This window comes from Streptomyces sp. NPDC042371 (genome assembly GCF_056437465.1).
The window spans coordinates 160193-216884 of the sequence record NZ_JBWKAP010000010.1 but is presented as its reverse complement, the minus strand read 5'-3'; the positions used below and the strand labels follow the sequence as shown (position 1 = coordinate 216884).

At 70.3% G+C, this 56692-nt stretch carries 53 protein-coding genes, 5 tRNA genes and 1 pseudogene (1 of these 59 only partly in view); 21 read left to right on the top strand and 38 right to left on the bottom strand.

The window, feature by feature from the left end; genetic code table 11:
* Positions 1-1453: the 3' portion of a purine-cytosine permease family protein gene (locus AC068B_RS29495; protein ID WP_478674641.1), read on the top strand. The gene continues 2 nt to the left of window position 1, outside the view; only the last 1453 of its 1455 coding nucleotides appear in the window; only part of the start codon is in view: it crosses the left edge, with 1 base visible at position 1; the stop codon is at positions 1451-1453.
* A gap of 114 nt (positions 1454-1567) precedes the next feature.
* Positions 1568-2551: an LLM class flavin-dependent oxidoreductase gene (locus AC068B_RS29490; protein ID WP_478674640.1), complete on the top strand. Its 984-nt coding sequence runs from the start codon at positions 1568-1570 to the stop codon at positions 2549-2551.
* A 52-nt stretch (positions 2552-2603) separates the two neighbouring features.
* Here AC068B_RS29490 and AC068B_RS29485 read toward each other — a convergent pair whose 3' ends face one another.
* The 4 genes from AC068B_RS29485 to AC068B_RS29470 all read right to left on the bottom strand — a co-directional run bounded on the left by AC068B_RS29485 (position 2604) and on the right by AC068B_RS29470 (position 9020).
* Entirely contained in the window at positions 2604-4028 is a 1425-nt protein-coding gene (locus AC068B_RS29485) for a sugar porter family MFS transporter (protein WP_478674639.1), read from the bottom strand.
* A gap of 242 nt (positions 4029-4270) precedes the next feature.
* Positions 4271-7855 (bottom strand): chromosome segregation protein SMC, encoded by a 3585-nt coding sequence (gene smc, locus AC068B_RS29480; protein WP_478674638.1) that lies wholly within the window; start codon positions 7853-7855, stop codon positions 4271-4273.
* A 277-nt stretch (positions 7856-8132) separates the two neighbouring features.
* Positions 8133-8336: a hypothetical protein gene (locus AC068B_RS29475; RefSeq protein WP_055551056.1), complete on the bottom strand. Its 204-nt coding sequence runs from the start codon at positions 8334-8336 to the stop codon at positions 8133-8135.
* 402 nt (positions 8337-8738) lie between these two features.
* A complete protein-coding gene (locus AC068B_RS29470) occupies positions 8739-9020 on the bottom strand; it encodes an acylphosphatase (RefSeq protein WP_478674637.1) in 282 nt (93 codons plus the stop codon).
* Between the two features lie 128 nt (positions 9021-9148).
* Here AC068B_RS29470 and AC068B_RS29465 point away from each other — a divergent pair, with 128 nt between their 5' ends.
* Both AC068B_RS29465 and AC068B_RS29460 read left to right on the top strand, forming a co-directional pair.
* Positions 9149-10063, top strand: a complete 915-nt coding sequence (locus AC068B_RS29465) for a CAP domain-containing protein (RefSeq protein ID WP_478674636.1) — start codon at positions 9149-9151, stop codon at positions 10061-10063.
* Between the two features lie 61 nt (positions 10064-10124).
* Positions 10125-10505, top strand: coding sequence for a winged helix-turn-helix transcriptional regulator (locus AC068B_RS29460; RefSeq protein WP_478674635.1), 381 nt, complete (start codon positions 10125-10127; stop codon positions 10503-10505).
* On the opposite strand, the gene mutM is transcribed toward AC068B_RS29460, so the two are convergent.
* From mutM to AC068B_RS29415, 9 genes are all read right to left on the bottom strand, one after another.
* Complete coding sequence (gene mutM / locus AC068B_RS29455) at positions 10478-11338, bottom strand: bifunctional DNA-formamidopyrimidine glycosylase/DNA-(apurinic or apyrimidinic site) lyase (protein WP_478674634.1); 861 nt, start codon at positions 11336-11338, stop codon at positions 10478-10480. The two genes, AC068B_RS29460 and mutM, sit on opposite strands and share 28 nt — an antisense overlap.
* Before the next feature lie 67 nt (positions 11339-11405).
* Complete coding sequence (rnc, locus tag AC068B_RS29450) at positions 11406-12227, bottom strand: ribonuclease III (RefSeq protein WP_478674633.1); 822 nt, start codon at positions 12225-12227, stop codon at positions 11406-11408.
* A 7-nt stretch (positions 12228-12234) separates the two neighbouring features.
* Positions 12235-12408 (bottom strand): 50S ribosomal protein L32, encoded by a 174-nt coding sequence (gene rpmF, locus AC068B_RS29445; protein ID WP_026165248.1) that lies wholly within the window; start codon positions 12406-12408, stop codon positions 12235-12237.
* Positions 12409-12410: 2 nt separating this feature from the next.
* On the bottom strand, positions 12411-13103 hold the full coding sequence (locus tag AC068B_RS29440; protein WP_478674632.1) for a YceD family protein: 693 nt from the start codon (positions 13101-13103) through the stop codon (positions 12411-12413).
* 126 nt (positions 13104-13229) lie between these two features.
* Complete coding sequence (locus AC068B_RS29435) at positions 13230-14327, bottom strand: ATP synthase subunit B family protein (RefSeq protein WP_478674631.1); 1098 nt, start codon at positions 14325-14327, stop codon at positions 13230-13232.
* A gap of 111 nt (positions 14328-14438) precedes the next feature.
* A complete protein-coding gene (coaD, locus tag AC068B_RS29430; RefSeq protein WP_356257659.1) occupies positions 14439-14918 on the bottom strand; it encodes a pantetheine-phosphate adenylyltransferase in 480 nt (159 codons plus the stop codon).
* Positions 14919-14944: 26 nt separating this feature from the next.
* The gene (gene rsmD / locus AC068B_RS29425; protein ID WP_468557488.1) at positions 14945-15538 is read right to left on the bottom strand and encodes a 16S rRNA (guanine(966)-N(2))-methyltransferase RsmD; all 594 of its coding nucleotides are present in this window, start codon (positions 15536-15538) and stop codon (positions 14945-14947) included.
* Between the two features lie 82 nt (positions 15539-15620).
* Entirely contained in the window at positions 15621-17843 is a 2223-nt protein-coding gene (gene recG, locus AC068B_RS29420) for an ATP-dependent DNA helicase RecG (RefSeq protein WP_478674630.1), read from the bottom strand.
* A gap of 50 nt (positions 17844-17893) precedes the next feature.
* The gene (locus AC068B_RS29415; RefSeq protein ID WP_478674629.1) at positions 17894-19567 is read right to left on the bottom strand and encodes a DAK2 domain-containing protein; all 1674 of its coding nucleotides are present in this window, start codon (positions 19565-19567) and stop codon (positions 17894-17896) included.
* Positions 19568-19805: 238 nt separating this feature from the next.
* Between AC068B_RS29415 and rpmB the strand changes: the two genes are divergently transcribed.
* Positions 19806-19991: a 50S ribosomal protein L28 gene (gene rpmB, locus AC068B_RS29410; RefSeq protein WP_016642993.1), complete on the top strand. Its 186-nt coding sequence runs from the start codon at positions 19806-19808 to the stop codon at positions 19989-19991.
* Between the two features lie 94 nt (positions 19992-20085).
* Here rpmB and thiD read toward each other — a convergent pair whose 3' ends face one another.
* Positions 20086-20880, bottom strand: a complete 795-nt coding sequence (thiD, locus tag AC068B_RS29405) for a bifunctional hydroxymethylpyrimidine kinase/phosphomethylpyrimidine kinase (RefSeq protein ID WP_478674628.1) — start codon at positions 20878-20880, stop codon at positions 20086-20088.
* Complete coding sequence (locus AC068B_RS29400; RefSeq protein ID WP_468557480.1) at positions 20877-21845, bottom strand: thiamine-phosphate kinase; 969 nt, start codon at positions 21843-21845, stop codon at positions 20877-20879. Before AC068B_RS29400 ends, thiD begins: the two co-directional genes overlap by 4 nt.
* A gap of 211 nt (positions 21846-22056) precedes the next feature.
* On the opposite strand from AC068B_RS29400, the gene AC068B_RS29395 reads away from it, so the two are divergent.
* Both AC068B_RS29395 and AC068B_RS29390 read left to right on the top strand, forming a co-directional pair.
* Complete coding sequence (locus AC068B_RS29395) at positions 22057-22290, top strand: Lrp/AsnC family transcriptional regulator (protein ID WP_016642988.1); 234 nt, start codon at positions 22057-22059, stop codon at positions 22288-22290.
* A 20-nt stretch (positions 22291-22310) separates the two neighbouring features.
* The gene (locus tag AC068B_RS29390; RefSeq protein ID WP_478674627.1) at positions 22311-22817 is read left to right on the top strand and encodes a DUF3515 domain-containing protein; all 507 of its coding nucleotides are present in this window, start codon (positions 22311-22313) and stop codon (positions 22815-22817) included.
* Between the two features lie 31 nt (positions 22818-22848).
* Here the strand turns inward: AC068B_RS29390 and AC068B_RS29385 are convergent, their stop codons facing one another.
* The 3 genes from AC068B_RS29385 to AC068B_RS29375 are packed head-to-tail and all read right to left on the bottom strand — an operon-like array spanning position 22849 to position 25854.
* On the bottom strand, positions 22849-24006 hold the full coding sequence (locus AC068B_RS29385) for a D-alanine--D-alanine ligase family protein (RefSeq protein WP_478674626.1): 1158 nt from the start codon (positions 24004-24006) through the stop codon (positions 22849-22851).
* Positions 24007-24052: 46 nt separating this feature from the next.
* The gene (locus tag AC068B_RS29380) at positions 24053-25051 is read right to left on the bottom strand and encodes an NAD(P)H-dependent glycerol-3-phosphate dehydrogenase (protein ID WP_478674751.1); all 999 of its coding nucleotides are present in this window, start codon (positions 25049-25051) and stop codon (positions 24053-24055) included.
* A gap of 26 nt (positions 25052-25077) precedes the next feature.
* Positions 25078-25854: a lysophospholipid acyltransferase family protein gene (locus tag AC068B_RS29375; protein WP_478674625.1), complete on the bottom strand. Its 777-nt coding sequence runs from the start codon at positions 25852-25854 to the stop codon at positions 25078-25080.
* Between the two features lie 155 nt (positions 25855-26009).
* Between AC068B_RS29375 and cofC the strand changes: the two genes are divergently transcribed.
* Positions 26010-26645 carry a 2-phospho-L-lactate guanylyltransferase gene (gene cofC, locus AC068B_RS29370; RefSeq protein WP_478674624.1) on the top strand — a complete coding sequence of 212 codons (636 nt, stop codon included), beginning with the start codon at positions 26010-26012 and terminating at the stop codon, positions 26643-26645.
* A 14-nt stretch (positions 26646-26659) separates the two neighbouring features.
* Positions 26660-26863 (top strand): hypothetical protein, encoded by a 204-nt coding sequence (locus AC068B_RS29365; protein ID WP_478674623.1) that lies wholly within the window; start codon positions 26660-26662, stop codon positions 26861-26863.
* Positions 26864-26960: 97 nt separating this feature from the next.
* Here AC068B_RS29365 and AC068B_RS29360 read toward each other — a convergent pair whose 3' ends face one another.
* The 4 genes from AC068B_RS29360 to leuC form a co-directional block, all read right to left on the bottom strand.
* Positions 26961-27662, bottom strand: coding sequence for an HU family DNA-binding protein (locus AC068B_RS29360; protein ID WP_478674622.1), 702 nt, complete (start codon positions 27660-27662; stop codon positions 26961-26963).
* A 161-nt stretch (positions 27663-27823) separates the two neighbouring features.
* Entirely contained in the window at positions 27824-28060 is a 237-nt protein-coding gene (locus AC068B_RS29355) for an SCO5555 family protein (RefSeq protein ID WP_055564463.1), read from the bottom strand.
* Positions 28061-28308: 248 nt separating this feature from the next.
* Positions 28309-28902, bottom strand: coding sequence for a 3-isopropylmalate dehydratase small subunit (leuD, locus tag AC068B_RS29350; protein WP_478674621.1), 594 nt, complete (start codon positions 28900-28902; stop codon positions 28309-28311).
* A gap of 5 nt (positions 28903-28907) precedes the next feature.
* Positions 28908-30332: a 3-isopropylmalate dehydratase large subunit gene (gene leuC / locus AC068B_RS29345; RefSeq protein ID WP_478674620.1), complete on the bottom strand. Its 1425-nt coding sequence runs from the start codon at positions 30330-30332 to the stop codon at positions 28908-28910.
* 180 nt (positions 30333-30512) lie between these two features.
* Between leuC and ndgR the strand changes: the two genes are divergently transcribed.
* Positions 30513-31232: an IclR family transcriptional regulator NdgR gene (gene ndgR, locus AC068B_RS29340; RefSeq protein WP_268773680.1), complete on the top strand. Its 720-nt coding sequence runs from the start codon at positions 30513-30515 to the stop codon at positions 31230-31232.
* A 131-nt stretch (positions 31233-31363) separates the two neighbouring features.
* Here ndgR and AC068B_RS29335 read toward each other — a convergent pair whose 3' ends face one another.
* Positions 31364-31849 (bottom strand): DUF4188 domain-containing protein, encoded by a 486-nt coding sequence (locus AC068B_RS29335; protein WP_478674619.1) that lies wholly within the window; start codon positions 31847-31849, stop codon positions 31364-31366.
* Positions 31850-31955: 106 nt separating this feature from the next.
* Between AC068B_RS29335 and AC068B_RS29330 the strand changes: the two genes are divergently transcribed.
* Entirely contained in the window at positions 31956-32618 is a 663-nt protein-coding gene (locus tag AC068B_RS29330; protein WP_478674618.1) for a MerR family transcriptional regulator, read from the top strand.
* 42 nt (positions 32619-32660) lie between these two features.
* Here the strand turns inward: AC068B_RS29330 and AC068B_RS29325 are convergent.
* The 9 genes from AC068B_RS29325 to AC068B_RS29285 all read right to left on the bottom strand — a co-directional run bounded on the left by AC068B_RS29325 (position 32661) and on the right by AC068B_RS29285 (position 36824).
* A tRNA-Glu gene (locus AC068B_RS29325) sits at positions 32661-32733 on the bottom strand.
* Between the two features lie 28 nt (positions 32734-32761).
* Positions 32762-32833 (bottom strand) — tRNA-Gln (locus AC068B_RS29320).
* Positions 32834-32864: 31 nt separating this feature from the next.
* A tRNA-Glu gene (locus tag AC068B_RS29315) sits at positions 32865-32937 on the bottom strand.
* Positions 32938-32999: 62 nt separating this feature from the next.
* Positions 33000-33072: transfer RNA gene (locus tag AC068B_RS29310), tRNA-Glu, on the bottom strand.
* Positions 33073-33113: 41 nt separating this feature from the next.
* Positions 33114-33185, bottom strand: a tRNA-Gln gene (locus AC068B_RS29305).
* Positions 33186-33272: 87 nt separating this feature from the next.
* Positions 33273-34001 (bottom strand): HAD family hydrolase, encoded by a 729-nt coding sequence (locus AC068B_RS29300; protein WP_478674617.1) that lies wholly within the window; start codon positions 33999-34001, stop codon positions 33273-33275.
* A gap of 195 nt (positions 34002-34196) precedes the next feature.
* Positions 34197-35675 carry a glutamate--tRNA ligase gene (gene gltX, locus AC068B_RS29295; protein ID WP_356257123.1) on the bottom strand — a complete coding sequence of 493 codons (1479 nt, stop codon included), beginning with the start codon at positions 35673-35675 and terminating at the stop codon, positions 34197-34199.
* A complete protein-coding gene (locus tag AC068B_RS29290; RefSeq protein WP_478674616.1) occupies positions 35668-36444 on the bottom strand; it encodes a fumarylacetoacetate hydrolase family protein in 777 nt (258 codons plus the stop codon). The genes gltX and AC068B_RS29290 overlap by 8 nt, the downstream gene beginning before the upstream one ends.
* Before the next feature lie 179 nt (positions 36445-36623).
* The gene (locus AC068B_RS29285) at positions 36624-36824 is read right to left on the bottom strand and encodes a hypothetical protein (protein WP_478674615.1); all 201 of its coding nucleotides are present in this window, start codon (positions 36822-36824) and stop codon (positions 36624-36626) included.
* Between the two features lie 575 nt (positions 36825-37399).
* Between AC068B_RS29285 and AC068B_RS29280 the strand changes: the two genes are divergently transcribed.
* The 8 genes from AC068B_RS29280 (at position 37400) to AC068B_RS29245 (ending at position 48047) form a co-directional block, all read left to right on the top strand.
* Positions 37400-41323, top strand: coding sequence for a sensor histidine kinase (locus AC068B_RS29280; protein WP_478674614.1), 3924 nt, complete (start codon positions 37400-37402; stop codon positions 41321-41323).
* Positions 41324-41743, top strand: coding sequence for a roadblock/LC7 domain-containing protein (locus tag AC068B_RS29275; protein WP_098244998.1), 420 nt, complete (start codon positions 41324-41326; stop codon positions 41741-41743).
* A gap of 144 nt (positions 41744-41887) precedes the next feature.
* A complete protein-coding gene (locus tag AC068B_RS29270) occupies positions 41888-42289 on the top strand; it encodes a DUF742 domain-containing protein (RefSeq protein ID WP_055564453.1) in 402 nt (133 codons plus the stop codon).
* Entirely contained in the window at positions 42270-42860 is a 591-nt protein-coding gene (locus AC068B_RS29265; RefSeq protein ID WP_468557454.1) for a GTP-binding protein, read from the top strand. The genes AC068B_RS29270 and AC068B_RS29265 overlap by 20 nt, the downstream gene beginning before the upstream one ends.
* 339 nt (positions 42861-43199) lie before the next feature.
* Positions 43200-46373, top strand: coding sequence for a sensor histidine kinase (locus AC068B_RS29260; RefSeq protein ID WP_478674613.1), 3174 nt, complete (start codon positions 43200-43202; stop codon positions 46371-46373).
* Between the two features lie 10 nt (positions 46374-46383).
* Positions 46384-46797 carry a roadblock/LC7 domain-containing protein gene (locus AC068B_RS29255; protein WP_055564496.1) on the top strand — a complete coding sequence of 138 codons (414 nt, stop codon included), beginning with the start codon at positions 46384-46386 and terminating at the stop codon, positions 46795-46797.
* A 94-nt stretch (positions 46798-46891) separates the two neighbouring features.
* Positions 46892-47482, top strand: a complete 591-nt coding sequence (locus AC068B_RS29250) for a DUF742 domain-containing protein (protein WP_356257108.1) — start codon at positions 46892-46894, stop codon at positions 47480-47482.
* Positions 47463-48047 (top strand): GTP-binding protein, encoded by a 585-nt coding sequence (locus tag AC068B_RS29245; protein WP_030361923.1) that lies wholly within the window; start codon positions 47463-47465, stop codon positions 48045-48047. The genes AC068B_RS29250 and AC068B_RS29245 overlap by 20 nt, the downstream gene beginning before the upstream one ends.
* Before the next feature lie 64 nt (positions 48048-48111).
* Here AC068B_RS29245 and AC068B_RS29240 read toward each other — a convergent pair whose 3' ends face one another.
* Positions 48112-48507 (bottom strand): tautomerase family protein, encoded by a 396-nt coding sequence (locus tag AC068B_RS29240; protein WP_478674612.1) that lies wholly within the window; start codon positions 48505-48507, stop codon positions 48112-48114.
* Positions 48508-48621: 114 nt separating this feature from the next.
* Between AC068B_RS29240 and AC068B_RS29235 the strand changes: the two genes are divergently transcribed.
* Positions 48622-49485, top strand: coding sequence for a LysR family transcriptional regulator (locus tag AC068B_RS29235; protein WP_478674611.1), 864 nt, complete (start codon positions 48622-48624; stop codon positions 49483-49485).
* 62 nt (positions 49486-49547) lie between these two features.
* Here AC068B_RS29235 and AC068B_RS29230 read toward each other — a convergent pair whose 3' ends face one another.
* The 5 genes from AC068B_RS29230 to AC068B_RS29210 form a co-directional block, all read right to left on the bottom strand.
* Positions 49548-49739: an acyl-CoA carboxylase subunit epsilon gene (locus AC068B_RS29230; RefSeq protein WP_356257100.1), complete on the bottom strand. Its 192-nt coding sequence runs from the start codon at positions 49737-49739 to the stop codon at positions 49548-49550.
* A 21-nt stretch (positions 49740-49760) separates the two neighbouring features.
* Positions 49761-51353 (bottom strand): acyl-CoA carboxylase subunit beta, encoded by a 1593-nt coding sequence (locus AC068B_RS29225; RefSeq protein WP_478674610.1) that lies wholly within the window; start codon positions 51351-51353, stop codon positions 49761-49763.
* A gap of 184 nt (positions 51354-51537) precedes the next feature.
* Positions 51538-53886, bottom strand: coding sequence for a polysaccharide lyase 8 family protein (locus AC068B_RS29220; RefSeq protein ID WP_478674609.1), 2349 nt, complete (start codon positions 53884-53886; stop codon positions 51538-51540).
* A gap of 227 nt (positions 53887-54113) precedes the next feature.
* Entirely contained in the window at positions 54114-54944 is an 831-nt protein-coding gene (locus tag AC068B_RS29215; RefSeq protein ID WP_478674608.1) for an ABC transporter permease, read from the bottom strand.
* Positions 54941-55906, bottom strand: coding sequence for an ATP-binding cassette domain-containing protein (locus tag AC068B_RS29210; RefSeq protein WP_478674607.1), 966 nt, complete (start codon positions 55904-55906; stop codon positions 54941-54943). The genes AC068B_RS29215 and AC068B_RS29210 overlap by 4 nt, the downstream gene beginning before the upstream one ends.
* A gap of 545 nt (positions 55907-56451) precedes the next feature.
* Between AC068B_RS29210 and AC068B_RS29205 the strand changes: the two are divergent.
* Positions 56452-56692: pseudogene (locus tag AC068B_RS29205) on the top strand (hypothetical protein); the annotation flags it as partial.

Genomic DNA, 56692 nt, shown 5'->3' with positions numbered 1-56692 from the left:
GAGCAGCACCACCACTGCCGAATCCGAAGGCGCCCTCGAGACGCGCGGCCTTGAGCCCGTCCCGGACGCCGAGCGCACGGGCAAGACCCGCGAGCTGTTCCCCACCTGGGTAGCGGCGAACATCAGCGTCCTGCTGCTCACCATGGGTGCGGGCCTGATCGTCTCCAACCGCCTGAACATCTGGCAGGTCCTGGTCGTCGCGCTCGTCTCGCCCCTGCTGAGCTACGGCATGGTCGGCCTCATCTCCATCGCGGGCAAGCGCGGCGGCTCGCCGGGCATGACGCTCTCGCGTGCGGTGTTCGGGCAGCGCGGCAACCTCTTCCCGGGCGCGCTGATCTGGGTCGCCCGCTGGGGCTGGGAGACGATCAACGCGGTCACGGGCGCGTACGCGATCATCACGGTCCTGAACATCTGCTTCGGCGTGGAGTCCAGCACCTGGCTGACCGTCGTCACGCTGGTCGCCTTCGTCTCCTGCACGTTCCTGATCAGTGGCCTCGGCCGGAAGATCCTGCACATCTGCAGCACCTGGTCGACGTACGCCTTCGGCGCGTTCAGCGTGCTCGTGCTGGTCTATCTCATCGCGGAGACCGACTGGTCGGCCGTCTTCGACAAGCCCGCGGGCTCCACCGCGATGATGGTCGCGGGCGTCGGCACGATCGCCGCGGGCGGCATCAGCTGGGTCCCCACCGGCCCGGACTTCACCCGCTACCTCCCGCGCGCCGCCTCGAACAAGCCGCTGATCGGCCACGCCATCGGGGGCGCGGGCATCGTCGTCGTCCCGATGGTCCTGATGGGCGCCGTCATGGCGGTCTCCGACCCGAAGCTCTCCTCGGCGCAGGACCCGGTCTCCTTCCTCGGCGAGCTGCTCCCCATGTGGATCGCGGTGCCGTACCTGCTGATGGCGCTGATCGGCATGCTGCTGATCAACTCGATGTCGATGTACTCCGCGGGCTTCACCGCCATGACGCTCGGCATCAAGGTCCCGCGCGCGTGGGCGGTCAGTGTGAACGCGGTCATCAGCCTGATCTTCGGCTACATCCTGATGAACGTGGCGACGAGCTTCATGGGCTCGTTCATCTCCTTCCTCACCCTGCTCGCGGTCGCGTTCTCCGCCTGGATCGGCGTCTTCGGCATCGACATGCTGCGCCGCAAGACGTACGACGGCACGGCCCTGATGGACACCACGCGCACGAGCGCCTACTGGTACAAGGCGGGCTTCGCCTGGCAGGCCATGACGGCGTGGGCGATCGCCCTCGTCGGGGGCCTGCTCTTCACCAAGGTCGACTGGTTCAGCGGCCCGCTCGCCACGTCCTGGATCGGGCGCCACGGCCTCGGCTGGCTGACCACGATCGTCATCGCGGCCGTGCTGTACGCGGTCCTGCCGAAGACCCCCCTGGTCGAGACCGCGGCCGCGGGCAAGGACGACGGAGAGGCCGAGCTCGTCTCCGCCTGATCCTCGCCGACTTCCCCGCGGAGCCAGCCGACCTCCGCACGGGGCTACCCATCTGACACTGCGTCAACTACCGTCCCCCTTCGCCGCCCACGCACGGTGAAGGGGGACGTTTCCATGCCCGCCACAGTCGTACGGTTCAACCTCGTCGATCCCGCCGCGACACCCGCCTCGTTGAGCGAGCGGTATCGGGCCGCCCTGGAGATGGCCGCGTACGCGGACGACCGCGGCATCTCCACGATCCAGACGGAGGAGCACCACGGCGCCGAGAACAACTGGATCTCCTCGCCCTTCACGTTCGCGGGCGCGGTCTTCGGCGCGACCCGGCGCATCGCGGTGACGGTGTCCGCGATCATCGGCCCCCTGCACGACCCGCTGCGGCTCGCCGAGGACATCGCCGTGCTCGACCTGCTGAGCGCGGGACGCCTGGTCACGGTGGCGGGGATCGGCTACCGGCCCGAGGAGTACGAGCAGTCGGGCGTCGACTGGAGCAGTCGCGGCAAGCTCCAGGACGAGCTTCTGGAGACGCTGCTTGCGGCCTGGACGGGTGAGCCCTTCGCCTTCCGCGGCCGCACGGTGCGGATCACGCCGCGCCCCTTCACCCGGCCCCATCCGCTGCTGCTCGTCGGCGGCTCGTCGAAGGCGGCGGCCCGGCGCGCGGCCCGGCTCGGACTGCCGTTCTTCCCGAGCGCCCATCTGCCCGACATCGAGGCGTACTACCAGGAACAGCTCGTGGCGCACGGCACCGAGGGCTGGACGATGATGCCCGCCGCCGAGACCCCGCTGCTGCACGTCGCCGACGACCCGGACCGCACCTGGGCCAAGCACGGCGAGCACTTCCTGCACGAGGCCCGCACCTACGCCTCCTGGCAGTCCAAGGACATCCGCTCGGCGGTGAAGTCGGCTGCCACGACGGTGGAGGAGCTGCGCGCCGAGGGCGTCTACCGCATCCTGACGCCCGATCAGTGCGTCGAATACGCGAAGAGCGGCACCGGCAGCCTCATCCTGCACCCGCTCGCGGGCGGTATGCCGATCGACGAGGGCTGGCGCAGCCTGCATCACTTCTGCGAAAACGTACTGCCCCGGCTGAAGGACAAGTGAGCACGAGTCCTTCGGCCGGGGCAGCTTCCTGAAGAGGAGGGGGCAGCGGGGTTTAGCCCATCTCCTCCAGGGCCTTGCCCTTCGTCTCCTTGACGAACTTCATGACGAAGGGGATCGAGATCGCGGCGAAGGCGCCGTAGATGATGTACGAGCCGGTCAGCGACCACTCGGACATGCTCGGGAAGGTCTTGGTGATCGCGAAGTTGGCGAGCCACTGGGCGGAGGCGGCCACACCGAGCGCGGCGGCACGGATCCGGTTCGGGAAGATCTCGCCGAGCAGCACCCAGACGACGACGCCCCAGGACAGGGCGAAGAAGAGCACGAAGGCGTTGGCGGCGATGATCGCGGTCAGGCCCTGCGCGTTGGGCAGCGAGACGCTGTCACCGGATCCCGTGCGGTACGAGAACGCCCAGGCCATGGTGAACAGCGCCGCCGCCATGCCCGCGGAACCGATGATGGCGAGGGGCTTGCGGCCGATCCGGTCGACGAAGATCATCGCGATGACCGTACCGACGATGTTCACGATCGACGTCTCGAACGAGTACAGGAACGAGCTGGACGGGTCCTTGCCGATCGACTGCCACAGCTGGTTCGAGTAGTAGAAGATCACGTTGATGCCGACGAGCTGCTGGAATACCGAGAGCCCGATGCCGATCCACACGATCGGCAGGAAGCCGACCTTGCCGAGCAGGTCCTTGAAGGAGGGCTTGTGCTCGCGGTGCAGGCCCGCCTCGATCTCGGCGACGCGCGCGTCCAGGTCGATGGTGGTTCCCTCGACCTCGCCGAGCACCTTCTTGGCCTCGGTGTCGCGGCCGACCGAGATCAAGAAGCGCGGCGACTCCGGGATGATGAAGGACAGCAGCCCGTAGAGGAGCGCGGGGACGACCATGACGCCGAGCATCCACTGCCAGGCCTCCAGGCCCATCAGCTTGCCGCGCTGGTCGCCGTCGGCCATGTTCAGGATTCCCCAGTTGACCAGCTGGGAGACGGCGATGCCGATGACGATGGCGGCCTGCTGGAACGAGGCGAGGCGGCCGCGGTAGGCGGGCGGCGCGACCTCGGCGATGTAGGCCGGGCCGATCACCGAGGCCATGCCGATGCCGATGCCGCCGATGAGGCGCCACATCGTGAGGTCCCAGGCGGCGAACGGCAGGGCCGAGCCGACGGCGCTGGCCGCGAAGAGGACGGCGGCGATCTGCATGCAGCGGATGCGGCCGATGCGGTCGGCGATGCGTCCGGCCACGGCGGCGCCGACGGCACAGCCGAGGAGCGCGGTGGCGATGATCCAGCCGAGCATGTTGGCGTCGACATCGAAACGGTGCTGGATGGCGACGGTGGCGCCATTGATCACCGAACTGTCGTAGCCGAAGAGGAAGCCACCCATCGCGGCGGCTGCCGTAATGAAGATGACATGGCCGAGATGGTCCGGGTGAGCCTCTCTGGCTCCGGACTCAGGCGCCTGCGATGTGCTGGTCACGTGTACTCCTCGGGCCACCGGCAGCGTTGCCGGGGGTGGGGGCGAGCTCTTCAAGTGGCGCACAACTTCACGCCGCCCACCACCTGAAGGTAAAAGCAACGTTGCAGAGACTATGCCTTCAAGTTTCGAAGTCAATAGGTGGGCTGCTGTGAATTTAGAGGCACTCTGAGGCTATGTACGTTCAAGTCTTGAAGCTTTGAAAGAAGACACCGGGCCCCACTGAGGGGAGGTCCCGGGGAGGTCTAGCGGAGGCGCTGGCTGATGACCTTCGAGACGCCGTCGCCCTGCATCGAGACGCCGTACAGCGCGTCCGCGACCTCCATCGTGCGCTTCTGGTGCGTGATCACGATGAGCTGCGAGGCCTCCTGCAGCTCCTGCATGATGCGGATGAGCCGCTGCAGGTTGGTGTCGTCGAGCGCCGCCTCGACCTCGTCCATCACATAGAACGGGCTGGGCCGCGCCTTGAAGATCGAAACGAGCAGCGCGACGGCCGTCAGCGACCGCTCGCCGCCGGAGAGCAGCGAGAGCCTCTTGACCTTCTTGCCGGGCGGCCGGGCCTCGACGTCCACACCGGTGGCGAGCATGTTGTCGGGATCCGTCAGGATCAGCCGTCCCTCACCACCCGGGAACAGCCGCGAGAAGACACCCTCGAACTCCCGGGCCGTGTCGTAGTAGGCCTCGGTGAAGACCTGCTCGACGCGCTCGTCCACCTCCTTCACCACCTGGAGGAGGTCGGTCCGCGTCTTCTTCAGGTCTTCGAGCTGCTCGCTCAGGAACTTGTGGCGTTCCTCCAGCGCCGCGAACTCCTCAAGGGCCAGCGGGTTCACCTTCCCGAGCTGCTGATACGCCCGTTCGGCTGACCTGAGCCGCTTCTCCTGCTCGCCCCGGACGAACGGCACCGGCAGGTTGCGCGGATGCCGCGGGTCCTCGGGCAGCTCCTCGCCGTCGGCGGCGGGCGAGGGCGGCACGGGCTGATCGGGGCCGTAGTCGGCCACGAGTCCCGCCGGCTCCACACCGAGCTCCTCCAGTGCCTTGGTCTCCAGCTGCTCGATCCGCAGCCGCTTCTCAGCCCCTAGTACCTCGCCCCGGTGAACTGAATCAGTCAATTTGTCGAGCTCGGCCTTGAGATCGCGGCCCTGGCCCCGCGCGGCGAGCAGATCCCGCTCCCGCACCTCCTTGGCGCGCTCGGCGGCGGTGCGCTCCTCGTCCGCGCGGACGAGGGAGACCTCGACGTGGGCGAGCAGCTGACGCCCGCCGGACGCGACGGCCTCGGCGACCGCGGCCTCGTGGCGCAGCCGCGCCCTGCGCTGCTCGGCACGCGCGCGTGCCTCACGTTCGGCGCGGGCGGCCCGGTCCAGGGAGTCGGCGCGGCCCGCGAGCGCCTTCACCCGCTCCTCGTGCGTACGCGCCTGGAGCCTGGCCTCCATCTCGGTCTGCCTGGCGTTGGCCCCGTCGGCGGCGAGCCGGTCGCGCACGGAAGTGTCGGGCTCCTCCTCGCCGTCGGGAGACGCCTCCTCGGCGACGACGAGCCGCTCTGCGAGCTCCTCGGCGTCCTGAACGGCCTGGTCGAGGGCGTCCTGGGCCTTGGCCGCGGCGGCGGTGCTGCGCTCGGCCTCGCCCGCGGCGCCCCGCGCCTGTCCGGCAAGCGCCCCCAACTGCTGCGCCACGGAGGACTTCTCCCGGTCGGCGGCCCTGCGCCGCTCCCCCAGCTCCTCGACGAGCGCCGCGCACTCCTTGCGCCGTTCCCCCGCGCGCTCCTGCGCCTGCGCCAGCTCCTCGCACTGGGCGGCGAGCCGCTCCAGCTCCTCGGCGGCCTCGTCGACGGACGCCTGCACTTCGAGCAGGCTCGGCGCCCCCGCGGACCCGCCCTGCGCGAAGTGGGCCCCGAGCAGATCCCCTTCGGCGGTGACGGCGGTCAGCTCCGGGCGCGCGTGGACCAGCTCCTCGGCGTCCTCCAGCGTGCTCACGGCGACGATCCCGCGCAGCAGCCGCCGCACACCGGGCATCAGCTCGTCGGGTCCCCGCACCAGATCGGCGACGTACGGCGGCCCGCCGGGGCGCTCCTGCTGTACGTCTCGTACGTCGCGTGCCCCGTGCACATCGTCACAGGCGCCGCCGAGCAGCAGCGCCGCACGCCCCGCGTCCTGCTTGCGCAGCAGCCGGATGGCCTCGGCGGCCGTGCCGGGACCGTTCACGGCGACGGCGTCGGCCGCGGCACCGAGCGCGGCGGCGACCGCCACTTCGTGGCCCGGGGCGACGGTGAGCAGGGTGGCGGCCGGGCCGAGCAGCCCGGTGAGCTGGTCCTTGGCGGCGAGCAGCGCGCCCGTGCCGTCCTTGCGCCGCAGGCCGAGCGCGAGCGCCTCGTGCCGGGCGGCGACCGCGGCCCGCTTGCGCTCGGCGGCGGTCGCTTCCTCCCGCGCCGCGGTGAGCGCGGCCTCGGCCTCGGTGAGCTGCCGCTTCGCCGTGTCGTGCCGCTCGCCGAGCTCGGCGTCGTCCGCGTCCAGTCCGTCGACCTCGGCCTTGAGCTGCTCGTACTCCTCCTGGGCCGCGACCGCGCGCTCGGCGGCCTCGTCCCGTGCGACGGCGAGCCGGTCGATCTCGGCCTGGGCGGACGCCGCCCGCGACCTGGCCGCGTTGACCTGCCCGGTCAGCCGGGCGAGCCCTTCGCGCCGGTCGGCGATGGCCCGTGCCACGTCCTTGAGGCGGCGCTCCTCGACGGCCAGTTGGCGTTCGAGGTCGGAGCGGTGGGCGACCGTGTCGTCCAGGGCGTGCTCGGCGGCCTCCAGCGCGGCTTCGAGCTCGGCCTCCTGCTCGCGGATCCGGGCGGCCTCGCGCTCCAGGTCCTCGGGGTCGCGGCCGCGCCGCTCGTCGGGCGGCGCGGCGGTGGCGCTCTTGATCCGGGCGTCGGCCAGCGAGACGGTGCCGCGCACCCGCTCGGCCAGCTGCGACAGCTCGTACCAGGTCTGCTGGGCGCGCTGCAGCCGTGGCGTGAGGCGGCGCACCTCTTCTTCGAGCTGGGCCTCACGGTGCAGGGCGGCCTTCAGCTCGGCCTCGGCGCTCTCCTTGCGCTCCTTCAGCGCGGCTTCGTCGGCGACCTCGGCGTTCAGCGCCGTGCGCAGGCGTACGAGGTCGTCGGCGAGCAGCCGCAGGCGGGTGTCGCGCAGGTCGGCCTGGATGACGGCGGCCCTGCGTGCGACGGCGGCCTGGCGGCCGAGGGGCTTGAGCTGGCGTCGCAGCTCGTCCGTCAGGTCCTGGACGCGTGCCAGGTTGGCCTGCATCGCGTCGAGCTTGCGCAGCGCCTTCTCTTTGCGCTTGCGGTGCTTGAGGACGCCCGCGGCCTCCTCGATGAACGCGCGCCGCCCCATCGGATCGGCGTGCAGCACCCCGTCGAGCTGCCCCTGCCCGACGATGACGTGCATCTCGCGGCCGATGCCGGAGTCGGAGAGCAGTTCCTGGATGTCGAGGAGGCGGCAGGTGTCGCCGTTGATCTGGTACTCACTGCCGCCGTTGCGGAACATGATCCGCGTGATGGTGACTTCGGCGTACTCGATGGGCAGCGCGCCGTCGGAGTTGTCGATGGTGAGCGAGACCTCGGCGCGGCCGAGCGGGGGCCGCCCGGTGGTGCCGGCGAAGATGACGTCCTCCATCTTGCCGCCGCGCAGGGATTTGGCACCCTGCTCGCCCATGACCCAGCTCAGCGCGTCCACGACGTTGGACTTGCCGGAGCCGTTGGGTCCGACGACGCAGGTGATGCCCGGCTCGAACTTCAGCGTCGTCGCCGACGCGAAGGACTTGAAGCCACGCAGGGTCAGGGCCTTGAGATGCACGCCGTCGGACTCTACCTCCCGCCCGCCTCCCACCGCCGCCCTTGTAGGTGGCGCTGCGCGCCGCACCTTTTGATTCGACCGTTTCACCCCTGAAGGTGCAGGGCACATCAGACGGTAAAGGCGACAGCGTACGCGGGGGCAAGAAAGAAGGGACGCCGAAGCGTCCCTTGCATATCTGATGCCTATCTGAAGACAAGCGGCTGACACTGACAGCCTGACCACTTGTGCTTACCGTGGGCCCATGAGCGAGGCCCTTGTGTTCGTGATCGGGTAGGGGTCAGGTGAGCGCAGGCTCCGCCTGGGGTACGTCGATGCTCTCCAGGAGCGATTCGTGAGAAGCGGCAGCCGCGAGCGCGTCGTTCTCGGCCTGGATCCGGCCGAGCTCGGATTCCAGGTCCTGGACGCGCTGCTGGAGCCGTCGCATCTCGGCGAGAAGTCGCGGGTCGCTGCCGCCGACGTAACCGAGAAGCGCCTTTGCCATGATGGATGGTCCTCCACACTGAGTGACCGACCGAAGCGGTGTGGGTCGTGAGGGAATCGCACCCGCGGTGCTTGGCACTCTTTGTTTCGCTTGGTCTTGCTGGCCGTTCTCACATGCCAAACAGCTAAGGTGCGCGGGGCTTCCAGAGTCTCACCAAAAAGTTTGACGGTCAACACGATCACACCCCGTATCGGCGGGCGACCCGGGGGCACGCGGCCCGGAAACGGGCGGCGCTGCTACTCCTTCGGGGCCCTGGGGGCGTGGAGATCATCCTTACCTGCGGAGCCTGCCACGGCAAGTGATTCTTGGCAACCACCAGGCCTTTTCTGCCTCAGGCAGTTGCCTGGGACACTCGTCCGGCGGCCCGGCGCCCCCGTCCCACCGCGTTCGCCCGGGTCAGGGTCAGCGAATGGCGAACGTCTCGTATATGCCACGTGCTGTGTCCCAGATCTCGGTGACTCCGTCGACGCGGCCGGGTGTGTCGCCGTCACGGAGCCAGTCGAGCAGCTCCTGACAGCCCTTCCTGGGCCCCTCGGCGACGACCTGCACGCGGCCGTCCTCCAGATTGAGAGCAAAACCACTCAGGCCGCCGATCTCCAGCGCCCTGGCCCGCGTGAACCAGCGGAATCCCACGGCCTGCACCCGTCCGCGCACCCAGGCGGTGAGTCGTACGTCTTCGTTCATGGGTGCACGCTAACCGGCCAATTGCTCAGTGAGCACTTCGTCCCCATGCGCCATCGCGTACAGTCGCGAATCGATGAGCCTCACTCATATGGGTGAGTCACGTTGATCTTAGGACGAAAGGCCAGGAGATGGGACGCCACCGACGCTCCGGCGCTGGACAGGCCGCCGCCACCCCTGAGCAGCACCCGGGGACCGTGTCGCACCGCCGCAAGGGCCGCGCCGCCACCCCTGTGCGTACGGGCCTGCTCGGCGTTTCCGCCGCCGTCGCGATGGGGGCCGTCGCGGTCGCCGCGGGCGTGCTCCCGGGCAGTGACACCTACCAGCTGGGCGGCGGGGGCGACCCCGGCAAGGTGCGGTCCGCGGCCGCGCCGACCGAGGTGGACGCCCAGGGCGGCAAGGACGGCAGCGCCGACCGCGGCGAGCCGTCGCCGAGCCGCGGCACCGGCCGCTCCGAAGCACCGAAGCCCACCCCCTCCAAGGCCGACCCGAAGCCTTCGAAGGCGCCGTCCGAGAAGTCGTCGGCGCCCACCGCGCCGAAGAAGGACGCCGACAAGCCCGACAACAGCGGCAAGGGCGACAAGGACGGCAAGTCGACGCCGAGCCCGTCCCGTACGCCCGAGGAGAAGCCCAAGGCTCCCCCGGCGAGCTCCACGTCGTCGTCCGACGAGAGTGCGGCCGAGGCCGCGGTGCTCACGCTCGTCAACCAGGAGCGGGCCAAGGCGGGCTGCCGTCCGGTGCGGGCCGACGACCGGCTCGCCGCGCTGGCCGGTGACTTCAGCGCCGACATGGCGGCGCGCGACTTCTTCGACCACACCGACCCGGACGGCGCGACGCCGTGGGACCGCGCCGAGAAGGCCGGGATCACGAACCTGGGCGGCGAGAACATCGCCCGCGGCCAGACCAACGCGCAGTCGGTGATGGATGCCTGGATGAACAGCGCGGGCCACCGCGCCAACATCCTCAACTGCGACTACAAGACCCTCGGCGTCGGGGCGCACTTCGCGCCGGGCGGCCCGTGGTGGACGCAGGACTTCGGCTTCTAGACCTCCGCCCCGAGCTCGGCGCTATCTATTCGAAAGCGCTGTGCGGGAGTATGGTGTCGGGATGGAATCCAAGGACCTGGCGTACGACGTGTTCTCCCGCCAGTGCCCGTCGCGGGGCACGCTGGAGCACGTCACCGGGCGCTGGGGCGCCCTCACGCTGGGCGCGCTGCACGACGGCACGCTGCGCTTCAACGAACTGCGCCGCCGCGTCGACGGCGTGAGCGAGAAGATGCTGTCCCAGACCCTGCACGCGCTGGAGCGCGACGGCCTGGTGCACCGTGACGCACAGCCGACCAACCCGCCGCGCGTGGACTATGCGCTCACCCCGCTGGGGCGGGAGGTCGCCGAGCGCCTGCTGGCCCTGATCCACTTCGTGGAGGGCCGACAGGACGATGTGGTGAAGGCCCAGGAGCGTTACGACGCGACGCGCGGCGGCCGCTGACAGCGCGGGCAGAAGTAGCTGGACCTGTTCATCCAGGGGCGCCTGCGGATCGCGGCGCCGCAGCGGCGGCACGGCTCGTTCTCCCGGCCGTAGGCGTCCAACGACCGGTCGAAGTAGCCCGATTCGCCGTTCACGTTGACGTAGAGACTGTCGAAGCTGGTGCCTCCGACGGCGAGGGCCGCGTTCATCACGTCCCGTACATGGCCGAGGAGTTCGGCCGTGCGCGGGCGCGTGAACGCCCCGGTGGGCCGCTCGTAGTGCAGCTTCGCGCGCCACAGCGCCTCGTCCGCGTAGATGTTGCCGACGCCGCTGATCAGCGACTGGTCGAGCAGCGCCCGCTTGATCGTCGTACGCCGACGGCGCAGCGCGAGGTGGAAGGCGTCGTCGTCGAACGTGGTGTCGAGCGGGTCGCGCGCGATGTGCGCGATGACGTCCGGCAGCCCGTCCGGGGTGTTGTCGTGGAGCGAGAGACCGCCGAAGGTGCGCTGGTCGACAAAGCGGAGCTCGGTGCCCTGCACGTCCGCGAAGCGCATCCGGATCCTCAGGTGCTTCTCGTCCGGCACCGCCTGGGGCTGCACCAGGAGCTGGCCGCTCATGCCCAGGTGGGCCAGGACGGACTGCCCCGAATCGGCGAGCGGCAGCCACAGGTACTTGCCGCGCCGCCGCACGAGACCGATCCGGTGCCCCGTCAGCCGGCTCCCGAAGTCCTCGCCGCCCGCCACGTGCCGTCTCACCGCACGCGGATGCAGCACCTCCACATCGGCGACGACGCGCCCACTGACCCAGCGCTCCAGACCGCGCCGGACGACTTCGACTTCGGGCAACTCGGGCATGGGTCTCCTTCAGCACGATGCCGGTCGCCCCCAGTGGGGACGACCGGCATCAAAGGATGGGCGGCGGTCAGACCGAGGGGGTGTCGGCGGTCCCCTCGGACTGTGCGGCAGCGGCGGCGGCCTCGGCCGCCTTGATCCGCTCGTCCGCGGCGGCGCGAATCGCACGCCACGCGGACTCTGCGGCCTGCTGCTCCGCTTCCTTCTTGCTGCGGCCGGTGCCGGTGCCGTACGAGACGCCTCCGACGCGGGCGGCAGCAGTGAATGTCTTCTCGTGGTCGGGGCCGCTCTCCGTGACGAGATACTCGGGCACGCCGAGGCTCTCCGTCGCGGTGAGCTCCTGGAGACTGGTCTTCCAGTCCAGGCCCGCACCCAGATTCGAGGACTTTTCGATCAACGGGTCGAAGAGCCGGTGCACCAGCTCACCCGCGGCGTCCAGGCCCTGGTCCAGATAGACCGCGCCGATCACCGCTTCGAGGGTGTCGGCGAGGATGGATGCCTTGTCCCGGCCTCCCGTGCCCTCTTCACCACGGCCGAGCCGGATGAAGGAGCCCAGTTCGAGGCCACGGCTGACCTCCGCCAGCGCACGCGAATTGACCACCGCGGCCCGCAACTTGGCCAGTTGGCCTTCGGGCAGGTCGGGGTGGGTGCGGTACAGCGTGTCCGTGACGACGAGACCGAGCACCGAGTCCCCGAGGAACTCCAGACGCTCATTCGTCGGCAGACCGCCGTTCTCGTACGCGTACGAACGGTGGGTCAGCGCACGCACCAGAAGGGCGGACTCGAGCTTGTACCCGAGCCGCCCTTCCAGAAGCGTGTGGGACGAGGCCGTTGTCTCCGCCAGTTTCTTGGCGTCTTCCGCCTTCTTGGGGCTAGACACGGTGCCTCTCACCAGCCGCTCAGACCTCGAGGACCTGGCGCTTGTTGTAGGTGCCGCAGCTCGGGCACGCGATGTGCTGCTGCTTGGGCTCCTGGCAACGCTCACACGAAACCAGGGTGGGGACCGCAGCCTTCCACTGCGACCGGCGGTGGCGCGTGTTGCTGCGCGACATCTTCCGCTTCGGAACAGCCACGGCTACTTCTCCTGCTTCTCGTCGACGCCCGCTTCCGCTTCGGCGCCGCTCATCTCGTCCTTCTCGCCGTCCTGGATGGTGCCAGCGAGTCCCTGCAATGCCGCCCAACGGATGTCGACGGCGTCATGGTGGTGGTCCGGGTCGTCCGCGAGCCGCACTCCGCACTGGGAGCACAGGCCCGGACAGTCGTCCTGGCACACCGGCTGCATCGGCAGTGCGAGCACCACCGCATCACGCAGCACAGACTCGAGGTCGAACATGCCGTCCTCGAGGTAGAGCCTGTCCTCGTCCTCTGGGGATTCCCCGGCGTCGTCGGCCGGTTCCGCGGTGCGGCCCCGGTCGTCGGCGTCAGGGTACGAGAACATCTCCTGGAAGTCCGCGTCGAGCTCCAGCTCGAGCGGCTCCAGACACCTTACGCACTCCCCCTCGGCCGATGCACGGGCGGTGCCTGTGACAAGCACCCCTTCCATGACCGACTCAAGGCGGATCTCCAGCTCGACCGGGGCGCCCTGCGGCACTCCGATGACCCCTTCGATGCCGAAGGTGCCCGGCGAACCGGGCGCTTCGATCTCGCGGGTCAGCCGCTGCATGGCACCAGGACGCCGCCCCAGCTCGTGTGTGTCGAACACGAGGGGGTTTCGGTGGTCGAGGCGCGTGCTCAGGGCTTTTCCTGCTTTCGAATCCTGGAAGTTCAAGGGGGCCACCGCACTGACGCCACAAACCTGAGGCTCGGGTGGGCAGCCTGGATCGCGGACGTATGCGCGACCGAAGAGCCAGGATACTTGACCTTTCGCTTTCGGCCCAATCCGGCCCCGGGGCCGTCAGCGCCCCTGTTCGTACTGGCGCAGCTGCTCGGCGCTGATCATGGTCGTGTCGAAGAGACTGGTCTCCTCGAGCGTCGCGGCAGGCGCCTCGTACCGGGGCTGCTGGGGCTGCTGGGGCTGCTGGGGCTGTTCGTAGCCCTGCTGCGGATAGCCGTACTGGTCGTGCTGCTGGTGCTGCTGGTACGCGTACGGATCCTGCTGGGCGTACTGCTGCTGGTACGCGTACTGGTCCTGCTGCTGGTACCCGTCGTGCTGGGGGTACCCGTACGGGTCCGGCTGCTGCTGCGGCGGCGCGTAGGGCTGCTGGGCCGGGATCGGCGGCGGGGCCTGGGCGGGCTGCGGCGGGGCGGGCTCCGCGGCTGCGGCGGCCGACGGTCCCGCGAGGTCCGCGAGGCCCGCCAAGTAGTCGGCGTCGGTGGTGTGCCCCTGGGCGGCGGCGCCCTCGCCCAGGGTGCCGAGCTCGTCGGCGGGGGCCCGGCCGTGCAGGGTCTGGCGGCCCCGTCCGACGGCCTCCAGGGTCTTGGCGAGGACCGCCTCGAAGGCGCCGAGCTTGGCGTCGACGTACGCGTCGGCGTCGCGGCGCAGCGTCTCGGGGTCGTGGCTGCGCTCGGGGGCGTCCTCGTCCTCGTAGCCCTGCTCGTCGAGGCCGGGTCCGGTGCCGAGGAGCTTCTCGCGGCCGCGGCCGACCGAGCCGAGGGTCTTGGTGAGGACGACCTCGAAGTTGGCGAGCTTGCTGTCCACGTACTCGTCGGCCTCGACGCGGACCTCTTCGGCGGTCTGCCGGGCCTCCGTGAGGATGCGGTCGGCCTCGCCCTGGGAGTTGCGGGCGACCTCGGTGTCGGAGATCAGGGAGCCGCGCTCGGCGTGCGCGGTCTCGATGATCCGCTCCGCCTCCTGGCGGGCCTGCTCGACGAGCTGCTCGCGGCCGCCGATGAGCTCCTGGGCCTGGGCGAGGGAGCCCGGCAGGGCCTGGCGCACCTCTTCGAGCATCGAGAGCAGATCGGCGCGGTTGACCACGCACGAGGCCGACATGGGCATGGACCGGGCGCTGCCGATCGCCTGGACGATCTCGTCGATCTTCTTCTGCACGTCCACCGTGTGCTCGCCACTCTCTACAGCTGGTTGGGAGACGGACGGGACGACTGTAAGGCCAGTGACCGCCCGCCCGACACCGGGTGACGGTCTGTCAGTGCTCCTGCCGCGGGGTCACTTCTTGCCCAGCCGTTCGGTCAGGGCCTCGTGGACGAGCGGCGGCAGCAAATGCGCGACGTCGCCGCCCCAGGCAGCGACCTCCTTGACCAGCGAGGAGGAGAGGAAGCTGTAGGTGGGGTTGGTCGGCACGAAGAGGGTCTCGACGCCGGAGAGGCCGTTGTTCATCTGGGCCATCTGGAGTTCGTAGTCGAAGTCGCTGACCGCTCGCAGACCCTTGACGATGGCCGGGATGTCGCGCTGCTTGCAGAAGTCGACGAGGAGGCCGTGGAAGGACTCCACCTCGACGTTGCCGAAGTCGGCGGTGACCTGGCGGATCATCTCGATCCGCTCCTCGATCTCGAAAAGGCCCTTCTTCGACTGGTTGATCATCACCGCGACGTGCACCACGTCGTACAGCTTGGAGGCGCGGGCGATGATGTCGAGGTGTCCATTGGTGATGGGGTCGAATGACCCCGGACAGACGGCGCGGCGCAACGTGAGTCCCTCGCTCTCCGGTCCGGTCATGGCGCGATCACTGAGTCGTCGCACGTAGAGGCGGCGCGACCGTACCAAAACGTCCCTTCGCCGTAGCGACGGGACCTGAGGGCCTCGAAACCCTCCGGCCAGCCGAAGACACCGCCTCTTGTACTGCGTTCAACGGTGACGAGCGCATCGTCCGTGAGCCAGCCCTCCGAGCGGAGTGTGAGGAGGATCTCCCGAAGATCGTCATCGGTGACGGCGTACGGCGGATCGAGGAAGACCAGGTCGTACGGGCTGGTGGGAGCGCCTCCCTGGACGATCTGGGCGGCTTTGCCCGCCCGTACGTCGGCGCCCGGCAGGGCCACCGCCTTCACGTTCTCCCGGATGGTGCGCGCCGCCCTGGCGTCGGCCTCGACGAGCAGGGCGTGGGCGGCGCCGCGGGACAGCGCCTCCAGACCGACGGCTCCTGAGCCCGCGTACAGGTCCAGGACGCGTGCCCCGTCGAGCGTGCCCTGGAGGGCCTGCCAGGTGGAGAAGAGGCCCTCGCGCGCGCGGTCGGACGTGGGGCGGGTGCCGTTGCCCGGCGGGACGGCCAGGCGGCGTCCGCCGGCCGTGCCGGCGATCACGCGGGTCATCTGATTCCTTCTGGCTGGCTGGGGTGCGCCACGTCGGTGGGTTCACCGGTGGGCTGACTCCACGATATGGCGTACACCCCGGTCAGCCCTTGTCGAGGTACTGCTCCCGCTCCGCGTCGAGCAGCGCGTCCAGTGCGGTGCGCAGCGCGGGCAGCCGCTCCAGGTCGGGGTCGTCGGCGACCACGGTGACCGCCTCCTCGCGGGCGGCGGCGATGATCTCCTCGTCCTCGATGACCGCGAGCATCCGCAGGCTGGAGCGGACGCCGGACTGGGCCTGGCCGAGGACGTCGCCCTCGCGGCGCTGCTCCAGGTCGATGCGGGAGAGCTCGAAGCCGTCGAGCGTCGAGGCGACGGCGCCCAGGCGGCCGCGGGCGGGGCTCGCCTCGGGCATGTCGGTGACCAGGAGGCAGAGGCCGGGGGCCGAGCCACGGCCGACGCGGCCGCGGAGCTGGTGCAGCTGGGAGACGCCGAAGCGGTCCGCGTCCATGATCACCATGGCCGTGGCGTTCGGCACGTTCACCCCGACCTCGATGACCGTCGTCGCGACCAGGACCTGGGTCTCCCCGGCGGCGAAGCGGCGCATCACGGCGTCCTTGTCGTCCGGCTGCATGCGCCCGTGCAGCACCTCGACCTTGAGGCCGCTCAGTGGGCCGCGGGCGAGCTGCTCGGCGACGTCGAGGACGGCGAGCGGGGGCCGCTTCTCGGCGGTGGCCTCCTCCTCGGCCTTCTTCTCGGCCTTTTTCCTGGCCTTCTTCGGGTCGGCGGCCTCGTCCACGTCGTCGCCGATGCGGGGGCAGACCACGTACGCCTGGTGGCCGTTCTCCACCTCCTCGCGGACGCGCTCCCACGCGCGGGCCAGGAAGTGCGGCTTGTCCTCGGCAGGGACGACATGGCTGGCGATCGGCGAGCGCCCGGCGGGGAGCTGGTCGAGGACGGATGTCTCCAGGTCTCCGAAGACGGTCATCGCCACGGTGCGCGGGATCGGCGTGGCCGTCATGACCAGGAGGTGCGGGGGCTGCTTGCCCTTGCCGCGCAGGGCGTCGCGCTGCTCGACGCCGAAGCGGTGCTGCTCGTCGACGACGACGAGCCCCAGGTCGTGGAACTGGACCTTGTCCTCGATCAGCGCGTGGGTGCCGATCACGATCCCGGCCTCTCCGGTGACCAGGTCGAGCAGGGCCTGCCTGCGGGTGGCCACCCCCATGGAGCCGGTGAGCAGCGTGACCTTGGTGGCGTGCTCGGTGCCGCCCAGCCTGCCGCCCTCGGCCAGCTCGCCCATCATCTCCACGATGGAGCGGTGGTGCTGCTGTGCGAGGACTTCGGTGGGCGCGAGCATCGCGGCCTGCCCGCCCGCGTCCACCACGGCGAGCATGGCGCGCAGCGCGACCATCGTCTTGCCCGAACCGACCTCTCCCTGGAGGAGGCGGTGCATCGGGTGTTCGGTCGCGAGGTCGTCGAAGATCTCCTTGGAGACCTTCTCCTGGCCCTCGGTGAGCGTGAAGGGCAGCTTGGCGTCGAACGCGTCGAGGAGACCGCCCGCCTTGGGCCTGCGGGCCACGGCGGGGAGCTGCGCGTCCGCGTACCGCCGCCGGGCCAGGGCTACTTGGAGGACGAAGGCCTCGTCCCACTTGAGGCGGTCGCGAGCGGCCTCGATGTCCGCCTTGGAGTGCGGCCGGTGGATCTTCAGGAGGGCTTCGGTGAGCGGGAGGAGGCCGCGCCCGTCGCGGAGGGCGGGCGGCAGCGGGTCCTGGGCCTCCTGGGCGCTGGGCAGGACCATGTCGACCGACTTGGCGATCTTCCAGGACTCCAGCTTGGCGGTGGCCGGATAGATCGGCAGCTGGGCGCCCGCCCAGGAACCGACGGCCTCGCCCACCTCGTCGCCCTCGGCCTTCAGCGGTTCGTACGCCGGGTGGGCGAGCTGCATCTTGCGGTTGAAGACCGACACCTTGCCCGCGAACATCGCGCGGGTGCCGGGCAGCAGGTCCTTGTGCGGCTTGTGGATGCCGCGGCCGAAGAAGACGAGCTGGACCTGGCCGCTGCCGTCGGTGATCGTGACTTCGAGGCGCTGGCCGCGGCCGCCGTTGAACGTCAGGATGCGTGCGCTCGCGACCTGGGCGACCACCGTGACGTGCTCGTCCAGGGGGAGGTCGGCGAGGCGGGTCAGCTCACCACGCTCGGCATAACGCCGGGGGTAGTGGTGCAGGAGGTCGCCGACCGTGTGCAGGTCGAGGTGCTCGGCCATCACCTTCGCGGTGGCGGGGCCGACCACTTTCTTCAGGGGTTCTTCGAGCGCAGGCACGAGATCCATTGCACACCACGCCACTGACAATGCGGTGCAGGTCCCCAGGATCCGCCCGGCTACTCCACGCCGATCAGCAGCAGCGCCGACTGCCGACCGCCGCGGTAGACCACGGTGTCGACGGCCAGATACGCCTCGCGGACGTGCTTCTCCAGGTGCTCCGCGACGGTGTCGGGCACGGATTCGCCGAGCACGAGCGTGACCATCTCGCCGCCCGCCGACAGCATGCGGTCGAGGACCGAGACTGCGGTGCGGGCCACCTCGGAGCCGATCACCGCGACATCGCCGTCGATCAGGCCGAGCACGTCGCCCGCCTGGCAGATGCCCGCCATGGTCCAGGACTGCCGCTCGGCGACGGCCAGTTCGCCGTACCGGGTCGCGCCCGCCGCCGAGGTCATGGCGACGACGTCCTCGTCGAAGCGGCGGTCCGGCTCGTGCACGGCGAGCGCCGCGATGCCCTGGACCGCGGAGCGGGTGGGGATCAGCGCGACCCGTACGCCTTCCGTGCGGGCCTGTTCCGCCGCGGCGGCCGCGGTGTGCCGCAGCTCGGCGTCGTTGGGCAGGAGCACCACCTCGCGGGCGTGCGCCCGCCGGATCGCGTCGACGAGCTCGCCGCTCGCGGGCGGCTCCCCCACGCGCGCGGGCACGGTGGTCGCCCCGGCCTCGGAGTAGAGCCCGGCGAGGCCCTCGCCGGGCACGACGGCGACGATGGCCCGTTGGGTGCGTTCCCGGGGCGGCTGGGCGGTGGTGTGCGCGTCGTCCGCGCCGAAGTGGGTGATCCGGATGCGGTGGGGGCGGCCCGCCTCCACCCCGGCCTCGACGGCCGCTCCCGCGTCGTCGACGTGGACGTGGACGTTCCAGAGCCCGTCGCCGCCGACCACGACGAGCGAGTCGCCGAGCCGGTCGAGCCGGGCCCGCAGCCGGGTGACGGCCGCATCGTCCGCCTCCAGGAGGTAGATCACCTCGAAGGCGGGGCTGCCCTCGTCGCCGGGCACGTCCGCGCACTCGACGGCCTCCACGCGCGCGTGGGCATGGACCGACCCCTTGGGATGCGCCGAGTGCGCCGCCGCGCTCTTGGAGACCACGGTCCCGCCCGACAGGGCACCCGTCAGCGCCCCCAGAACGGCCACGAGCCCCCGCCCTCCGGCATCCACCACTCCCGCGCGGCCGAGCACCGCGAGCTGTCCCGGCGTCGCGTCCAGCGCCGCGCAGGCGCCTTCGTACGCCGCCCTGGCCACTGCCCCGCAGTCGCCGTCGGTACCGGTGGCCGCATCGGCCGCCGCGGTCGCCACCGTCAGGACGGTGCCTTCTACGGGGTGGGCGACCGCCTGGTACGCGGACTCGGCGGCCTGCTGCAGCGCACGCTCCAGGACCCGCCCTTCGACGTGATCTGCCTCACCACCCGGCTGCCCCTCGCCGCCGATGACCTGCGCCATCCCCCGCAGCAGCTGCGACAGGATCGTGCCGGAGTTCCCACGGGCCCCTATGAGCGCTCCGTGCGCCATCGCGCGCACCGTCTCGGCCAGTGAGGGGAGGGCGGGCTCATGGCCCGTGAACGCGGCGTCGACCGCCTGGGAGGCGGATTCCACGGTCAGATAGAGGTTCGTCCCGGTGTCCCCGTCGGCGACCGGATAGACGTTGATGGAGTCGATCTCCTCGCGGGCCCTGCCGAGGGCGTCCAGAGCCAGTCGGCACCAGGCGCGCACCGCGACCGCGTCGAGGTTCTGCGGCACCTGTTCGCCTCCTTGACCATCCGGAATGGACGCAGCGTAGACCCAGGGTGAACGGGGGGACCGGGGCGGGGGCCGGGCCGTCCGTGGTAGTTTCGTTGTACCGAAGCAGTCGTTGTATGCTGCTCCGGTTGCCCGATACGCATCGGGCCATTCCTCCTGGCAACGCCACTTCGATCATTGCACTGATCCCGGCATGCCGGGTTTAACCGTAAGTGCATCTGAAGTCTTGGAGTGACCCGTGGCTGCCAACTGCGACGTCTGTGGCAAGGGGCCGGGCTTCGGCAACAACATCTCGCACTCGCACCGCCGTACGCCCCGTCGCTGGAACCCGAACATCCAGCGTGTGCGTGCCGTGGTGAGCGGGACGCCGAAGCGCCTCAACGCTTGCACCTCGTGCATCAAGGCCGGCAAGGTCTCGCGCTGACGCCAGCGCGGCCACCTAGCTGGTTGCTGAAAGAGCCGGTTCCCCTTCGGGGGGACCGGCTCTTTCGTATGCCCTTCCGCGGACCGGAACCGGCCTACGCCTCCCTGAACCGCCAGCCGTGATCCACCGGCCCGATCCCGCCGCCGAGCGCGAACCCCTCGGCGATCGCCCCGGTGACGTACTCCTTGGCCGCCATGACGGCCTCCGGCACGCCCTGCCCCTTCGCCAGCTGCGACGCGATCGCGCTGGCAAGGGTGCAGCCTGTGCCGTGCGTGTGGCGGTTGTCGTGCCGGGGGGCGCGCAGGACGTGCTCCTCGGAGCCGTCGGTGAGCAGGTCCACGGCGTCGCCGCGGAGGTGGCCGCCCTTGATGAGCACCCACTTCGGCCCGTAGGCGAGGACGGCGGCCGCCGCGCGCCGCAGGCCGTCCTCGGAGTCGACCTCGATGCCGGTGAGTTGCGCGACCTCGTCGAGGTTGGGGGTCGCGACCGTGGCGGCCGGAAGCAGCTTCGTGCGGACCGAGTCCAGCGCGGACGCCGCGAGCAGCGAATCGCCGTGCTTGGAGACGCCGACCGGGTCGACGACTGCGGGCGCGTCCGTCCCCGCGAGCAAGTCGGCGACCGTCTCGACCAGTTCGGCCGAGGCGAGCATGCCCGTCTTCACGGCCTGTACGCCGATGTCGTCGACGACGCTGCGGTACTGGGCCCGCACCGCCTCCACGGGAAGCTCCCAGAAGCCCTGCACGCCCAGGGAGTTCTGCGCGGTGACGGCCGTGACGACGCTCATGCCGTGCGTGCCGAGGGCGAGCATCGTCTTCAGGTCGGCCTGGATGCCCGCGCCGCCGCCGGAGTCGGATCCGGCGACGGTCAGGACCCGCGGCGGGGCCGTCACTCGGCGTCCCCGTTGTCCCCGAAGTGGTCCCAGCCCTTGCTGGTCCACGGGGCGCCGTCCACGGTCACCTGGGGCAGCGCGGAGGGGTTGAGGACCTCGCCGATGACCTTCCAGCGGGCGGGCAGCTTCACGTCCGCGGGGAAGGTCGCCACGATGGCGTGGTCCTCGCCGCCGTTGAGCACCCACTGGAGCGGGTCGACGCCGACGGCCTGCCCGATGTCGTTCATCTGCGAGGGCACGTCGACGTCTCCGGAGCGGATGTCGATGCGCACCTTGCTGGACTCGGCGATGTGCCCGAGGTCGGCGATGAGGCCGTCGCTGACGTCCGTCATGGAGGTCGCGCCGAGCCCGGCGGCCGCGGGGCCCGCGTGGTACGGCGGTTCGGGCCTGCGGTGGGCCTCCACGAAGGCGCGCGGCGAGCGGAAGCCGCGGGAGAGCACGGCGTGCCCGGCCGCGGACCAGCCGAGCCAGCCCGTCACGGCGACGACGTCGCCGGGCTGGGCGCCCGCGCGCGTGACCGGCTCGTGGTTGCGCAGGTCGCCGAGGGCGGTGATCGCGACGGTGATCGTGTCGCCGCGCACCACGTCGCCGCCCACGACGGCCGCGCCCGCGACCTGACACTCGTCCCTGAGGCCGTCCATCAGCTCGGTGGGCCAGCTCGCGGGGAGCTCGGCGGGCACGACCAGGCCGAGCAGCAGCGCGGTCGGCACGGCGCCCATGGCCGCGATGTCGGCGAGGTTCTGCGCCGCGGCCTTGCGGCCCACGTCGTACGCGGTGGACCAGTCGCGGCGGAAGTGCCGCCCCTCAAGGAGGATGTCGGTGCTCGCCACGACCCTGCGGTCCGGAGCGGACACGACCGCGGCGTCGTCGCCGGGGCCGAGCCGTACGGCCGGTGTGGAGGTGAGCCGCGAAGTGAGCTCTCTGATGAGCCCGAACTCCCCCAACTCGCCCACGGATCCCTTCACCGAGTCTCACCATGCCCTTTCAAGCTGCCCGGCCCCCGGTCGCGAGCCGTCTCTGTCGTCGGTACGGTCGACGTGACCGTCAACTTCTGTTGTCCGTCCACCACGATGTGCGCGCCACAGGTCACCCGGGTCTCCCCGCGGCAAGCGGCGACGCGGTACCGTGGCGTCCCTTTCTCCCCCACATGATCCTCGTGGCCGCCCTGGAGGTTCCGTGGTACAGGCGTACATCCTGATCCAAACAGAGGTCGGCAAGGCGTCGACCGTCGCCGAGCTGATCGGCAAGATCCCGGGAGTCATCCAGGCCGAGGACGTGACCGGACCCTACGATGTCATCGTCCGCGCGCAGGCGGACACGGTGGACGAACTCGGCCGCATGGTGGTCGCCAAGGTCCAGCAGGTGGACGGCATCACCAGAACTCTGACCTGCCCGGTCGTGCACTTGTAGCCCCCGTCTACCCTGGCCCGGTGAACATCCCCCACCTCCGGCGCCGCTGCCTCACAGGAACGTCCGCCCTCGCCCTGTTGATCGCGACAGTGGCCTGTTCAGCTACGGACGACGAGGCGTCAGTGGTGGTTCCTTCCCCGGCCGCGAAGGCCGCGGGCCTCTGCCGGGACCTGCACGAACAGCTGCCGGAAAAGGTCGACGGGCTGGGGCGCACCGACCCCGGTCCGAAGTCCGAGCTGACCGCGGGGTGGGGAGACCCGGCGATCATACTGCGCTGCGGTGTGCCGCGGCCCCCCAAGATGGTCGACCCCTCCTATGCACCGAAGAACGGCGTGAAGGTGAACGGCGTGGCCTGGCTCCTGGAGAAGCAGGACGACGGTTCGTACACCTTCACCACCGGTGCGCGCCTCGCCTATGTGGAGGTGACGCTGCCCGAGGAGCGGACGGGGGACGGTCTGGGTCCGCTCACGGACTTCGCCGCCCCCGTCAAGAAGACGATCCCCGTGGGGATCGGCAAGACCTCCTGAGGTCTGACGGGGGCAGCTCTTCGGGCAGGCGTCAGCGCAGGCCCGTGGAGCGGGTGAGGGCCGCCTGGATGAGGCGGTCCACCAGCTCGGGGTAGCTGACGCCGCTCTTCTCCCACATCTGCGGGTACATCGAGATGGGCGTGAAGCCCGGCATCGTGTTGATCTCGTTGATCACGAACCGGCCGTCCTCGGTGAGGAAGAAGTCGGCGCGCACCAGGCCCTCGCAGGACGCCGCCTCGAACGCCTCGACGGCGAGCCGCTGGATCTCCGCGGTCTGCTCGGGCGTCAGCGGCGCGGGCACGATGCCGGGCGCCGAGTCGATGTACTTCGCGTCGAAGTCGTAGTAGTCGTGCGACTGCACGGGCGGGATCTCGGCCGGGACGCTCGCGCGCGGGCCGTCCTCGAACTCCAGGACGCCGCACTCGATCTCGCGGCCGCGCAGCAGCGCCTCGATGAGGATCTTGGGGTCGTGGTGCTGCGCCTCGGCGATGGCCTCGTCGAGGCCTTCGAAGGAGTCGACCTTCGTGATGCCGATCGAGGAGCCCGCGCGCGCGGGCTTGATGAACAGCGGCCAGCCGTGTTCGCCCGCGAACTCCGCGATGCGCTGACGGGCGCCCGCCTCGTCCTGCTGCCACTCGCGCGGGCGGATCACCAGGTACGGGCCGACGTTCAGCCCGAAGGAGGAGAACACCCGCTTCATGTAGTCCTTGTCCTGGCCGACAGCCGAGGCGAGGACGCCGGAGCCCACGTAGGGCACTCCGGAGAGCTCCAGCAGGCCCTGGAGGGTGCCGTCCTCTCCGTAGGGACCGTGCAGCATCGGGAAGACGACGTCGACCTCGCCGAGCGCCTTGGGCACGGAGCCGGGCTCGCTGTAGACGACCTCGCGGTTGCCCGGGTCGAGGGGCAGCACCACGCCGCCCTCGACGGAGTCGGCGAGTTCGGTGACGCTCGGCATCTTGCGGTCGGCGATGGCCATCCGCTCGGGCTCGTCGGCGGTGAGCGCCCAACGGCCGTCCGTGGTGATGCCGATCGGCAGGACGTCGTACTTGGTGCGGTCGATGGCGCGCAGCACGGCGCCTGCCGTGACGACGGAGATGCCGTGCTCCGAGCTGCGGCCGCCGAACACGACGGCCACGCGCGGCTTGCGGGGCGACTGCTCAGGGCTCTGGGGGAGGTTCTCGCTGCTCATATCGCGTTGAGAGTACCCGTTGGTACCGAAGTAGTCAGGTGTGCCTTCAGCGGCGCTCGGGCTTGGCGCTGCGCGACATGAGGTCCTTGAGGGCGACCATCGGGGGCGTGCCCTCGTGCACGATGCCCACGACGGTCTCCGTGATGGGCATGTCGACGCCGTGCCTGCGGGCCAGATCCAGCACGGACTCGCAGGACTTGACGCCCTCTGCGGTCTGCTTGGTGACCGCGATGGTCTCCTCCAGGGTCATGCCCTTGCCGAGGTTGGTACCGAAGGTGTGGTTGCGCGAGAGCGGCGAGGAGCAGGTGGCCACCAGGTCGCCCAGGCCCGCGAGTCCGGAGAACGTCAGCGGGTCAGCGCCCATGGCGAGCCCGAGCCGGGTGGTCTCGGCGAGGCCGCGCGTGATGAGCGATCCCTTGGCGTTGTCCCCGAGGCCCATGCCGTCCGCGATGCCGACGGCGAGGCCGATGACGTTCTTCACGGCGCCGCCGAGTTCGCAGCCGACGACGTCGGTGTTCGTGTACGGGCGGAAGTACGGCGTGTGGCAGGCGGTCTGGAGGCGCTGTGCGACGGCCTCGTCCCGGCAGGCGACCACGGCGGCGGCGGGCTGCCGCGCGGCGATCTCACGGGCGAGGTTGGGGCCCGTGACGACGGCGATCCGGTCCGCGGGGACCTTCGTGACGTCCTCGACGACCTCGCTCATCCGCATGGCGGAGCCCAGTTCGACGCCCTTCATGAGGGAGACGAGGACGGTCTCGGGGGCCAGCAGCGGCGCCCACTCGGCGAGGTTGCCGCGCAGCGTCTGCGAGGGCACCGCCAGGACCGTGAAGTCGGCGTCCGCGGCGGCCTCGGCCGGGTCGGAGGTCGCCCGGAGGTTCTCGGGGAGCCGCACACCGGGGAGGTAGTCCGGGTTCGTCCGCGTGGAGTTGACGGCGTCGGCGAGTTCGGCGCGACGGCCCCACAGGGTGACGTCGCAGCCCGCGTCGGCGAGCACCATGCCGAAGGCCGTACCCCAGGAGCCCGTTCCGAAGACGGCGGCCTTCATCGGGCCTGCCGAGTTCACGGGGTTCGTCACTTGCTGTCCTCCGAGGTGCTCTCCGCGGGGCCTGCGGCTCCGCGGTCTGCCTTGCGTCGTTGTTCAAGCCGCGCCCTGCGCGGGTCGTACGGCGTATCGGGGGCCTTCTCGCCCCGGACCTCCTCCAGGATGTCGGTGATCGCGGCCATGATGGTCTCGGTCACCTCGCGCAGCACCTCGGGCGTCGGCTCCTTGCCGTAGAAGCGCGACAGGTCGACCGGCGGTCCCGCCTTCACCTGGAGGGTCTTGCGCGGGAAGAAGGTGGGCTTCTTGCTGTACGGCGGCAACGCGAGGTTGGCACCCCACTGGGCGACGGGAATCACCGGGCACTTGGTCTTCAGGGCGACCCGCGCGGCACCGGACTTGGCCGTCATCGGCCACATGTCGGGGTCCCTGGTGAGGGTGCCCTCGGGGTAGAAGGCGACGCACTCGCCGCGCTCGATGGCGTCGACGGCGGCGCGGAAGGCATCCAGCGCGTTCGTGGTCTCGCGGTAGACCGGGATCTGGCCCGTGCCCTTCATCACCTTGGCGACAAAGCCGCCCTTGAAAAGGCCGTCCTTTGCCAGGAATCGCGGCACTCGCCCGGTGTTGTACTGGTAGTGCGCGTAGGAGAACGGGTCGATATGAGAGTTGTGATTCACCGCCGTGATGAATCCTCCGTCGGCCGGAATGTGTTCCATTCCACGCCAGTCCCGCTTGAACAGAACCACCAGCGGCGGTTTAGCAATGACCGCCGCCAGGCGGTACCAGAAGCCGATTCTGCGGCGGGACACTCGGACACCTTCCTCCATGAACCTGGTCGGCCGCACAAGTGTCGCCCCAGGCTGCCTGTCTGTCGAGAACACCGTACGCCCACCCCTTCTCCGCCACCCCGTGCACCGGCCCTCCAGCAGGTCACAATGGGCGCGACGCGAAGGACGGAGCGCTCGTGCAGTGGACCCTGGTCATACCCCTGAAGCCGCTGGCGCGTGCCAAGAGCAGGCTCGCCGCCACCGCCGGGGACGGTCTCCGCCCCGGCCTGGCCCTGGCGTTCGCGCAGGACACCGTGGCAGCCGTGGTGGCGTGCCCCGGGGTGCGCGATGTGGTGGTCGTCACGGGCGACGCCGTCGCGGGGCGCGAGCTCGCCGCGCTGGGCGCCCGAATCGTCGCCGACGAGCCGGGCGGCGGCCTGAATGCCGCTCTGACGCACGGAGCGGCCTTCGTGCGCGCCGAGCGGCCCGAAGCGCCCGTCGCGGCCCTGAACGCCGATCTGCCCGCGCTGCGTCCGGTCGAATTGGCCCGCGCCCTCGACGGTGCCGCCTCTTTTCCCCGCGCATTCATGCCTGATGCCGAAGGAATCGGTACGACGCTGCTGTGCGCGGCGGCGGGAACGGAATTGCGTCCGGCATTCGGTACGGCATCGCGGGCCCGGCACGCGACGTCCGGAGCCGTGGAACTCTCGCTCGACGGCGTCGATTCCGTACGCAGGGACGTGGACACCGGAGAGGACCTGCGCGCCGCTCTCGCGCTCGGTGTGGGGCCGCGCACCGCCGAGGTCGCGGCGGGCCTGCTCATCCCCGACTGAGTACGCTGCCTTCCATGCAGGCGACCGCGTACACGTACGACTCCGAGACCCGCAGCGGCAGTGTGCTGCTCGACGACGGGACCCCCGTGTCCTTCGAGGCCGCCGCGTTCGACGCGGGCGGGCTGCGGCTGCTGCGGCCCGGGCAGCGCGTGCGCATCGAGGTCGACGGCGAGGGCGAGGCGCGCCGCATCACCCTGGTGACCCTGCAGACGTTCTGATCCGCGGCCCTGCGGCCGCGGTGACAGGCCTGTACGCACGACGCGGGCCGGGCTCCCCCGTGGGAGTCCGGCCCGGCGCGTGAGTGCCCTCGTGCCCTTACTTCTTGCGGGCCGTGGCCTTCTTGGCGGTCGTCTTGCGCGCCGTGGACTTCTTGGCGGGCGCCTTCTTGGCGGTGGCCTTCTTCGCCGGCGCGGTCTTCTTGGCCGTGGCCTTCTTCGCCGGGGCGGCCTTCTTGGCGGTGGCCTTCTTGGCGGCCGGGGCGGCCTTCTTGGCCGTCGCCTTCGTGGCCGTCTTCTTGGCGGTGGCCTTCTTCGCCGCTGCCTTCTTGGTCGTCGCCGTGGCCTTCTTGGCGGTGGTCTTCTTGGCGGTGGCCTTCTTCGCCGTCGCCGTGGCCTTCTTCGCGGTGGCCTTCTTCGCGGTGGTGGCCTTCTTCGCCGCCGCCTTCTTGACCGTCGCCGAAGCACCGCCGGTCAGGCTGCCCTTGGGCGCCTTCTTGACCGCGACGTCGTTCTTCGGGAGCTTCTTCGAGCCGCTCACCAGGTCCTTGAAGCCCTGTCCGGCACGGAAGCGCGGAACCGAGGTCTTCTTGACCCGCACGCGCTCCCCGGTCTGGGGGTTGCGGGCGTAACGAGCCGGACGGTCGACCTTCTCGAACGAGCCGAAGCCGGTGACCGAAACCCGGTCCCCGCTGACCACGGCACGGACGACGGCGTCCAGGACCGCGTCGACGGCGTCGGCGGCCTGCTGGCGGCCGCCCACCTTGTCGGCAATCGCTTCTACGAGCTGCGCCTTGTTCACGTCTTCCCCTTCGGAGACATTGCCGGGAGCGAAATACTCCGGCTTTTTCGCACGTTAGGCAGATATATACCGCAAATCAAACACGAAACGGGCTAATCACCCTTGTGCCGCAACGAAGTGGCCCATCTCGGAGTTCCTCGAAGGTCCGTTGAGGCTGCAGCTCAGCCGTCTTGGGGGAATCGACCCTCGTCTGCTTCGTCGAGGGACGCCATCAATCGCTCCAGACGCCTTGCCGCATCGGCGAGATCGTGTTTGGCCGCGGCCGTAATGACCAGCAGCTTCCGGGTCAGCGCCATCCGTACGCCCTCCGGGACTTGCAGTGCGCGCACTCGGGAGTGCGCTTCCTTCAGTTGGTCCGCGACGAGCCCGTAAAGCTCGAGTTGGCTGTCACGTCCCATGCACCGATTGTGCCATCTGGGGCGAGTTGTCGCCTCCGCAGGGGGTAACTGCCGCCGTCCGCCGCCTTCCTGAGGGTACCCCGTCACGCCGAGTACAAGGGGATTTCCAGCCTCTTCTTCCTTCTCGGGCAAGGGAGTTGAGACCACCCGTTCAGGTCAGCCGGTACCCCCGGACGGCCACACACAGACGTACCCCCAACCGTTCACGATTGGGGGTACGTCGGGGTGTTGCGGGGTGTTGCGAGGTGTCAGACCTGCACGGTCCGAGGCTTGTACGAGGGGCGCCCGGACTCGTACGTGGCGATGTCCGGCTCGTTCTGCAGGGTGATGCTGATGTCGTCCAGGCCGTTCAGCAGGCGCCAGCGGGCGTTCTCGTCGAGCTCGAAGTCGGCGGTGACGCCCTCCGCGCGGACCTGGCGATCCTGCAGGTCAACGGTGATTTCGGCCTGCGGATCCCGCTCCGTCAGCTCCCAGAGCGCGTCCACGACCTTCTGGTCCAGCACCACGGTGAGCAGGCCGTTCTTCAGCGAGTTGCCCCGGAAGATGTCGGCGAAGCGGGACGAGATGACGGTCTTGAACCCGAAGTTCTGCAGCGCCCACACGGCGTGCTCACGGGAGGATCCGGTGCCGAAGTCGGGGCCCGCGACCAGGACCGTGGAGCCCTGTCGCTCGGGGCGGTTGAGGACGAACTCCGGGTCCTTGCGCCAGGCCTCGAAGAGCCCGTCCTCGAAACCGTCCCTGGTGACCTTCTTGAGCCAGTGAGCAGGGATGATCTGGTCGGTGTCGACGTTGCTGCGGCGCAGCGGAACGGCCCGGCCGGTGTGCGTGGTGAATGCTTCCATGGTTCTCAGACTCCGGCGGTCACAGGGGCGTCGGACAGGTCGGCGGGCGATGCGAGGTGGCCGGTGACCGCGGTGGCGGCGGCGACCTGCGGGGACACCAGGTGGGTGCGCCCGCCCTTGCCCTGCCTGCCTTCGAAGTTGCGGTTCGACGTGGACGCCGAGCGCTCGCCCGGAGCCAGTTGGTCGGGGTTCATGCCCAGGCACATCGAGCAGCCCGCGTGCCGCCATTCGGCGCCCGCACTGGTGAAGACCTTGTCCAGACCCTCGTCCATCGCCTGCAGGGCCACCCGGACCGAGCCGGGGACAACCAGCATCCGTACGCCGTCGGCGACTTTGCGGCCCTCGACGATGGAGGCCGCCGCGCGCAGGTCCTCGATGCGGCCGTTGGTGCACGAGCCTACGAAGACGGTGTCGACCTTGATGTCCCGCAGCGGCTGCCCCGCGGTCAACCCCATGTACTCCAGGGCCTTTTCGGCGGCGAAGCGCTCCGAAGCGTCTTCGTACGAAGCCGGGTCGGGGACGTTCGCCGAAAGCGGCGCTCCCTGGCCCGGGTTGGTGCCCCAGGTGACGAACGGCGCCAGCGAGGCGGCGTCGATGTAGACCTCGGCGTCGAAAACGGCGTCGTCGTCGGTCTTCAGGGTCTTCCAGTACGCCACCGCGGCGTCCCAGTCCTCGCCCTGCGGGGCGTGGGCGCGGCCCTCGATGTAGTCGAAGGTGGTCTGGTCCGGGGCGATCATCCCGGCGCGGGCGCCCGCCTCGATGGACATGTTGCAGATGGTCATCCGCGCCTCCATCGAGAGCTTCTCGACGGCCGGGCCGCGGTACTCCAGGACGTACCCCTGGCCGCCACCGGTGCCGATCTTCGCGATGATGGCGAGGATCAGGTCCTTGGCCGTGACGCCGTCGGGCAGTTCGCCGTCAACGGTGATGGCCATGGTCTTGGGGCGGGCCATCGGCAGCGTCTGGGTGGCCAGTACGTGCTCGACCTGGGAGGTGCCGATGCCGAACGCCAGCGCGCCGAAGGCGCCGTGGGTGGAGGTGTGCGAGTCGCCGCAGACCACCGTGGTGCCGGGCTGGGTCAGTCCCAGCTGCGGTCCCACCACGTGGACGACGCCCTGCTCGACGTCGCCCAGCGGGTGCAGGCGCACCCCGAACTCGGCGCAGTTCTTGCGCAGCGTCTCCAGCTGCGCCCGCGAGACCGGGTCGGCGATGGGCTTGTCGATGTCGAGGGTCGGGGTGTTGTGATCCTCGGTCGCGATGGTGAGGTCGAGGCGGCGCACCGGCCGACCGGCCTGACGGAGGCCGTCGAAGGCCTGCGGGCTTGTCACCTCGTGCAGCAGGTGCAGATCGATGAAGAGGAGGTCGGGCTCGCCCTCGGCGCGCCGGACGACGTGGTCGTCCCAGACCTTCTCCGCGAGTGTCCTACCCATCGCTTTCCCTCCGACCGGCCGCTTCGCCGGCCCAACTAGAGAATCCGTTCGCCGACGCGCGTACCCCTCGTGCCGCGCGTCGACCGCCGATCCGTTGGTCCGCGGATCGCTCGTACAGAGTGGCGCGTCTCGCAGAAAATTGAACTTGCGTTTCACAGAGTGAGACGGGAGTATCGACGCATGGACAACTCTAGCGGCGTAGGCGTTCTGGACAAGGCGGCTCTTGTCCTGGGCGCTCTGGAGTCCGGTCCGGCCACCCTCGCGGGCTTGGTCGCGGCCACCGGGCTCGCACGACCCACGGCCCACCGACTGGCCGTGGCACTGGAACACCACCGGATGGTGGCCCGGGACATGCAGGGCCGTTTCATTCTCGGCCCCCGCCTCTCGGAGCTCGCGGCGGCAGCGGGCGAGGACCGCCTGCTCGCCACGGCGGGCCCGGTCCTCACCCACCTGCGCGACGTCACGGGCGAGAGCGCGCAGCTCTACCGCCGCCAGGGCGACATGCGCATCTGCGTGGCCGCGGCGGAGCGCCTCTCGGGCCTCAGGGACACCGTCCCCGTCGGCTCGACGCTCACGATGAAGGCGGGCTCCTCCGCCCAGATCCTGATGGCGTGGGAAGAGCCGGAGCGCCTGCACCGCGGCCTCCAGGGCGCCCGCTTCACGGCCACGGCCCTTTCGGGTGTACGGCGCCGGGGCTGGGCCCAGTCGATCGGCGAGCGCGAGCCGGGCGTGGCATCCGTCTCCGCGCCGGTGCGGGGCCCCTCGAACCGCGTGGTCGCCGCCGTCTCGGTCTCCGGGCCGATCGAGCGCCTGACCCGCCACCCCGGCCGCATGCATGCGCAGGCGGTCATCGACGCCGCCGGACGCCTCTCCGAGGCCCTGCGCCGCTCCGGCGGCTGACGCCCCGGCGCCGAAAGCGCCCTCGCACGCACAGCGCCGGAAGAAGCTGCCTCAACGCCGCGGCAGCCTCTTCCGGCGCTTTTCTGTGCCCTTCCGCCCCCGGACACCCCACAGGGCACCTGCCGAGGGCGTCAGGCCCTGCTCAGCCGGTCGGCGGCCCGATCCCCGCGGCGGCCGACCGGAATCACGCCGGTGGCCTCACCCAGGCCGAACGGCGGCATGTTCACGTACACCGCCTCATGGGCACCGGCCCGCACCACGAACGTCTCGTGCCAGAAGCCGACCTTGCCCCGGCCCTCCCTGATGCGACGGTTGAAGGCCGCCCACGCGGGCCGGTGGGCCTTGTCCTGCGCGGTCGAGTACGCCAGCAGCTTCTCCTGCGACTCCCAGTACTGGACCACGTACACCAGGCGCGCCCCGCCGAACAGGAGCCGGTAGCCCAGCATTCCGCTCTCCCGGTCCCGCGACAGCTCCTTCAGCATGCGGGGCATCGCCATGAAGACGGGCCACCAGCTGCGGACGGCGCGGAGGGCATTGATGCGCATCCCGATGTGGAAGACGACCACGTCGCCTTCCGCCTCGGCGGTCATGCGCCCTTCGATCGGCTTGCTGCCCATGACGGTTCCCCCTTGACGGAGCTCTGGCCGAACGTTGGATAGTTCTGCTATCCATGCTTGGATAGTGGCACTCTCCAAAGAGGAGCGCAAGAGGAGGCACGAACCGATGAGACTGGCGGAACTGAGCCGGCGCAGCGGGGTCCCCACGGCCACGATCAAGTACTACCTGCGCGAGGGACTGCTCCCGCCGGGCCACCGCGTGACGGCGACGCAGGCCGAGTACGACGACGCCCATCTGCAGCGGCTCCGGCTCGCGCGGGCGCTGGTCCAGGTGGGCCGGGTGCCGATCGCGTCGGCGCGCGAGGTGCTCACCGCACTGGAGGACGACTCCCTGGACCACAACTCCCGCCTGGGAACGGCGGTATGGGCGCTGCCGCACGGCCCGGAGCCCACCGCGGACGACCCGCCCCAGGAGGCGGCGCGGCGCACGGTGGACGCCCTGCTGGAACGCCTCGGCTGGCGGAACGCCCGGGAGTACGGAGCCGAGTCGCCCGCGCATCGGATGCTGGTGACCGCCGTGGACACCCTGGCCCGGCTCGGATACCCGTGCACCGTGGCGGACTTGGCGCCGTACGCGCGCGCGGGGCGGCAACTTGCCGACACGGACCTGGACTTGATCGAGCGGTACGAGTCGCCGGACGAGCAGTTGGAGGCGGCGGTCGCACTCACGGTGCTCTACGAGCCGGTCCTGCTGAGCCTGCGCCGCATGGCGCAGGCCGAGGAGTCCAACCGGCGCTACGGGCAGGAGCCGGAGGCGCCGCAGGCATGACGAAAGGGCCCTCCCTCACGGGAAGGCCCTCTGCCGTTCTTGTACCCCCGACCGGATTCGAACCGGCGCTACCGCCTTGAGAGGGCGGCGTGCTAGGCCGCTACACAACGGGGGCAAGGATCTTGTGTTGTCACGCGATCCAGCTGGGCTACCAGGACTCGAACCTAGAACAACGGAACCAGAAACCGTCGTGTTGCCAATTACACCATAGCCCAATGCGGTCTAGACCAGGTCTAGTACCTTCAGTACCCCCGACCGGATTCGAACCGGCGCTACCGCCTTGAGAGGGCGGCGTGCTAGGCCGCTACACAACGGGGGCCCTAGCGATCCTGCATCAGTGACAGTGGGTGCGACCCGATCTGTCCCCGCGGGAAGGATCTGTACCCCCGACCGGATTCGAACCGGCGCTACCGCCTTGAGAGGGCGGCGTGCTAGGCCGCTACACAACGGGGGCATTGTGGATGAGATCCACAAGGTGCAGATGAGCTCTGCGAGCTGGCCTACCAGGACTCGAACCTAGACTAACGGAACCAGAAACCGTCGTGCTGCCAATTACACCATAGGCCATCAAAGCGCCACCCCTTGAGGGGGTTTTGTTTGACTTGCGCTTCCCGGCCGGACCTTTCGGCCCTCTCGGGCGGCGCAGGAAGAACATTACCCGAAGGTGGACGGCGCTCCAAAACGGGTATCCGCCCGCAGCAGTGCGGGGAGCTCGGAGAGCTCCTTGATGCGGTGCACGCCCGACGGACCTTGCCCCGCCGAGCCGTTGCGGTCGAGCCAGATCCCGAGCAGGCCCGCGTCCCTGGCGCCCCTGGCGTCGATCTCCGGCTGGTCGCCCACGTAGGCGATCTCGGCGGGGGCTAGGTCCAGACGGGCGCAGACGGCGAGGAAGGCTTCGGCGGCGGGCTTGGAGACGCCGAGGTCGGCGGCGCACAGCACGGCCTCGAAGCGGTCGCGCACGCCGAGGACGGTCAGCTTGCGCTCCTGGACGGACAGCGCGGAGTTGGAAAGGACCGCGTGGCGGTACTCGTCGGCGAGGGCGTCCAGGGTGGGCACGGTGTCGGGGAAGAGGGACCAGGCGGATTCGTAGTGCCCGACGTAACGCTCGAACCAGGCGTCGGCGTCGTCGTCGGAGAGCGCAGGGACGTCCAGGAAGTCGCGCACACGGTCGCGGCGCTGCTCCTGGAAGGTCAGTCCCCCGGCGCCGAAGCGGGCCCAGTGGTGCTCGGTGAGCTCCCGCCAGCGGTCGAGCGCGCGCTCCGCGGAGCCGTACCGCTCCAGGAGGCCCTCGGCCGTGAGGTGCGCGTGCATGCCGGTGCTGTCGGCGCGCGCGTAGTCGAAGATCGTGTCGTCGATGTCCCAGACCACGGCTTTGATCGGCATGGGGTCGACGGTAATCGCAGCTGCCGCTCCCGGCTGGGGGTTCGGGGGTTATCCCCCGAAGAACGCAGTGTCGATGTCCCAGACCACGGCTTTGATCGGCATGCTTCGACCGTATGCGAAGGACCCGGCAGCCGTGAGGGCTTCCGGGTCCTTCGTGTGTACGTCACATGCGTCACGTGCGTCGCGTACGTCTGACTAGGCGGTCAGCTTCGTCAGGGCCGCGTCGATGCGGGACAGCGCCTTCTCCTTGCCCAGGATCTCCAGGGACTCGAAGAGGGGCAGGCCGACGGTGCGGCCGGTGACGGCGACGCGGACCGGGGCCTGGGCCTTGCCGAGCTTCAGGCCGTGCTCCTCGCCGGCGGCCAGGACGGCCTCCTTGAGGGACTCGGGGGAGGTCCAGTCGGCCGCGTCCAGCTTGGCGCGGGCCGTGCGCAGGAGCGCGTCGGAGCCCTCCTTCATGGCCTTCGTCCAGCTCGCCTCGTCGAAGACCGGCTCCGACAGGAACAGGAAGTCGACGTTGTCCGTGATCTCGGAGAGGACCTTGACGCGGGTCTGGGCGTGCGGGGCGATCGCTGCCCAGGCGGACTCGTCGAAGTCCTCGGGGGCCCAGTTGGCGTGCGGGGCCCGCAGCCAGGGCTCGCAGGCCTCGGCGAAGGCCTTCACGTCCAGCATGCGGATGTGGTCGGCGTTGATCGCCTCGGCCTTCTTCAGGTCGAAGCGGGCCGGGTTGGCGTTCACGTCCGCGAGGTCGAACTTGGCGACCATGTCGGGGATCGAGAAGACGTCCTGGTCCGCGGAGAACGACCAGCCCAGGAGGGAGAGGTAGTTGAGCAGGCCCTCCGGGAGGAACCCGCGCTCCCTGTAGAGGTTGAGCGAGGCCTGGGGGTCGCGCTTGCTCAGCTTCTTGTTGCCCTCGCCCATGACGTACGGGAGGTGGCCGAACTCGGGGATGCCCTTGGCGATGCCCAGCTCGATCAGCGCCTTGTAGAGGGCGATCTGGCGGGGCGTGGAGGAGAGCAGGTCCTCGCCGCGCAGGACGTGGGTGATCTCCATCAGGGCGTCGTCGACCGGGTTGACCAGCGTGTACAGCGGAGCGCCGTTGGCGCGCACGATGCCGTAGTCGGTGACGTTCTCCGCCTGGACGGTGATCTCGCCGCGGACCAGGTCGGTGAAGGTGGTGGCCTCGTCAGGCATCCGGAAGCGGACGATGTGGCTGCGGCCCTCGGCCTCGTACGCCTGCTTCTGCTCGGCGGTGAGGTCGCGGCAGTGGCCGTCGTAGCCCGACGGCTTGCCTGCGGCGCGGGCGGCCTCGCGGCGCGCGTCCAGTTCCTCGGTGGTGCAGTAGCAGGGGTAGGCGTAGCCACCCTCGATGAGCTTGGCCGCGACGTCCTTGTAGATGTCCATGCGCTGCGACTGGCGGTACGGCGCGTGCGGGCCGCCGACCTCGGGGCCCTCGTCCCAGTCGAAGCCCAGCCAGCGCATCGAGTCGAGCAGCTGCTCGTACGACTCCTCGGAGTCGCGAGCCGCGTCGGTGTCCTCGATGCGGAAGACCAGGGAGCCCTCGTTGTGCCGGGCGTAGGCCCAGTTGAAGAGGGCGGTGCGGACCAGGCCCACGTGGGGGTTGCCGGTCGGCGAGGGACAGAACCGTACGCGTACGGGGGTCGCGTTAGCCACGCTTGATCACCTTGTTGGTGAGAGTGCCGATGCCTTCGATGGTGACGGCGACCTCGTCGCCGACGTTGAGGGGGCCGACCCCTGCCGGGGTGCCCGTGAGGATGACGTCGCCGGGGAGCAGCGTCATGGCCTCGGAGATGTTCACGATCAGATCTTCGATGGAGTGGGTCATCTCGCTGGTGCGGCCGAGCTGGCGCTGCTGTCCGTTGACCGTGCACTGGATGGTGAGGTCGCTCGGGTCGAGCTCGGTCTCCACCCAGGGGCCGAGCGGGCACGCGCTGTCGAAGCCCTTGGCCCGCGCCCACTGCTTCTCGCGGCGCTGGACGTCACGCGCGGTGACGTCGTTGGCGCAGGTGTAGCCGAAGATCACGTCCTTGACCCGCTCGCGCGGGACCTCGCGGCACATGCGGCCGATGACCACGGCCAGCTCGGCCTCGTGGTGCAGCTCCTCGGAGAACGAGGGGTACGTGATGGCGTCACCGGTGCCGACCAGCGAGGTGGACGGCTTGAGGAACGCGAAGGGGGCGTCCGGGACCTCGTGACCGAGCTCCGCCGCGTGCTCCTTGTAGTTGCGGCCGAAGGCCACGATCTTGTTCGGGAGCACCGGCGGGAGCAGGCGGACCTTGCTCAGCGGGACCTTGGTGCCGGACAGCTCGAAGTCGGCGTACGGGATGCCCTTGATGATGTCGAGGACGAGCCCGTCGGGGCCCTGCCCCTCGACTACTCCGTAGCCGACATTGCCGTCGATGGAGAACCTGGCGATGCGCACGCTCTAGCCTCTTGGGGTGGTTGCGGTGTGACACCCCAGGCTAACGCGGGGGCCTGCGGCCCGCTGACGGCCTCTTGAGCGTGGCCCTGCGCCTTCGCCGCTGTCGATCGCCGCTTCGCGGCTCGTCCTCAAACACGGACAGGCTGAAAACGCCGGACAGGCTGAAATGGCTCCGCTGCTCAGACGGCAGACGGGGTCGGCTGCTCCGGGGCGTCCATCAGGATCGTGCGCTTGGGGTTGGCGGTCTGCGTCGGCAGTTCGACGGCGTGCTCGGGGCGGTCGGCCGCGGCCTGCACCTCGTCCGCGTCCGCGAGGTGCGCGAGAGTGGTGCGGCGCGGGTTGGCTATGTTGCGGAACATCGTCGACTTCACAGTCTTCATCTGCTGTTCGGACCTTGTCGGTTGTGGCGTCCCGTGAAGGACGCGGCTTGTCGGATTCGCCATCCCTGTAAAGCGTCAGGCTAAACATCCAATTCCCGGCCAAAGTCCGGAAGACGCCATGATCTTCGTGTGAGTTTGCTCACGAACTAGCGGACAAAAGGGTCAATTCAGCCCTGGAATCGACCAGTTGGAAACGGACATTGCGCCACTGAAGGCACCATTCCGCTCCTGATCATGAAGACTGGGACACCCCCCACCGGTAGAAGCTTTGTGGGGATGGGTCCGTTTTTTACTAGATCACTTTCTACGTCTCGTGACTCCGCACTCACAACGCGTCACGTAGCTCGCGCCGCGACACACGGGCCTTGTTGGAGATCCGGCACTGTGCTGGAATTCCCGGGACCGCCGCGGGATCGAACCGGCGCGCAGGGGCGCAACGCAGCGCCGAGTGGCGGCGGGGAGGGGGAGCAAGCGCCGGTCACTCACGACCACCCATGGGGCGCTTGCCGCCCCACGACGCCGACACCGTCCCGCCGTTACCCGGCAGGACGCCTGGTCCAGAGGTTGCGACGCTAGTGCAGGGACGTTTCAAGAGGGATGGCAAGGGGTCTCCCCAGGCCGACCGCGGCCGAGGGGATGCTCCGGCGGAGCCGGAGCGCGGCTCCTCGCCCCAGCACGCCCAGAACCCCGGCCCGGGCACGCCCGGCGACAGCGGCCCCGGCGCCGCGCGCCAAGGCGCCGTCGGCAGCGGCTCGACGGCCGCACCGGCCAAGGGCAAGGGCTCGTCCGGAGCCAAGACGCCCACCGGACCCGGCTCGCGAATAGCCCTGCGCAACTGGCGCATCTCGACCCGACTGGTCTCGCTGCTCGCGCTCCCCGTGATCACCGCGACCTCGCTCGGCGCGCTCCGCATCAACTCGTCCCTGGACGAGATCCAGCAGCTCGACAACATGAAGCTGCTGACCGAGATGACCAAGCAGGCCACCGAGCTTGCCGCCGCGCTCCAGGAGGAGCGCGACAAGTCCGCGGGCCCCCTCGCGCACGGCGCGACGGCCACGGACTACACGGTCAAGGGCGCGCGCGACAAGACCGACCGCGTCTACCGCAACTTCCTGCAGGGCACCCAGGACCTCAACGACACCGACGGCGAGAAGGGCCTCCTCGGCGTCCGGCACAGCGCGGTCCAGATCACCCAGCAGCTCCAGGGCATCAACGACGTCCGCAAGAAGGCCTTCGCCGACAAGGGCTCCACCTCGCAGACCGTCGAGGCCTACAGCCAGCTGGTCGAGCAGCTCCTGAAGCTCTCCCAGGACATGGCGCAGGCCACGAGCAACCCGGACATGATCCAGCGCACGCGTTCGCTGGCCGCCTTCTCCTCCGCCAAGGAGTACGCGTCCGTCCAGCGCGCGATCATCGCCGCGGCCCTGCCCGCGAACGACAGCGACTACGGCAAGATCTCCGAGACCGACCGCACCTTCGGCCTCAGCGCCAACGAGAAGGAGCGCTCGGAGCTCCAGACCTTCAGCAAGATCTACGCGGGCAACGCCGGTGAGCTGACCAAGCCCATCGACGGCGGCAACCCCGCGGTCAAGGCCGCCAACGAGTACGCCAAGCGCGTGCTCGAGCAGGAGGGCGGCATCAAGCTCCAGGACAAGCGGTCCTACAAGGACTGGGTCGACAACGACACCACCAAGATCGACGCGATGTCGAAGATCGAGCTGACGCTGCTCGGCGAGATGGAGCAGAAGGCTCGCGAGCTGCGCAACGAGTCGGAGCAGTCGGCCATCCTCAACGGTGCGCTGATCCTGCTCGTGCTCGGCGTCTCGCTCGTCGGCGCGTTCGTGGTGGCCCGGTCCATGATCCGCTCGCTGCGCCGCCTCCAGGACACCGCGACGAAGGTCGCCCAGGACCGTCTGCCCGAGCTGGTCAAGCAGCTCTCGGAGTCGGACCCGCAGGACGTGGACACCTCGGTGGAGTCCGTGGGTGTGCACTCGCGGGACGAGATCGGCCAGGTGGCCGCGGCCTTCGACGACGTGCACCGCGAGGCCGTCCGCCTCGCCGCCGAGCAGGCCCTCCTGCGAGGCAACGTCAACGCGATGTTCACCAACCTCTCGCGCCGTTCGCAGGGCCTCATCCAGCGCCAGCTCTCGCTCATCTCCGAGCTGGAGTCGCGCGAGGCCGACCCGGACCAGCTGTCCTCGCTCTTCAAGCTCGACCACCTCGCGACCCGCATGCGCCGTAACGGCGAGAACCTCCTCGTCCTCGCCGGTGAGGAGCCGGGCCGTCGCTGGACACGCCCCGTCCCGCTGGTCGACGTGCTGCGTGCCGCCGCGTCCGAGGTGGAGCAGTACGAGCGCATCGAGCTCTCCTCGGTGCCCGCGACCGAGGTCGCGGGACGCGTCGTCAACGACCTCGTGCACCTCCTCGCCGAGCTGCTGGAGAACGCGACGTCGTTCTCCTCGCCGCAGACCAAGGTCAAGGTCACCGGTCACGCGCTGCCCGACGGCCGCGTGCTCATCGAGATCCACGACACCGGCATCGGCCTCTCGCCGGAAGACCTCGCGGCGATCAACGAGCGGCTCGCGTCGCCGCCCACCGTGGACGTCTCGGTGTCGCGCCGCATGGGTCTGTTCGTGGTCGGCCGTCTTTCGCAGCGCCACGGCATCCGCATCCAGCTCCGCCCGTCCGACTCCGGTGGTACGACCGCGCTGGTCATGCTGCCCGTCGACGTCGCCCAGGGCGGCAAGAAGATGCCGGGCAAGCCCGGTGCGCCCACCTCGACCGGCGGTCCCGCCGCGGCTCAGGCCGCCGCGGGTGCCGCGGCCGCGCGCCGCGGTGTCGGTCCTGGCGGCAACGGTGGTCCCGGTCAGGGCGGTGGCCCCGGCCGTGGCGGTCCCGCGCTCGGCGGCGGGCCCGGTGCCGGTGGCCAGGGCGGCCCCGGGCTGCTCGGTGCCGGTGCGCCGCGTCCGCAGGTCGCGGGCTCGGGTCCGCGGGCCGCGCTGCCCTCCAGGGACACGGGACAGCAGCGTCCGCAGAGCGGTCAGCCGATGGCTCCGCAGGGCAACCAGCAGCAGGGCAACCAGGGCAACCAGCCGATGGGCGGTCAGCCGCAGGGCGGCCGTGGCGGCAACGCGCAGCAGCCTCCGGTGCCCCAGCAGCGTACGAACGCCATGAACCCGCCGTCCGACGCCGGTGACCAGGGCCGCAGGCCCCAGCTGCCGCCGCGCGGCGGACCCCGTGCCGAGCTGCCCGGGGGCAACCCGCAGCCGCGCGTGCCCAGCTGGAGCGACGAGAACGCGCAGCCGCAGGTCTCGCGCGAGCCCTTCGACACCCCGCGGGGCCACGAGGAGCACGAGTCCACCGGTCAGTTCCCCCAGCCCTCGGTGGCCGGTGCGGACGACCGGCAGGGTCCCGGCTCCACCGCGGAGTTCGCCCGCCCGGACTTCGACGGGCCGCCGCCCGGCAGCTCCGCGCCGCAGGACACCGGCTCCACCGGCCAGTTCGTCCGCTCGGACGTCTTCGGCGGGCAGGGGCAGGGCGGACCTCGACAGGGCCAGCAGCCCGGCCGCCCGGCCGCGCCGCAGCACCAGAACCAGAACCAGAACCAGAACCAGAACCAGCAGAACCCGAACCAGCAGCAGGACCAGGCCAACGGGTTTGCGCAGCAGGGCGGTCGGGAGAACCCCGACTACACCGTGCCGCGCCCGCCGGCCCCGCGCCGCAGCCAGGGCGACCCCAACCAGGGCATCCCCCAGCAGCCGCAGACGTCCTCGCAGCAGCCGGGTCAGGATCCGAACCAGGGCCAGGGTCAGAACCAGGCGCAGCAGAACCAGCAGCAGCCTCTGCAGCCCGCGCAGCCCCTGCAGCCCGCCGAGCCCGAGCCCCTGCCCCCCGCCGGTCCCGGCGACGGACGCACGCCGCTGTTCGACACGCTGGAGACCAACTGGTTCCAGCAGCAGCAGAACCAGCACGCGGCGCCGCAACAGCCCGCACCGCAGCAGCCCGCGCCGCAGGAGCCGCAGCACCAGCAGCCCGCGCGGCAGGAGCAGCAGGGCGGCCAGGCCCCCGAGGCCGGGCCGCGCCAGGCTCCCGAGCCCGCACGCCACCAGGCCCCCGAGCCGCCGCAGCGTCCGCTCCCCTCGCGCCCCCAGCGCCAGGACCCGGCCGCCGCTCCCGTCGCCCCCGGCGGCACCAACGGCAACGGGATGCCCGGCGGCTGGCGCACCTCCCCCAACGACGAGCTGGGCCGTCAGGCCGAGCGCGTCCGGCAGCCCTCCGCGGGCGGCGTCACCACATCCGGACTGCCGCGTCGCGTTCCGCGAGCCAACCTGGTCGCGGGCACGGCCCAGCAGCAGCAGGACAGCACAGGTCCGCAGGTCTCGCGTGCGCCCGAAGAGGTACGCGGCCGGCTGACGAATCTCCGTCGGGGCATCCAGCAGGGTCGCCAGGCCGGTACCGGCCAGACCGGCAGTTTCCCCACTCACCAGCAGGAGCGTTAGTTGAGTCCGAGCCAGGCGGCACAGAATCTGAACTGGTTGATCACCAACTTCGTGGACAACACCCCCGGGGTGTCCCACACGGTCGTGGTCTCCGCCGACGGCCTGCTTCTGGCGATGTCCGAAGGCTTCCCGCGGGACCGCGCCGACCAGCTCGCCGCGGTCGCCTCCGGGCTGACCTCCCTCACCGCCGGGGCCTCCCGGATCTTCGAGGGCGGCGCCGTCACCCAGACCGTGGTGGAGATGGAGCGGGGGTTCCTCTTCCTCATGTCGGTCTCCGACGGTTCGTCCCTGGCCGTGCTCGCACACCCCGAGTGCGACATCGGCCTCGTCGGGTACGAGATGGCACTCCTCGTCGACCGCGCGGGCGCCGTCCTGACCCCGGACCTCCGCGCCGAACTGCAGGGCAGCCTGCTCCACTAAGCCCCCGGAGCACGCTCCGAAGCTTTACCCCTTCGGCCGCCCCACCGACCGAACGTACTGACCAACCGTCCGGCCGCCACACTGCCCCCACCGGCTCTGTCAGACGGCACACGCAGATGACCTGCTGTCCCGCCCGGAGGATCCATGACCCCGCCCACCGCCTCTCACAACCCGTACGGCGACGCCTCGTACGGAATGGAGGGCGACCAGCCGCTGGTGCGTCCCTACGCGATGACCGGCGGCCGGACCCGGCCCCGCTACCAGCTCGCCATCGAGGCGCTGGTGAGCACCACGGCCGACCCGGCCCAGCTGATGGGGCTGCTCCCCGAGCACCAGCGGATCTGCCACCTGTGCCGTGAGGTCAAGTCGGTGGCCGAGGTCTCGGCGCTGCTTTCGATGCCGCTCGGGGTGGCCCGGATCCTCGTGGCGGACCTGGCCGAGGCCGGGCTCGTCGCCATCCACCAGCCCGGCGGCGACGAGAACGCCGGTGGCCAGCCTGACGTGACACTGCTCGAAAGGGTGCTCAGTGGACTTCGCAAGCTCTAGCGGTTCGGGCTCGGACTCGGCCCGATCCACCACCTCCGCGAAGATCGTGGTGGCGGGCGGCTTCGGCGTGGGCAAGACCACGTTCGTCGGCGCCGTCTCCGAGATCAACCCGCTGCGCACCGAGGCCGTCATGACGTCCGCCTCCGCGGGCATCGACGACCTGACCCACACCGGGGACAAGACGACGACCACCGTCGCCATGGACTTCGGCCGCATCACCCTGGACCAGGACCTGATCCTGTACCTCTTCGGTACGCCCGGTCAGGACCGCTTCTGGTTCATGTGGGACGACCTCGTGCGCGGCGCCATCGGCGCGGTGGTGCTCGTGGACACCCGCCGTCTCGCCGACTGCTTCCCCGCCGTCGACTACTTCGAGAACAGCGGTCTTCCGTTCGTCATCGCCCTCAACGGCTTCGACGGCCACCAGCCGTACACTCCGGACGAGGTGCGCGAGGCGCTGCAGATCGGGGACGGTACGCCGATCATCACGACCGATGCGCGACACCGTGCGGACGCAAAGAGTGGCTTGATCACCCTGGTCGAGCACGCACTTATGGCACGTCTCAAGTAGGCAGGTCAGTACGGCAGTTGCCGTAGTCCACACGGAGTGATCTGTGTCCTTTGACACGGCCGCGATGGGTGTTCATAACGTTTCGACAGAGAATTGCCCGGTGACCGCCACGCGTCGCGGTCACCTGGTGTCGCTGTGCTCACAAGAGCCCCGCCTTTTGGCGGGGCTCGCTCTTTTTGACCGTTTTATCTGAGGCTTACACCACTTGGAAGCCGCGCTTCCTACTGTTTGGAAGAGCGGCCCCTGACGTGCTGGAATGCGTCGAACTGCCCAGTAGCACGGGCCTTGGAGACGACAGCGGCACGACGTGAGTGCCGCCGCCGAGAGGTTGTTGGTCGAGTGAGGCGAAGCAAGCCGAGCCCCGCTGCATCCCCCATGGGGGACACGCGGGGCAACTTCACCCCGCCGCCGCGCACAGCGGCGTCCCCCGCCGATGGTGCCGCCGCGCCGGTCAACGAGGCCCCCGCGTCCTCCGGCGGACGGATGTCCCCCCGCAACTGGCGCGTGCCGACCCGCCTGAACGCGATCCTGCTCATACCCGTGCTCGTGGGCCTGGTCATGGGCGGTTTCCAGGTCAAGGGCTCCATCGACACCTGGAACGAGGCCCAGGACGCCGAGAACACCGCCCGCCTGGTGCGGGCGTCGCTGAACTACGGCAACCGCCTCATAGAGGAGCGCGACATCACCGCCGCTCCGCTGCTGAACGGCAAGCGGAACGACCCGACCGTCATCAAGGCCCGCAAGGCCACCGACAAGGCCGCCGCCGAGTTCAAGGCCGCCTCGGAGAAGATGCCGGACAAGGAAGGCCTCAACCGCCGGCTCGACGGCTTCCACAAGGTCGAGCCGAAGCTGGTTCCGCTGCGTCAGGCCGCGTACACGACCAAGCTCCCCGGTGTGAAGACCGAAGAGGGCTACGTCGCCATCCAGCACCCCCTGATGGAGTTCGCCAACGAGCTCGGTCTGGGCACCGGCAACATCACCAGCTACGGGCGCACCGTCTACGCGATCTCGCTCTCCAAGGCCGCGCTCTCGCTGGAGCGGTCCATCGGTACGCACCTGCTGGTCAAGCCGGGCCCCGGCAACGGCTCGCTGACGCTGCAGCGCACCTCGCTCGCCTCGTACGCCTACCTCGAACGCATCGCCATCGAGGAGTACACCGGCGGCGGCACCCCCGAGGACGTCGCCAAGCTGGAGGACGCCAAGAAGGAGCTGACGGCCGCCGGCGAGAAGCAGGCCAAGGAGGCCGCGGCCGCCGCGAAGGCCCAGGGCAAGACGTTCGTCCCGCCGCCCTCCCAGGAGAAGATGGTCTCCGCCATCGCCACCCTGGAGAGCACCCAGCCCAGCGCCCGCGTCGAGCTGGCAGGCAAGGGCATCACCCGCGAGGCCTGGTGGGCCACCACCACCGCCAAGTTCGACGCGTACCGCACGATCGAGTCGGACCTCGCCGACAAGGCCGTGGACGAGGCGTCGGACATCGCCGCCACCGCGCAGCGCAACGCCTACATCACCGGCGCCATCGTGGTGCTCGCGCTGCTCGCCGCCTTCATCCTGGCCGGGCTCATGGCCCGCCAGATGTCCAAGGCGATGCGCCGGCTGCGCACCGCTGCCTTCGGCATCGCGGAGCAGCGCCTGCCGATGCTGGTCGACCAGCTGTCGCGCACCGACCCGGGCCGGGTCGACACCCGGGTGCAGCCCATCCCGATCAACACCACGGACGAGATCGGCGAGGTCGCCCGCGCCTTCGACCAGGTGCACCGCGAGGCCGTGCGGCTCGCCGCCGAGCAGGCCCTGCTCCGCGGCAACATCAACGCGATCTTCACCAACCTGTCGCGCCGCAACCAGTCCCTGATCGAGGGCCAGCTGACCCTCATCACCGACCTGGAGAACAACGAGGCCGACCCGGACCAGCTGGAGTCGCTCTTCCGCCTGGACCACCTGGCGACCCGTATGCGCCGCAACGGCGAGAACCTCCTCGTGCTCTCCGGCGAGGAGCCGGGCCGCCGCTGGGACCAGCCGGTTCCGCTGGTCGACGTGTTGCGCGCCGCCTCCTCCGAGGTGGAGCAGTACGAGCGCATCGAGCTGTCGGGCGTTCCGGAGGCCGAGATCCACGGCCTCGCCGTGACCGACCTCGTGCACCTGCTCGCCGAGCTCCTGGAGAACGCCACCACGTTCTCCTCGCCGCAGACCAAGGTCCGCGTCACCGCGACGCGGATGCCCGACGGCCGCGTCATGGTCGAGATCCACGACAAGGGCATCGGCCTCACCGCCGAGGACTTCGCGGACATCAACCACAAGCTGGCCAATCCGCCGACCGTGGACGCCGCGATCTCGCAGCGCATGGGTCTGTTCGTGGTCGGCAGGCTCTCCGACCGGCACGGCATCCGCGTGCAGCTGCGCCCCTCGGGCGAGCAGGCGGGCACGACCTCGCTGGTCATGCTGCCGGACGCGATCACGCACGGTGGCGGTGGCGAGCACGGTTCGCAGGACCCCGAGTTCACCGTCTCCTCGATCATTCCCGAGCAGCAGGCCCTCGCGCCCGAACCGCTGCGCACCGCCGCCGAGCTGGGCTTCGACGACACCCGCTACCACGGGGACGGCACCGAGGCACAGCCCGAACTCGACCCGGTCGGCCGCTCCTTGATGCGTGAGGAGCGCCGCGCGGCGCTGGAGGCGCAGGCCCACCAGCCCGGCGACCACCGTCCGCTCTTCCGCGACGAGGTCGAGCCGCAGCAGGGCGGCTACCAGCAGCAGGCTCCCGCTTACGACGAGCAGCAGCAGGTCTCGTACGACCAGGGCGGGCAGTACGAGAACGACCAGTACGCCACCGGGCAGTACACCAACGCGCAGTACACCCAGGACGGATACCGCGACGAGCAGTACCCGGCCGAGCCGTACCAGGGTGAGCAGTACCAGACCGGGCAGTACCCGGCCGAGCCGTACTACCAGGACGATTCAGCCGGGTACCAGGACCAGCAGATCTCCTATCCGGAGCGCTCGCGTCAGGACGACTGGCCCTCCGCCGACGGCTACCAGCCGGAGTACGAGCAGGAAGCGGAATCTGCGCAGGCGGGCCACACGGCCGACGCCGAACGCGTAGGCTTCGACCGGCCGGGACCGGCGCCGTCCGTCGTCCACGACATGACCGACGCAGGCCTCCCCCGCAGGGGTTCCTCCGGTGCGAACGGGAACGAGAGTTCCCCCGCCGCGAGCGAGGACCGGGACGACTGGCGTTCGTCCAACGACGAGCGCTGGCAGCGAGCCGAGCGCCTCAAGGAGCCGAAGGCGGGCGGGGTCACCCCGTCCGGGCTCCCGCGGCGGGTGCCCAAGGCCAATCTGGTCGAGGGCACCGCGGAACAGACCCCACAGGGCGGCCCCCAGGTCTCCCGCGACCCCGAGGACGTGCGGGGCAGGCTGAGCAACCTGCGCCGGGGTGTCCAGCGGGGACGCACTGCAGGAAGTGACACGAATGGCCAGGGCTTCAGCCCTGATAGCACCTACAACCAGGAGCGTTAGTGTGAGCCCGATGAGCCAGGCGGCGCAGAACCTGAACTGGTTGATCACCAACTTCGTGGACAACACCCCCGGGGTGTCCCACACCGTGGTGGTCTCTGCCGACGGACTCCTCCTCGCGATGTCCGAGGGCTTCCCCCGCGACCGCGCGGACCAGCTCGCGGCCGTCGCCTCGGGCCTGACCTCGCTGACCGCCGGGGCCTCCCGGATCTTCGAGGGCGGCTCCGTGACCCAGACCGTTGTGGAGATGGAGCGAGGATTTCTCTTCATCATGTCCATTTCCGACGGCTCCTCGCTCGCCGTTCTTGCCCACCCGGATGCGGACATTGGTCTCGTTGGGTACGAAATGGCACTTCTTGTCGATCGCGCGGGCACGGTTCTCACTCCGGACCTGCGCGCGGAGCTCCAGGGGAGCCTTCTCAACTAACAGACAGACGGTGCGTTTCCGCGCCTCGTGGCCGTAAGGTTCGGGACGCGGCTCCACAGTGATGGTGCCCGGCACAGTTGGAGGAGGAAGCAACGTGGCAACACCCCCAGACGGTTCGTCATCGGCGAACTGGTCCCCTGGTCACGGCCAGGGCGGCCAGCACGACGGCGGCCCGAACAGGTACAACTTCCCCTCCGCTCCGAGCCACCGCCGCCAGCCGTACTCGCAGCCCCAGCAGCCCGGGCCGCGTCCGTACGACCAGGGCAACCCGGCGCGAGCACCCCGTATTCAGCCAGTGCAACCCCAACGGCGCGCCCCTGAACCGGCGCCCGCGGGGTCGGCGAACAACCCCCTGGTGCGCCCGTACGCCATGACGGGCGGCCGCACCAGGCCGCGCTACCAGCTCGCCATCGAGGCGCTGGTGCACACCACCGCACAACCGCACCAGTTGCAGGGCCAGTTGCCCGAGCATCAGCGCATCTGCAACTTGTGCCGGGAGATCAAGTCGGTCGCCGAGATCTCGGCGCTCCTCTCCATCCCCCTCGGCGTCGCCCGGATCCTCGTAGCCGACCTGGCGGAGGCCGGACTTGTCGCCATCCATCAGCCCGGCGGCGACGACACCGCCGGCGGCCAGCCAGACGTGACACTGCTCGAAAGGGTGCTCAGTGGACTTCGCAAGCTCTAGCGGCGGAGCAACAGCCCGCTCCACCACCAGCGCGAAAATCGTGGTGGCGGGCGGCTTCGGCGTGGGCAAGACCACGTTCGTGGGGGCGGTCTCTGAGATCAACCCGCTGCGCACCGAGGCCGTCATGACGTCCGCGTCCGCGGGCATCGACGACCTGACCCACACCGGGGACAAGACCACCACGACGGTGGCCATGGACTTCGGCCGCATCACCCTGGACCAGGACCTGATCCTGTACCTCTTCGGTACGCCCGGTCAGGACCGCTTCTGGTTCATGTGGGACGACTTGGTCCGTGGCGCGATCGGCGCGGTCGTCCTGGTCGACACGAGGCGGCTCGCCGACTGCTTCCCCGCCGTCGACTACTTCGAGAACTCCGGGCTGCCCTTCGTCATCGCCCTCAACGGCTTCGACGGCCACCAGCCGTACACGCCGGACGAGGTGCGCGAGGCGCTGCAGATCGGCCCGGACACCCCGATCATCACGACCGACGCGCGCCACCGCGCGGACGCGAAGAGCGCGCTGATCACGCTGGTCGAGCACGCGCTGATGGCGCGGCTCCGATAGCGGTCCGCCCACCTTTTTCCGGTACGCGGCTGAGGGCCCGCACGCTTCGGCGTGCGGGCCCCTGTCAGTTTCCGCCTCCGCGGTAGTGCGCGAACTGCGTGACGCCCTGGTAGCCGTAGCTCTCGGGGTGCAGTTCGTGCAGGGCGACGCCGCCGCGGGCGAGCGGGCCGAGGAGCTCCGTCAGGAACGCGGCGGCGCCGGTGATGAAGGCGGCCTTCTCCGCCGCGCTGTTGGTGCCCGCGGTGATGCTGACCTCCAGGTGCGCGTCGCGGCCGCCGTCGCTCAGGGGCTCGCCCGCGACGTAGTAGCGGTCGGCGGGGACGAGGTCGAGGTGGACGATGGTCCGCGCGGCGGACTTGCCGAGCGCGGAGACCGCTAGTCCGGTCAGCCCCTCGGCGAGGGCCCGGCCGATGTCGGCGGGCAGGTGGGGGTCGGTGACGGTGGCCCTGATGTGGGGCATGGCTCTCCTCCGGATCGTGGGCTGTCCGCCGGGTACGACGGCACCGGGCCACCCTCGCCCGGCCTGGCACGATTGATCCAACGCATCGCCGTCATAGACCTATGAGGCCGCCGCATGACCGTGAACTTCCCGCAGCTCAGGGCGTTTCTGGCCGTCGTCGACGCGGGCGGTTTCAGCGCGGCCGCCGACGAGCTCGGCCTGAGCCAGTCCGCGGTGTCGCACGCCGTGGCCTCCCTGGAACGCGAGCTGGCCGCCCCGCTCCTTGTCAGGTCGGGTCCGGTGCGGACGACGGCGCTCGGGGAGCGGGTCCTGCCGTACGCCCGCAGCGCGCTGTCGGCGGTCCGGGCCGTGGAGGAGATCGCCGAGGACGCCGGAACCGTCACCGGCACCGTGCGGCTCGCGTCGACCCCGACGGTCTGCCAGGGCCTGCTGCCCGGCCTGGTGCGGCACTGGCGGGAGAGCTGCCCGCGCGTCACGGTGCGGGTCTTCGAGGGAGACAGCGCCGAGGTCGGCCGGTGGCTGGAGAACGGCACGGCCGACGCCGCCGTCCTGATCGATCCACCGCCGGGCCCCGGTGTCCGGCTCGCCGTCGACGGCTACCGCGTGCTGCTCCCCCGCGACCACCCGCTGGCGGGCGAGCCGGTCATCGACGTGCGCGATCTGGCGGACGACGACTTCCTGATCTCGCCGGGCGGCTGCGAGGAGCGGGTCCGTGCGCTGCACGACCTGGCGGAGCTGCGGTTCGCCCCGGCGCAGCGGGTACGGGATCTGGCCACCCTGATCAGCATGGTGCAGGCCGGGATCGGGGTGACCGTCCTGTCGGAGGTCTCCCGCCCGCTGGTCCCGCCCGACCTGGTGCTGCTGCCGGTGGAGCCGCGGGCCGCCCGGCGCCTGGTGCTGAGCGGCCCACGGGACCGCCCGTGGCATCCCGCGGTCCGCCCGCTGGCGGAGTCGGCCGCCGCCCGCACACCCTCCTGAGCTGCGACGACGAGGGCCCCGCCCTCCCGGAGGAGAGCGGGGCCCTGGTCACGATGGGGGCGTCAGCCCTGCCAGCTGTGCGGGGAGCGGAAGCCCGGGGTGCGCTCCAGGCGGCGCCAGCCGGCCTTGTCGCGGCCACGGCGCGCGGGGGCGGCGGGCTGGGCGGCGGCGCGCGCCAGCAGGATCGCGGTGATGGCCGCGACCTCCTCGGGCTCGGCGTGGCCCTTCTCGACGCGAATGTCGGGGGTAGTCATCTGCAGCGTTCTCCTTGTGGGCTACTGCGGGGGGTTGCCGTGCTTGCGCGAGGGCAGGTCGGCGTGCTTGTTGCGGAGCATGGCGAGGGACTTGATGAGCACCTCGCGGGTCTCGGCCGGGTCGATGACGTCGTCGACGAGGCCGCGCTCCGCTGCGTAGTAGGGGTGCATCAGCTCGGCCTTGTACTCCTTGACCATGCGCGCGCGCATCGCCTCGGGGTCCTCGGCGGCCGCGATCTGACGCCGGAAGATCACGTTCGCGGCGCCTTCGGCACCCATGACCGCGATCTCGTTGGTGGGCCAGGCGTAGGTGAGGTCGGCCCCGATGGACTGGCTGTCCATGACGATGTACGCGCCGCCGTACGCCTTGCGCAGGATCAGCGAGATCCGCGGGACGGTGGCGTTGCAGTACGCGTACAGGAGCTTGGCGCCGTGGCGGATGATGCCGCCGTGCTCCTGGTCGACGCCGGGCAGGAAGCCGGGGACATCCAGCAGGGTGAGGATCGGGATGTTGAAGGCGTCGCACATCTGCACGAAGCGCGCGGCCTTCTCGGAGGCCTCGATGTCCAGGACACCGGCCAGGGCCTGCGGCTGGTTGGCGACGATGCCCACGACCTGGCCGTCCAGGCGGGCCAGGGCGCAGATGATGTTGCGCGCCCAGCGCTCGTGGACCTCCAGGTAGTCGCCGTCGTCGACGAGCTCCTCGATGACCTTCGTCATGTCGTACGGCCGGTTGCCGTCCGCGGGGACCAGGTCGAGCAGGACGTCCGAGCGGCGCTCGGCCGGGTCCTCCGACTCGTGGACCGGCGGGTTCTCCCGGTTGTTGGAGGGGAGCATCGAGATCAGGTAGCGGACCTCGGCGAGGCAGGTCTCTTCGTCGTCGTACGCGAAGTGGCAGACGCCCGAGGTCTCGGCGTGCACGTCCGCGCCGCCGAGGCCGTTCTGGGTGATCTCCTCACCGGTCACCGCACGGACGACGTCCGGGCCGGTGATGAACATCTGGGAGGTCTCGCGGACCATGAACACGAAGTCGGTCAGCGCCGGGCTGTAGGCGGCGCCGCCCGCGCACGGGCCGAGCATCACCGAGATCTGCGGGATGACACCCGAGGCCTTGGTGTTGCGCTGGAAGATGCCGCCGTATCCGGCGAGCGCCGAGACGCCCTCCTGGATGCGGGCACCGGCGCCGTCGTTGAGCGAGACCAGCGGGGCACCGGCCGCGATGGCCATGTCCATGATCTTGTGGATCTTGGTGGCGTGCGCCTCGCCGAGCGCGCCGCCGAAGATCCGGAAGTCGTGCGCGTAGACGAAGACCGTGCGGCCCTCCACCGTGCCCCAGCCGGTGATCACACCGTCCGTGTACGGCTTCTTGGCCTCCAGGCCGAAGCCCGTGGCCCGGTGCCGACGCAGCTGCTCGACCTCGTTGAACGAGTCCGGGTCGAGGAGCAGCTCGATCCGCTCGCGGGCGGTCAGCTTGCCCTTGGCGTGCTGGGCCTCGGTCGCCTTCTCGCTCGGCCCGCGCAGTGCCTCCGCACGGATCTCGTGCAGCTCGGCCACGCGGCCGCGCGAGTCGGTGGGCTCGCCCCCAGAGGAAGCGGTCTCGTCCAAAACGGTCATGTAGCGACCTTACGGAGCGCCCCCGGGTAAACGGACCGTCGACTATGAACAGTCCTCGGGCCGTTTTCCTGGCACCCCCGAACAGAAGCGCGCCACAGCCATGAAGAAGTGACGGCTCAGGCCCTCTACGGCTGTGGGGTTTCCACAAAAAAGGCCTCGCACCGTGGCACCCCAGAGGCCTCCGTCAGCTGAGAGTCACCTCACAGCGGTGGCTCGCGCAGGCCCTCCCCGGCGTGATCCGCAGCCGCAGCGAACGGCCCGTGCCGAGCACCTCGACCGAGGGGTCCTTGCCCACCACCCGGGACACGGGTCGGTTCCAGGTGAATTCGAAGGATTCTCCAGTGCGCGGGGGCTCGCTCACATGCACCGTAGCCCCCCTCCCCCGCTGCCGTACCAGCACACCGGCAGGCGCGGTCACGGCGAGCCGCCCCGCCTCGCCCGCCTGCCAGAAGTTGGCCGCGGTCAGACCGAGCGAGTCGACGGCCACGGCCTGGACTTCCGCCGAGTTGGCGAGGACCGACAACCAGCGGCGGTCGTCGGCGCGGGCCTGGAGGGTGCGGCGCGAGGCGTTCGGCATCAGGACATAGGCGTACGTAGCGTCCGTGGGGTCGGTCCCGTGCTTCAGCCAGAGCGTCTGCCAGCGCCTGGTCCGGCGCTCGGCGGAGCTGCCGGTGTTGATGTCGGACCAGGCTCCGGTGCGGTCCTCGCGCACCGCCGCGAGCTGGGACGTACCGCCGGGGAAGAGCCATCCGCCGTGGCCGTCGAGGTGGGCCCAGCGGGGGCGCGGACGGTCCTCGACGGTGAAGGCGGCGGTACCGGCCTCGCCCAGGTTGCGGTTGTCGACGACCGTCTCGACGGGGGTGCCGTCGGTGGCGGTGATCCCGGCGCCCAGACAGATCACGGCGTCCGCGACGCAGAACCACGACTTGCGGGCGTCGAGCGTGGAGCCGAGGCCCTTCAGGTGCTGGCCGACAGCGGCGAACTCACCGTCGGTCGTGCCGCCCACCCACGTCACCGGGGGCCTGGCGGCGCCCCACTCGCCACCGGCCTTGTCGGGGAGCTTCTTGACGGACACGGTCGTGCCCGGCAGCCGGTAGGGGTCGACGGTCGGCCAGAACCAGTCGGTGTACTGATCGCCGTGGGCCCCGGCGCCCCACCAATAGACCATTCCGGCGCCGGTGTGCCAGCCGCGCGGGTTCTCGCCGTTGCCGCACTCGTAGTACGAGATCCGGTCCGAGGCCATCGAGAGGTTCACCGCGAACCCGGGGCGCCGGTGCACGGCGCGGTCCATGGCGGCGAAGAGCCGGTGCCCGACCGGCTCGGGCGCCGCCCGCACCGCGGAGTCCGCCACGGCGTGCAGCCGCGCCAGATCGGCGACGCCCAGCTGCCGGGCGGTGAGCAGCGGTGTGACGGTGTCCCGCTCGATCCAGCCCTTGATCCGGCCGTGCCAGCGCTCCCGCTCGGCCGCGCTCGCGCCGCCTGCGAGCATCGCCATGGCGGCGATCAGGCCCTGCCCGTGGAAGTGGTCGCTGCGCATGATCTTGCGGTCGTCGCCCTTGAGGTACCCGCGGCTGATGGCGCGGCCGTTGACGCTGTCCATCATCAGCCCGTCGAAGATCAGCGGCGCGTACGCCCGCTCGACGCTGTCGAGGATGATCTGCTTCTTGGGATCGGTGACCGCCCACGTCGACCCGGCGAGCAGCGCGAAGAGGCGGCCGAGACCGTCGAGCATGACCTGGCCGTACGTTCCCGAGTAGGCGACCCAGGTGTGCTGCACGAAGGAGCCGTCCGCGTAGAGGCCATCCCCCTTGGTGACGTAGGGGAAGACCGGTGAGAGCGCGTCGCGGGCGAGGGCGACCTTGGCCGGGGCCCTGCCGAGGATGCCGCGCAGGGCGACGGAACGGCACAGGTCGACGCGGTTGGCGCCGGTCGAGGTGCCGGTGTAGTCGCCGATCGCGGAGTCGGGGACGAAGTGGTCGACGGCGGCGAAGGCCTTGTCCCTGCGGTCCGCGCCGAGTTCGTCGTGGAGCGCGGCCACGATGTCCATGAGCAGCCGGGGGCTGCCTATCTGCCACTCCCACCAGTTGCCGTAGCGGGTGGTGGAGGGGTGGTAGACGGTGGCGACGACGTGGTCGAAGCCGCGCAGGACGTCGGCGAGGAGCGCGGGGTCGCCCGTCGATTCGGTCCCTTCACAGACGTACGCCTGCGCCATCGTCCACAGCCTGCTGAAGCTGAGGGTGATACCGGCGGGCGGGTCGAACGGGGCGTCGGGCCAGAGGGACTTGGCGGCCGGGGCCATGGCCGAGCGGAAGGTGCGGGCGAGGTCGCCGATCTCCTTCAGGCGGGAGGCGTACGGCTCGGTGGCGGGGTCGTAGCCGGTGCCGAGGGAGATCTCCAGCCAGCGCTTGCGCAGGACGGCGAACTCGTCGTCGCCCTCGGCGGCGTGCGCCTGGAACGGCAGGTTCAGCATGGCGGCGGCTCCGGCCGTACCGAAAGCGGTTGCGGCGAGGAAGGTGCGACGGGTGTGGGTCATGCGACAGGGGTGTATCAGCGGACAGAAAGCGCTGTCTATACCTCTGACAGAGACTGCCAGAGACTGACAGAGATCGGCAGGCACCGGGCGCACAAGGTGCACAACAACTGAGGGCCGCGCGACGTCGTCGTCGCGCGGCCCTCTCCGCGAGGCACCCCCGTGGCTCCGCGGGGTCTGTGGGGGCTGTGGGGTCCGTGGGGGCTGTGGGGTCCGTGGGGGCTGTGCGATCAGCGGGTGGCGCCCCGCCTGAACAGCGAGCGCGCCCAGACGAAGCCGAGCAGGGCGATGGCGACGCCCCAGCCCACCGCGAGCGGCCCGAACTTGCCGATCTCCGCGCCGGTCAGCAGCCCGCGCAGGGTCTCGGTGAAGGCGGTGTAGGGCTGCCACTCGGCGAAGTGGCGCAGCCAGCCCGGCATCGAGTCGAGCGGCACGAACACGCTGCTGAGGAAGGGCAGCAGGAAGGAGAAGGGCAGGGCGACGCTGCTGGCCGCCTCGGGCGCCTTGACGAGCTGGCCGAGCGCGACGGCGAGCCAGGTGAGCGCGGTGCTCATCAGGGTGAGCAGACCGGCCGCGGCGATCCACTCGACGGGCTCGGCGCCGGACCGGAAGCCGATGAGGAAGGCGACGCCGGTGACGAAGACGATGGTGATCATCGTCTGGATGACGGCGCCGACCGCGCGGCCCGTGAGGATCGATGAGCCGTTGATCGGCATGGTCCGGAACCGGGCCACGATGCCCTCGGTCATGTCCGTGCAGACGCCGACCGTGGTGGGCAGGACGCCCGAGCCGACGGCCATCAGCAGGATGCCGGGGACGAGGTAGTCGATGTAGTCGCCGGACCCCTGGTCGCCCATGCCCGCCGACATCGTGCCGCCGAAGACGTAGTTGAAGAGCAGCAGCATGGCGATGGGCATGCTCACCAGGCTGATCGTCATGGCCGGGTAGCGGCGGGCGTGCATGAGGTTGCGGCGCAGCATGGTCAGGGAGTTCTGCAGCGCGGAGGTGGGGGCGGGGACGTGGGTCCGCTTCGTCGCCGGGGCGGTGGTGACAGTACTCATCGGGTGGTCGCTTTCTCGTGGTCGGGGCGGCCGGTCACGGCGAAGAAGACGTCGTCGAGGTCGGGGGTGTCGATGGTGAGTCCCTCGACCTCGGTCCCGCTGGCCTCGACCAGGTCGAGCACCGCCTTGACGGACTTCAGGCTGCCGTCGCTGGGGACGTGCAGAGTCATGGCGTCGTCGTCCCGGCTGCCGACGCCGAGCAGTCGCGCGATCTTGTCCAGTCCGTCGAGCTCGGCGAAGCGGAGCTGGATGTGACCGCCGGGGACGAGGCGCTTCAGCTCGCCCGGGGTGCCCTCGGCGACCAGCTTGCCGCCGCTCAACACCGCGATGCGGTCGGCGAGTTGATCCGCCTCCTCCAGATACTGCGTGGTCAGGAAGATGGTCACGCCGTCGGCGACGAGCTCACGGACGATCTCCCACATGCCGTGCCGACTGCGCGGGTCCAGGCCGGTGGTCGGCTCGTCCAGGAAGATCACGCGCGGGCTGCCGACCAGGGTCATCGCGATGTCGAGCCTGCGGCGCATGCCTCCGGAGTACGTCGCCGCGGGCCTCCCCGCCGCCTCGACGAGGTCGAACCGCTCGATGAGCCCGGCGGCGAGGTGCCGCCCCTGACGGCGCCCGAAGCCGTACAGGTCCGCCATGAGCGTCAGGTTCTCCTCGCCGGTGAGGAGGTTGTCGACGGCGGAGAACTGCCCGGTGACACCGATCGCGGCGCGCACCGCGTCGGGTTCGCCCGCCAGGTCGTGCCCGGCCACGCGTGCCTCGCCCGAGTCGGCGGAGATGAGCGTGGAGAGGATCTGCACGGCGGTCGTCTTGCCCGCGCCGTTGGGCCCGAGCAGGGAGAAGATCGTGCCTTGCGGGATGTTGAGATCGATCCCGTCCAGCACGGTCTTCTGGCCGTAGGCCTTGCGCAGGTTGGTTGCGGTGATGGCTGCTGGGCGCGTGGGGTGGGGCGTTGCCATGTCCGTTCCTTCTTGGGGGTGAGATTTTGGGGGTGAGGTTTTTTTGGGGGGGGTGAGGCTTGGGGGGTGAGGCTCTGGGGGGGGCTCTGACGTGGAGCCTTAATTAGGACTTCAGTTCGAAACCGACCCTGGGGCGGGGCTTTTGGGGTACCAACTGGAGGGCGAGGGCGGAGCTGTGGGCTCCCGGGGAGGTGCGACTTCGGTGGAACTTGGGCCGGGGACGGCGGGATGGCGCGGCCGGGGCGGGAGATGCGGAGCGTGAACTGCTGAGGCTCGCGGAGGGGTGCGGCCTGGGGGCCGGGCGAGGGAGGTGCCGGGTGGCGGTCGGGGTACGTGCCGGGTGCCGGGCGGGGTACGTGCCGGGTGCCGGGCAGGGTACGTGCCGGGTGCCGGGCAGGGTACGTGCCGGGTGGTGGTCGGGGTACGTGCCGGGTGGTGGTCGGGTGCGGCTCGGGTGGCCCGAGGCTTGGGGCGGGGGCCGGTGGGGCTGGGCGCCGGTGGTGAGGTACGCCGGTGGTGAGGTGCGGACCGGGGTTGGAGTGCCGGTGGCGGGTGGGGCGTGGGCCGGATCGAGGCCGTGGGGCGTGGGCCGGATCGAGGCCTGGGGCGGCGGGGGCCGGTCGGGGCGCCAGCGAGGCGCAAGCTGGGCCGAGGCCACCGGGCAGGCGCAGCCGTTGGGCGGGATCGGTGAGGCGCGGGCCGGGCCGAAGCTGCCGGGCGGGGGCCGCAGGGCGGGATCGGCGAGGCGCGAGCCGGACCAAGGCTGCCGGGCGGGCGGGGCCGGTA

Coding starts and splice junctions, on each gene's coding strand:
- AC068B_RS29240 (WP_478674612.1), bottom strand. CDS start 48,507: ATGCCCCACATCAGGGCCACCGTCACCGACCCCCACCTGCCCGCCGAC.
- AC068B_RS29225 (WP_478674610.1), bottom strand. CDS start 51,353: ATGACCGTTTTGGACGAGACCGCTTCCTCTGGGGGCGAGCCCACCGAC.
- AC068B_RS29210 (WP_478674607.1), bottom strand. CDS start 55,906: ATGGCAACGCCCCACCCCACGCGCCCAGCAGCCATCACCGCAACCAAC.
- AC068B_RS29215 (WP_478674608.1), bottom strand. CDS start 54,944: ATGAGTACTGTCACCACCGCCCCGGCGACGAAGCGGACCCACGTCCCC.
- AC068B_RS29365 (WP_478674623.1), top strand. CDS start 26,660: ATGCAGGCGACCGCGTACACGTACGACTCCGAGACCCGCAGCGGCAGT.
- AC068B_RS29300 (WP_478674617.1), bottom strand. CDS start 34,001: ATGCCGATCAAAGCCGTGGTCTGGGACATCGACGACACGATCTTCGAC.
- AC068B_RS29465 (WP_478674636.1), top strand. CDS start 9,149: ATGGGACGCCACCGACGCTCCGGCGCTGGACAGGCCGCCGCCACCCCT.
- mutM (WP_478674634.1), bottom strand. CDS start 11,338: ATGCCCGAGTTGCCCGAAGTCGAAGTCGTCCGGCGCGGTCTGGAGCGC.
- AC068B_RS29330 (WP_478674618.1), top strand. CDS start 31,956: ATGAGACTGGCGGAACTGAGCCGGCGCAGCGGGGTCCCCACGGCCACG.
- AC068B_RS29475 (WP_055551056.1), bottom strand. CDS start 8,336: ATGGCAAAGGCGCTTCTCGGTTACGTCGGCGGCAGCGACCCGCGACTT.
- leuC (WP_478674620.1), bottom strand. CDS start 30,332: ATGGGTAGGACACTCGCGGAGAAGGTCTGGGACGACCACGTCGTCCGG.
- AC068B_RS29220 (WP_478674609.1), bottom strand. CDS start 53,886: ATGACCCACACCCGTCGCACCTTCCTCGCCGCAACCGCTTTCGGTACG.
- AC068B_RS29255 (WP_055564496.1), top strand. CDS start 46,384: ATGAGCCAGGCGGCGCAGAACCTGAACTGGTTGATCACCAACTTCGTG.
- AC068B_RS29460 (WP_478674635.1), top strand. CDS start 10,125: ATGGAATCCAAGGACCTGGCGTACGACGTGTTCTCCCGCCAGTGCCCG.
- AC068B_RS29230 (WP_356257100.1), bottom strand. CDS start 49,739: ATGACTACCCCCGACATTCGCGTCGAGAAGGGCCACGCCGAGCCCGAG.
- rsmD (WP_468557488.1), bottom strand. CDS start 15,538: ATGACCCGCGTGATCGCCGGCACGGCCGGCGGACGCCGCCTGGCCGTC.
- leuD (WP_478674621.1), bottom strand. CDS start 28,902: ATGGAAGCATTCACCACGCACACCGGCCGGGCCGTTCCGCTGCGCCGC.
- recG (WP_478674630.1), bottom strand. CDS start 17,843: ATGGATCTCGTGCCTGCGCTCGAAGAACCCCTGAAGAAAGTGGTCGGC.
- AC068B_RS29385 (WP_478674626.1), bottom strand. CDS start 24,006: ATGAGCAGCGAGAACCTCCCCCAGAGCCCTGAGCAGTCGCCCCGCAAG.
- ndgR (WP_268773680.1), top strand. CDS start 30,513: ATGGACAACTCTAGCGGCGTAGGCGTTCTGGACAAGGCGGCTCTTGTC.
- AC068B_RS29355 (WP_055564463.1), bottom strand. CDS start 28,060: ATGGGACGTGACAGCCAACTCGAGCTTTACGGGCTCGTCGCGGACCAA.
- AC068B_RS29470 (WP_478674637.1), bottom strand. CDS start 9,020: ATGAACGAAGACGTACGACTCACCGCCTGGGTGCGCGGACGGGTGCAG.
- AC068B_RS29335 (WP_478674619.1), bottom strand. CDS start 31,849: ATGGGCAGCAAGCCGATCGAAGGGCGCATGACCGCCGAGGCGGAAGGC.
- AC068B_RS29490 (WP_478674640.1), top strand. CDS start 1,568: ATGCCCGCCACAGTCGTACGGTTCAACCTCGTCGATCCCGCCGCGACA.
- AC068B_RS29235 (WP_478674611.1), top strand. CDS start 48,622: ATGACCGTGAACTTCCCGCAGCTCAGGGCGTTTCTGGCCGTCGTCGAC.
- AC068B_RS29270 (WP_055564453.1), top strand. CDS start 41,888: ATGACCCCGCCCACCGCCTCTCACAACCCGTACGGCGACGCCTCGTAC.
- AC068B_RS29380 (WP_478674751.1), bottom strand. CDS start 25,051: ATGAAGGCCGCCGTCTTCGGAACGGGCTCCTGGGGTACGGCCTTCGGC.
- AC068B_RS29285 (WP_478674615.1), bottom strand. CDS start 36,824: ATGAAGACTGTGAAGTCGACGATGTTCCGCAACATAGCCAACCCGCGC.